Genomic DNA, 43,212 nt, shown 5'->3' with positions numbered 1-43,212 from the left:
GAAACAAGAAGCCCCCGCCTCTTCAGGCGGTGGGAGCATTCACTCCTTTAGACACTTTTATCTTAACACGGTCTTAATTCCGTTTTCAACGGAAATGGGTTTCCGGACACTTTTCGAGATGCTCAAGCATCCTACCGTCCTCTTAAACTTGTTTTGAGGATCTTGCCGCTGACGGTTTTGGGCATCTGGTCGAGCACTTCAAGCTGTCTGGGAAACTTGTAGGAAGCCAGCTTTCCCTCGCAGAATGAATGCAGCTCTTCCAGGGTGGGAGCGGGCTGATCCTGTTTCAGCGTGATGAACGCTTTTACCTCTTCGCCTCTGACCGGGTCGGGGATGCCGACCACCGCCACCTCCAACACGGACGGATGCTGGTAGATGACCTCCTCCAGCTCACGCGGATAGATTTTGAAGCCGGCGCGGTTGATCATGTCTTTCTTGCGGTCGACGATGTAAAAATAGCCGTCTTCGTCCACCCGGGCCATATCGCCAGTGTGAAGCCATCCATCTCGCAGTGCCTTCGCGGATTCTTCCGGCTTGTTCCAGTATCCCTTCATGACGTTGGGGCCTTTTACGATGAGTTCGCCTACGCCGTCGCCATCCTCCTGATCGTTTTCAAAGTAGATCCGGACCTGGACGTCGCGGATCGGGGTGCCGATGCTGCCCGGCTTTTTTCGGCCGAAGGGCGGGTTGATCGTGACGACCGGGGAGGTTTCCGATAAGCCGTACCCCTCGACGATTTCAAAACCAAGCAGCTCCTTCCATCTGGCAAACACTTCGACAGGCAAGGGGGCGGCACCGGTAAAGGCGAGGCGGAGGCTGAGATTGTATTCTTTGATGCGCGGATCCTGCAGCATGTACGTGTACATCGTCGGCGGCCCGAAGAAGAAGCTGATCTTTTCCCGCTCCATCGTCTGGAGCGTCTTTTGGCTTGATTCCCACCTCTCCAACAGGTAATTGTAGCCGCCGCTGTACACGGTCGCATTCAGACAGCAGGTTTGCGCCGCTGTGTGGAAGACAGGCGCGACGATTAACGTTTTTTCCTCTGCACTCATTCCCAGCGCCTCGGCGTAGACCTGTGCATTGCTGTACAGATTCCCGTGCGTCAGCAGCGCTCCCTTGGGCAGCCCGGTGGTTCCCGAGGTGTAGATAATCGTCGACTCTTCGACATCCGCAGGAAGCTGGAGGGGCTCATCTTTGCCGGCTGCCATGAACGCGGCAAACGATTCCGGATCGTCCGCGTTGAGCAAAAGCGGAGCCTCCGTCCATTCTACTTGTTCCAGCTTTTCGATAAAGGGCTGGCTGGAGACGACAATCCTGGGTGCGCAATCGGAGAGGATCAACTGCAATTCGCGGGCAGACAGCACCGGATTGACAGGGACGGAGATAGCGCCTGCCCGCATGCAGGCGAAGTACGTCAGGACAAATTCTTCCCGGTTCATGAGGACAATGGCGATCCGGTCTCCGGGAGTGATGCCCCAGCCGGCAAAAGCTTGCGCCAGTTTGTCAAGCAGGTGATCCAATTCCCGATAGGTGTAGGTCCCGCGCTCGGTGCCCAGCGCCAGCTGATCCGGATTTTGGACAGCGTGCCTTCTGATCATCTGATCCAATCTCGCCGACATAAATTGACCCCCCATTCATTTTTCTTTCAAATTGTGATATTTTAATATTACAATATTCTGTTAATAACAACAATTCTGTCATTTATCGAACGGACGTGATGGGAGGGTAACGGAATGGCTTATGACTTCGTCCTGGATGAGCTGACGCAGATCATTCACTACTCTTTTGACGGGATCGTCATCTGTGACGCTGATGGAGTGATCCTCTTCCAGAACCCCGCTTACGAACGGCTTACCGGTCTGCGGGCACAAGATTGTGTAGGGCGAAATCTGCAGGAACTGATCGACGAGGGGGTCATTGACAAATCTGTCACCTTTCGCGTCTTGAGTGAAAAGAAGCCGATGACGATCATTCAAAACTTCATCACCGGCAAAAAAGTACTCGTATCGGGCGTGCCGATCAGAGATGCAAGCGGAGAGATCAAAAAGGTCGTGTGCAATATACGCGACCTGACGACACTCAATCAATTGGAAAAGGAAATCCTGGACCTGGAAGAGCAGAATCAACGGGTGAACCGCGAACTGGAAGAATTAAAGGAAAAACAGGATGCGAGAAAGGCCATCGTCGCACACGATCTGAAGACAAAGGAAGTGATGGAGCGGGCGATGCGAGTGGCCCAGGTCAATTCCGTCGTACTGATACAAGGGGAATCCGGAGTAGGAAAAGAGGGGATTGTCAACCTCATCCATCAGTACAGCAATCGCAGTGACAAGCCGCTCGTCAGGATCAACTGCGGGGCTATTCCGGAGCAGCTGCTGGAATCGGAGCTGTTCGGCTACGAATCGGGGTCTTTTACGGGAGCCAGCAAATCAGGGAAGCCAGGTCTGTTTGAGATCGCTTCTGCAGGGACGCTGTTTCTCGACGAGATAGGCGACATGCCCCAGCAGCTGCAGGTCAAGCTGCTGCGCGTCCTGCAAGAGTATGAAATTACGCGGATAGGCGGGGTCAAACCGATCAAGATAGACGTGAGAATCATCGCCGCAACCAATCGGAATTTGGACGAGCTGGTCGCCCAGGGCAAGTTCCGGGAGGACTTGTACTACCGCCTGAACATCATCCCGATCGTCGTCCCGCCACTTCGAGAGAGAAGGGACGACATCATTCCGCTCGTCTACCATTTTCTGCGCAATATCAAAAATACCTACGGCGTCAACCGCATGTTTTCCCGCGACGCCCTGGAAAGCTTGCGGGAGTACGATTGGCCGGGCAATGTGCGGGAGCTGCAAAACCTCGTCGAGCGAATCAGCTTGATGATCAACAAGCCTTTGATTAACCTGCAGGACATTGAAAGCGAAGTGAAAATCGGTCCGGCCAGACGTTCCGCCAGTCACCGACCGCCGCAAACCGTACAGCAGGGTCAATCATTAAAGGAGCAGCTGGAAGAGTGGGAGAGAGTCATCATTAGGCAGTCCTTGAGCCAGTTTCCCAGCGTTCGCCAGGCAGCCAAAGCTTTGCAAATCGACCAATCAACCCTAATCCGCAAGATGCAGAAGTACCGGATGAAGCGAGAAGTGATGTAAAACTGCATACATGTTGTAAAAACACATCACGAAATGATGATGTTTTGCATTCCTATTTGCCGCAGACCGGAACTTCCGGTCTTTTTCTTTTTGGCACGGCGCTTGCTATACCTGCAGGTGAGGGAAAGGAGGCCAATTATGCAAGAAGAAATCTCGATGATACGGAGTTTTGTCCGTACATTATCCGAGGATCAATTTCTCCCTATGGCCCAGGAAATAGACAGGACCGAAGAGATGCCCAAGTCGCACGTGCGGTTATTGGCCGAACACGGGCTGTTTGGGGTCAACGTCCCTGAGGTTTACGGCGGTTCCGGAGGTTCCTCGCTCAGTCACCTGATCACGATTGAAGAGGTAGCCCGTTCATGTGCGGCTACATCTGTCCTGCTTACTACACAGGCTCTGGCGATTGCTCCCCTGTTGATCGCGGGGACGGAGGAACAGAAGAAAAAGTACGTGATACCGCTGGCAAAGGGGGATTTCCTTGGGGCTTTCGGCATTACGGAAGCGGGAGCCGGTTCCGATACGGCTTCGATCTCAACCAGGGCGATCAGAGAAGGGGATTTCTACATCTTAAACGGCCGGAAAGTTTTTATCACGAACGGAGGAGAAGCAGGGGTCTACATCTTTGTAACAACCGTAGACACGTCCAAAAAGAACTCGGGAATTACGCTGTTTATCGTCGATGAGGGGACGGCCGGTCTTTCGTTTGGGCGCAAGGAAGAAAAGATGGGCATCAGGGGTTCTGTCACCAGGGAAGTCATCCTCGACAACGTGCGCGTTCACCGCTCGCAGATGCTGGGTGCGGAAGGGGGCGGTTTCAAGGTCTTGATGAAATCGCTGAATCACACCAGGCCGGGAGTAGCGGCCCAAGCGTTGGGCATCGCCCAAGGGGCGTTTGAAGTGGCGGCCCGGTATGCGAAAGGGCGGTTCCAGTTCAACCGGGAAATCGCCAGCTTTCAGGGCATCCGGTTTATGCTGGCCGATATGGCGACGCAGATCGAGGCGGCCCGCAGACTGGTCTACTACACAGCCGAGCTGTTGGACAGCGGCTCCCGGGAAGTCATCCAGGCAGCTTCCATGGCAAAACTCTTCGCTTCCGACATGGCGATGAAGGTGACGACTGACGCCGTTCAGATCTTGGGAGGGAACGGCTACATGCGGGATTACCCGGTGGAGCGGATGATGCGGGATGCCAAGATAACGCAGATCTACGAGGGTACCAATCAAATTCAGCGGTTGATCATAGCCAAAGAAATTTTGGGCAGGTGAGACAGGTGAAATGCTTTGTGATCGGCGGCGGACTGATGGGCTCGGGAATCGCCCAGACAGCCGCGCAAGCAGAAATGGAAGTGACGGTCATAGACGTCAGCGAGGAGGCTTTGGCCAAAACGAGGGAGAAAATCAGCGACTCGCTGCATCGCCTCGAAAGGAGGGGGAAACTGGGCGATGCGTCGGCGGTAAAGGAGCGGATCGGGTATCAGACTGACTGGGCCGGCATCCCGGAAGCGGATCTGATCATCGAAGCGGTTCCGGAAAACCTCGCATTGAAACAGCGGGTGTTCCAACAGCTGGACGAATCGGCTGCAGCGGGGGCCCTGCTGGCCAGCAATACCTCCTGCCTGTCGATTACGGCGATCGGAGCCGCCACCAAACGGCCGGAGAATGTCGTCGGCATGCACTTTTTCAGTCCGGTTCCGATGATGCCGCTCCTCGAGGTGGTCAAAGGCCGCAAGACGGCCAAAGCGACGGTTGAGCGGGCGGCAGCGATCGGAGAAAAGCTGGGGAAGCGGGTCATTATCGCCCAAAAAGATTATCCCGGATTTTTGATGAATAGGATCTGGCTGCCGATGGTGAATGAGGCCTGCTACGCCCTGATGGAGGGAGTGGGGACGCCAGAGGATATCGATCAGGGTTTTATCGATGGGTATGGCCATAAAATGGGGCCGTTGAGGACGCTTGACATGGCCGGGCTGGATGTGGCGCTGGCGGCCATGGAGGCCCTGTACGAGGGATTTGGCGATCCCAAATACCGCCCGTGCCCACTTCTCAGGAACATGGTTGAAGCCGGGGATCTGGGCGTAAAAACGGGCAAGGGCTTTTACTCTTATGCAGACGTGGGAGGGGATTGAGATGCATGTAGGGGATGCATTGGTACAGATGTTGGTACAGATGAAGGCGGACACCGTGTTCGGGGTGCCGGGAGGGCAGACGCTCCCCCTGTACGACGGTATCCACAACGCCAAGGGAAAGGTTCGGCACATCGTGATGCGGGCGGAAAAAAACGCTGCCTACGCAGCGGTCGCGTATGCCAGATTGACCAACCGGGTGGGGGTCTGCGACGCGACAGTCGGACCCGGAGCAGCCGAATTTACCGCCGGGCTGGGGGAAGCCTTCAATTCCTCGACGCCGATCTTTGCCTTGTTCAGCGATCTGCCATTGGAATGGGAGCACCTTCGGGACCGCGGAAACGCCTCACAGGGCTTTTACCAGCTTGAGATGGTGAAGCCATTTACCAAGTGGACAGGGAGAATCACCAGCCAAAAGGCGCTGCCGGACATGATCCGGAATGCCTTTATCAAGGCGGTATCGGGACGCCCGGGACCGGTGGCGCTGTCGATTCACGAGGACGTGTTTAAAGAAGCGTGGAGCGGGGACGTGCCGGACATGCCGGATAGTCTCGCCGCCTTTCCCCGGTATCGATCAGTGGCGGCGGACGCCCAAATCGAGCTGGCGCTGTCTATTCTGACAGCAGCCGAGAAGCCGGTGATGATCGTCGGCGGAGGGGCGATGCTGTCCCAGGCGGAAGCGGAAGTCACGGCACTGGCAGAAGCCTTGACGATCCCGGTCTTGCAAACGTTTACAGGCAGAGGAGTGATTCCCGACGACCATCCGCTGGGAATCGGCATGGCCGGCGGGATCGGCACCTTGTCCGCCAAGCAGCTGGCGGAAGAAGCGGATGTCGTTTTCCTCGTCGGATTTAAGTCGGGGCAAAACACGACCTTTACCTGGCAGATCCCGACCTCTCAACAAACCGTGATTCACCTGGACATCGACGAGGAAGAAATTGGAAGGGTGTTCCAGGCCGATGTGGGGCTTGTCGGCGATGCCAAAGCGACGCTGGCGAAAATGCTGCAGTTGGCCGCTGAAAAAACCTTGCATCGCCAGTATCCGGAGCGGCAAGCGTGGATTGCCGAAGCCAAAAAGAACTGGGACGAGTACGTGCAGGCCGAGATATCGGCAGAATCAGAGTGGCTAAAGCCGCAGCAGGTGCTGGATGTGCTCAACCGGATAGCCCAGCCGGACGACATTCTGGTATGTGACGCGAGCTTCTCCAGCGGATGGGGCGCCGTTTACTTCAAACACAAAGCAGCGGGCAGGAGGCTGCTCACGCCGCGGGGGCTTGCCGGCCTGGGCTTTGGCCTGCCGGCGGCGATCGGCGCTGCTGCAGCCGGCACGCGCGGCGAGGTGTACCTGCTTGCAGGCGACGGTGGCTTTGGCTACACCGTCGGGGAGTTAGCCACGCTGCAAGCATACGGTCTAAAAGTCAACATCCTCGTTCTCGACAACCGCAATTGGGGCTGGATGGAATGGCTGAACAAGTTGAACTACGACAAGGAGTACTTCGATTTGCCGGCAGTCGATTTTGCCAAGGTAAGCGCGGGATTCGGCCTGCAGGGCTTTCGGGTGAAGGGCAAAAAGCAGCTGGCAGAAGCTTTGGCGGAAACGAGGAAATCGACGGTGTCCACCGTCATCCATGTGGATACAACCCTCTGGGAGACGCCTGTCCTGGGGTTCCGCGAGGCCATCGGGCGGAGACAAAACGCGCCGGTAAAGTACATGTAGGAGGCTGGTGACGATGCAATTTCACCTTTCCAGTTTTAAAAATCCGACGGAGATCATCTACGGCTTTGAAGCTGCTCGGCAGCTGAGGCCGATCCTGGACCGGCAAGGATATAACCGGATCCTGGTGATTACCGACCCGGGAATTGTCGCAGCCGGTCTGCTGCGGGATGTGGAACGGCAGTTGGAGGGGCTTGTGTACGCCGTATACGCCGAGGTGGAGCCGAATCCTTCCGTGGCTACCTGTGAGCGGGCACTGGCGGCGCTGCAGGAGGTGAAAGCGGAAGTCCTGGTGGCGATCGGCGGCGGCAGCGCCATCGACGTCGCCAAGGCGGTAGGCTTGCTCGCTGTCAACGGGGGCAGCATTGTCGATTACGAAGGCATCGACACGTTTACCCAGCCGATCCTTCCGCTGATCGCCATCCCCACTACGGCGGGGACGGCAAGCGAAGTAACCATTTTTACCGTCATTACCGATGTCGACAGGCAGTACAAGCTGACTGTCGGGGGATATAAATTGGCGCCCCGCTGGGCGCTGGTCGATCCGCTTATGACGGTATCGATGCCAAAGCAGATCACCGCTTCGACGGGATTGGACGCTTTGGTGCACGCGATCGAGTCCTACACCTCGAAAATGGCCTACCCGCTGTCCAGGGCACTGGCCCGGGAAGCGATCCGGCTGATCAGCGGCCATTTGCGCCAGGCTGTGTACGGCGGCGATCAGCTGGCGGCCCGGGATAAAATGCTGATGGGCAGCTTGCTGGCGGGGCTGGCCTTCAGCAATACCCGCCTGGGGATCTGTCACGCGATGAGCCATCCGGTCAGCGCTATGTTCGGAGTGCCGCACGGCGTAGCCAACTCCATCTTGATCCCCCATGTGATGGAGTACAACGCGCTTGCCGTTCCCGAGCTGTTTGCCGATATCGCCGAAGATATGGGCGAGAACACGGCAGGCCTCACCTTGATGGAGAAGGCCGGAAAAGCAGTCGAAGCGGTGCAAAAACTGTCCAGGGACATCGGGATTCCCGCCCGGTTTTCCGATTTTCACCTGGATCGCGGCAGGATTCAGGACATGGCCCGGGATGCGATGAAAAGCGGGAATATTCCGATCAATCCCCGCAAGGTGTCGCAGGACGACCTGATTTTGCTCTACGAACAAGCATTGTGAGGGATGGGGCATGAGACTGTTTGATTTATCGGGGAAGACAGCGTTGGTCACAGGGGGCGGAAGAGGCTTGGGCAGGGGGATCGCCCTCGCCTTGGCCGAAGCCGGAGCGGACGTGGCCGTCGTCAGCCGGACCGGCGGTGAATTGGAAGAAGTTTGCCAAAGAATTGCGGAGTTTTCCCGCAAGCCGTTTTGCCAGGCGCTGGACTTGCGTGACAGGGAAGCCCTAAGGCGGTTTGTGCACCGGCTGGTCAAGGAACAAGGGCAGCTGGACATCTTGGTAAATGCCGCCGGAGTCAACGTCCGCAAGCCTTTTCTGGAGATTTCCGCGGATGATTGGGAGTATGTCATGGACGTCAATTTGCGGAGCGTGCTGGTAGCCAGCCAAATCGTCATTCCCCACATGCAAAGGGAGCAGCAGGGACGGATTATCAACATCGCTTCGCTGACGAGTGAAATCGGTTTGCGGGATATGGCGGCTTACGGTGCCAGCAAGGGGGGAGTTTCCCAGATAACGAAAGCGATGGCAGTCGAATTCGCCCGGGACGGCATTCGGGTAAATGCGATCGGACCGGGCTATTACAAAACGCGCCTGACCGAGCCGGTATTTCAAGACAAGCAGAGAAAAGACTGGATCCTCTCCAGAATTCCCTTGGGGAGAACGGGAGAAGACCAGGATCTGGCGGGAGCGGCGATCTTTTTGGCGTCGGCTGCATCCGACTACATAACGGGACAGACCATTTATGTGGACGGCGGATGGCTCAGCGCCTAAAACAGCTTTGCACAGTGAAAAAAAGGAGGGTTCATTGGTGAAAAGATGGCTGTCGTTCTTGCTTACAGGTTTGATCGCCTTCACAACCGCTTGTTCAGGCAGTCCCGCTGCAGGAGGCGGCGGGCAGAAGGAAGTCCTGCAGATTGGCGCTCTGTATCCTCTGACCGGTTCCTCGGCTCTGCTTGGTGACGAAAGCTACCGCGGAGCCGAGCTGGCCGTCAAGCTTCGCAACCAGAATGGCGGAGTAGCCGGAGGGAAAACAGTGGAATTGATCAAAACCGATGCGCCCGACGCGAATGCGGCACAGGCCGAAGCGGACCGGCTGATCACCCAAAAAGGCGTCAAGCTGATCCTGGGGTCCTATTCGAGCTCCATCTCGTTCGCTGCCAGCGAAGTGACGGAGCGAAACGGCGTGCTGTACTGGGAGCTGGGGGCTGTCTCCGACCAGGTGACGGAGCGGGGATACAAGTACGTCATGCGGACAAATCCGCCTGCCTCCCACTTCTCCAGGATCGAAATTGATTACATCAAGGATGTCGTAGCCGAGAAGCTGGGGAAGAATCCATCCGACCTGCGAATCGGGATCGTGCATGAAGACTCGCTCTATGGTACGACAGTAGCCGAATTTGTCAAAAAGTACGCCGAGGAAGCCAATCTGAAGCTGGCCACGATCCAGCCGTACAACTTGAAGTCGGTCGATCTGTCATCGGTCGTTCTCAACGTCAAAGAGGCGAAGCCGGACGTATTGATCGGCGTATCGTACCTCAATGACGCCATCCTGTTCTGGCGGCAGGCCAAGGAGCTCGGGCTGGATGTCCCTGTCTTCATCGGGACGGGCGGCGGACATACGATGAGCGATTTCCAAAAGGCGCTGGGCAAGGATGTCGACGGCATCTTGAACGTAGACTTTCCGCAGTATGAGATCAACAAGGAGTACACGCCCGGACTGGACGATTTTGTCAAGCTGTACAAGGACACGTACGGGGAAGAGCCGCGCTCCGGTCACTCGCTGGCCAACTTCATGGGGACCAATGTGCTCCTGGACGTGATTGACCAGGTGGGCGATATCGACCCGGACAAGCTTCGCGAGGCTGCGATGAATTACAAGTTGGAGCCGGGAAAAACGGCGACCGGCTGGGGCATCCAGTTTGACGAGAAGGGCCAGAACAAATTGGGACAGCCGTACGTCCATCAGTGGATCGACGGGAAGCTGGTCGTCGTCTGGCCGAAGGGAGCGGCGCTGAAAGAAGTGACGCTGCCGTTGCCGAAATGGAGCGAAAGACAATAGGACAAAGATGCGAGGGAGGGGGTTGGATTGACACAGTTCGCGCAGGTCGTCATCTCCGGGATCCTCGTTGGGGGGATCTACGCCTTGATCAGCATGGGGCTTAATTTGATCTTGGGGGTTGTCAGAATCATCAATTTTGCGCACGGGGAATTTTTGATGATCGCGATGTACATCAGCTTTTTGCTTTACAGTACGTGGGGGCTGGACCCTTACGTCTCTGCGCCGGTTGTGGCGCTGGCTTTGTTTGCCTTCGGCTGGCTGGTGCACCGGGTGATCATCCAGCCCATCCTGGACACTTCGGCAACGGTGAAGATTTTTGCCACTCTGGGCCTTTCCATCACCTTGCAAAACTTTGCCTTGATGATGTGGAACGCCGATTACCGCACAGTCCAAACGGCTTATCAGACCACCGTCATCCGCATGGGCGAGGTCGCCGTCAGCGTTCCGCGGCTGATCGCTTTTCTCGTCGCAGTGCTGATCTCGCTCGGCCTGTTCCTGTTCCTTAAATACACCTTGACAGGGAAAGCGATCCGGGCCGTCGCCATGGAAAAAAGGGCGGCAGCGTTGGCGGGGATACCCGTAAAGCGAATTTACCTTTTGGCCTTTGGCATCGGCTCCGGGCTGGTCGGGCTTGCCGGCTCGCTATTGATGCCGATCTACTACGTATTTCCCACCGTGGGCACCTTGTTTGTGCTGACCGCTTTTGTCGTCGTCGTGCTCGGCGGGATGGGGAGCATGTTTGGGGCATTTCTCGGCGGCCTGCTGATCGGACTGGTCGAGGCGCTGGCCGGGGTGTGGATCTCGCCCGGTCTAAAAGAGGCTGTCTATTTCGCCATCTTCATCCTGGTGCTGCTGTTCCGCCCTTCCGGCCTGTTCAGCCTGGGCAAAGGTTCTGAGGAGGTGGGGCTGAAATGAAACGGGCGGTATCCAAATCAATGCTGCTCTGGCTTTTGGTCCTGCTCATCGCGCTGCTGATTCCCGTGATCGTCGCGAACAAGTTCTACATGCACACCCTGATCCTGATCCTGTTTTACGCCGCTGTCAGCGGATCATGGAATATTTTGGCGGGGTACGCCGGGCAGCTCTCGCTGGGCCATGCCATCTTCTTCGGCCTCGGCGCCTACACGTCCACCCTGCTGTTCATGACCTGGGGAGTATCGCCGTGGATTGGCATGTGTGCCGCCCTCGCGTTGTGCATGCTGGTGGGGGCCTGCATCGGCTACCCGTGCTTTCGCCTGAAGGGGCCGTTCTTTACCCTCGCCACGCTCGCCTTCTCAGAGGTGATCCGCTTGGTCGCCTCCTTCTGGAAGGAGCTGACGAACGGAGCGGTGGGCCTCAACATTCCGTTCCAGGCCGGCTTTTCAAGCCTGATGTTCCGGGGCAAGGAACCGTATTACTACATCGCCTTAGGCATCTTATGCCTGGTCATCGCCGTTACCTACTGGATTGACCGTTCGAAAATCGGCGCCTACCTGATCGCGATCCGCGAGAATGAAGAAGCGGCTGACGCGCTGGGAATCCCGATTTCAAGGTACAAGCTGTACGCCGTGCTGATCAGCTCCGGTCTGGCGGGCATCACTGGGGTATTTTACGCCCAGTACATTTTGTTTATCGAACCGGAGGCTATGTTTAACGTCAACTTTTCCGTTCAGGTAGCCCTGATCTCGATTATCGGCGGCATGGGCACGGTATTCGGACCGGTCCTTGGCGCGGTGTTGATGATTCCCTTAAACGAGCTGCTGCGATCGGCCTTTTCCGGGTTGAACGGGTTGAACTTCTTCCTCTACGGAATTGTCTTGATCCTCGTCGTCTCGTTTATCCCCAATGGCATCCTGCCGACGCTTCGAGGCTGGCTGGACAAAAAGCGGGCGAATCGAGATTCTCAGCCGGCTCGGGCCATTCCCGGCACGCAAAAGGGGGGTGAGCAGGTTGATTCTGCAAATTGAACAGGTTGTCAAGCAGTTTGGCGGGATTACGGCTGTGAACGGGGTCAGTTTCGAGGTTGGCAAACAAGAGATCGTCGGGATTATCGGACCGAATGGAGCAGGCAAGACCACACTGTTCAACCTGATCTCGGGTGCATTGCCTGCCACTTCCGGCTCGATCCGCTTTAAAGGGGAAGAGATCACCAATCAGAAGGCCCATCTCATTTGCCAAAAAGGAATCGGCAGGACATTCCAGGTGGTAAAGCCGTTCGGCAATATCAGCGTGCTGGAAAATGTCAAAATTGGCGCCTTTAACCGGATTCAAAAGTCCAGAGAGGCGAAAGAGTACGCCGAATACGTCCTGGAAAGAGTGGATCTGATTCACCGGAGAGACTCGGTTGCCAAAAGCTTGACGATCGCCGACAAGAAGCGGCTGGAAGTCGCCAAAGCGCTGGCCACCCAACCGGAGCTGCTGCTGCTCGACGAGGTCATGGCCGGCTTGAATCCCGGCGAGATCAACGAGATCATCCCGCTGATCGGCAGTTTGGCCAAGGACGGTCTGACATTGATCATCATCGAACACATCATGGAGGTCATCATGCAGCTGTCCCAGCGGATTGTCGTGATTCACCACGGTGAAAAAATCGCCGAGGGCAGGCCGGCCGAGGTGACCAGCAATCCCAAAGTGATCGAAGCATACCTGGGGGAGGCGGTGTCGTTTGCTTAAAGTAGACAAGGCAAATCTGTTTTACGGTGACGTACAGGCGCTCTGGGATGTCAGCCTGCAGATCGGCGAGGGGGAGATTGTCGCGCTGCTGGGCGCCAATGCTGCGGGAAAATCGACGACGATCAATGCGATTTCCGGTCTGGAAAAACTCTCGTCGGGGAAAATCATCTACCGCAATGAAGAGATTCAGGGCAGGGATCCGCACGAGATCGTCGAGCTGGGGATCGTTCAGGTCCCGGAGGGAAGAAAGCTGTTTTCGTTCATGTCGGTCGAAGAAAACCTGGAACTCGGCGCTTACTCCAAGCGGGCCAGAAGGGATTTTAAAAAGAATCTGGAGATGGTCTACACGTTTTTTCCGATCCTGCGGGAGCGAAAAAAGCAGCTGGCGGCGTCGATGAGCGGCGGTGAACAGCAGATGTGCGCGATCGCCCGGGGCTTGATGGGCAGCCCCAAGCTGCTGATGATCGATGAGTTGTCCTTGGGATTGGCGCCGATTATGGTGCAGAAATTGTTTGAGGTGTTGAAAAAAATCAGGGACGCCGGCATCACGATTTTGCTGGTGGAACAAAATGTGGGACACTCGCTGGCGCTGTCGAATGCGGGATTTGTGCTGGAAAATGGGCGGATTGCCCTGGCGGGAAGCGCTGCTGAACTGCTGGGCAACCCCTATCTAAAACGAGCGTACCTGGGAATGTAGGTGAGATGATGTTAGCCGCAGTGAAGACCAGGCAAAAAGGCGAAATCGTCGTGAAGAGCGTCGAACAGCCGCAGCTGTCCGCCGATGAGGTGCTGATTCGCGTAGACTATTGCGGAGTTTGCGGCAGCGATTTGCACGCGTACAACCACGCGCCCGGATACGAATTCGTCCAGGGGCCGAGGATACTCGGGCATGAGCTGTCAGGTGTTGTCGTGGAGGGGGGAGGCGGGGCTGGTTCCCTCCTGCACAAGCGTGTGACGGTGGAATCGATTCAATACTGCGGGGAGTGTCCGACATGCCGCAGCGGACGAACCCATATATGTGAGCGGCTGCAGGTCATCGGGCTGCATTTTGACGGCGGCATGGCCCGGTACGTCAAGTGCCGCTCCCGCTTTGTCCGGGAAGTCCCCGCTACGCTGTCCAATCTGGCGGCCAGTCTGGCAGAACCGATGTCGATCGCCGTCCACGCCGTGGAAGCGATTGGCAAGGTGAGAGCGGGAGAGCGGATCCTCGTACAAGGGGCAGGCATCATCGGCTTTTTCACGGGAATCGTCTGCCGATCGCTCGGCGCCGAAGTGATCGTCGCCGGATTGCCGAAGGATCGTGAGACTCGTCTGGTCCACGCCGCAACCTTCGGAATGGTCCCCCATGTCGAGGGTGAATCCGACGGGATCAGGGACAAAGCAGACGTCGTCTTTGAGTGTTCCGGATCTCCCCAAGGCGTACAGGCGAGTCTGGAAACGCTGAAAAAAGGGGGAAGGGCGGTGTTTGTCGCCTTGTACGAAGCGAGCGTCGAGCTTTTTCTGACCAGGGCCGTCCGCAATGAATGGCAGCTTTTGACCAGCTACGGGTGCCGCCCCGCCGATTATACCCGGGCTTTTGGGATCTTGCAGCAGTATGAACCCCAGCTGCGGCAGATGGTTTCAATCTATCCGCTTGCACAGGCGGGTCAAGCGTTCGCGGATGCTTTGCAGCAAAAGGTGTTGAAGCCTGTATTGGATGCGAGGAACTGAACAAGGGAGGGGAGAAGGGATGCAAAGAAAAGGGCAAGGGCTATCAGAGACGATCAAAGTGATGCAGAATCACCGTTCCATCCGCAAGTATACGACAGATCCGATACCGCGCTCTGACTTGCTCGAAATTATCAAGGCGGCGCAGGGAGCGGCTTCTTCCAATTTCGTTCAGGCGTATTCGATCATCCTTGTGACGGATCGGGACAAAAAAGAGCAGATCGCCAGGCTTGCCAACAATCAGGGACATGTTAACGACTGCCCGGTCTTTCTGCTGTTTTGCGTCGATTGGAAGCGGACAGAATACGCCGCGGCCAAACAGGGCGTCCGCATCCAGCACGACACCGTGGAAAATTTTATCGTCGGTGTGGTAGATACGGCTCTCATGGCGCAAAATGCGCTGACTGCTGCCGAATCACTCGGATACGGCGGCTGCTACATCGGAGGTGTCCGCAACAATCCGGGGCCGATCAGCGAGATTGTCAGACTGCCTGACAAAGTGTTTCCGCTGTTCGGGATGTGCCTGGGAGTGCCGGCAGAGACCCATCAGGTAAAGCCCCGGCTGCCTGTTGAGGCGATCCTGCATGAGAATGAATACGGGGAAGAGCACTACCAGGGGGTTATTCACGCATATGACCAGACGATGCAGGCATATTATTCATCGAGGTCTGGCAACAACAAGCAGAGCAACTGGTCGAAGACGATGGCCCAGTTTTTGGCGGAAAAGCGGAGGGGGCACATGAGGGAGTTTCTTGCGAAGCAAGGGTTTCATCTGACGTAAATGAACAGGTCGAGGTGGATGGATGAACAATCGGGTCGCGATCGTGTCAGGCGGAGGCAGGGGTATCGGCAAGGGGATCGCCAAAGAATTGGCGTCCTTGGGAATTCACGTCGTCATCAATGACATAGACGAAGGCTTGGCTGCTCAGACGGCCCGGGAGATCGGGCCTAACGCTTCTGTGCAGGTATGTGACATAGCCGATTACCAAGCGGTGTCAGAGTTTGTCTCCCGGACGGCAAACAGCTTGGGGAGCGTCGACATCCTGGTGAATAACGCAGGCATTTCGCCCAAAAGGGCAGGGAGCAAGGTTCCGGTGTACGAGGTGGATCCCCGCGAGTGGCAGCGCGTCGTCGAGGTGAATTTAAACGGAGCTTTTCACCTGACCAGGGCAGTATCCCCTTACATGATCAAGCAGAATTTTGGGCGGATTGTCAATATTTCTTCCATCGCGGCGAAAAGCTACATTTCCGTTTCGGGCTCGCACTACGCCGCCACGAAGGCGGGACTGATCGGGTTGACCAAGGCCGCTGCGGGGGAACTGGCACCCTACGGAATCACGGTCAATGCGATCGCTCCAGGACGGATTGAAACGGAAATGATGGCGGCGGCAGGAACGGGAGCGAACGATGCGATCCTGTCGCAAATCGCCAGCGGAAGGTTTGGGACTCCGGCGGACATTGCCGCTGCAGCTGCGTTTTTGATCAGCGAAAAGGCTGCCTACATTACAGGCGCCGTGCTTAACGTGGACGGCGGCTGGGTCATGGCCTGATCGCGAAAAAATAAAGAGGTGGTCAATGTGAAAAATTACCAGTTGTTTATCGGCGGAAAATGGGTGTCCTCTCAGTCAGGGGATTCGTATGAGGTCATCAACCCGGCTACGCGGGAAGCAGTCTGGCGGGTCGCTTATGGCGACGATCGCGATGCCGAATTGGCTGTAGAAGCGGCCGCGGACGCCTTTCCCAAGTGGTCGCAAACACCTGCCAAGGAGCGCGCGGCCATCTTGATGAAGATGTATCAGCTCATGCTGGAGCGGAAAGAAGAACTGGCCCGGACGATTACGCTGGAGATGGGCAAGCCGATCCGCGAAGCGAGAGGCGAGGTCCAAAGCGCGGCGGATTACGTACAGTGGAATGCGGAAGAGGCGAAAAGAACGTACGGCGAGACGATCCCGTCATCCTTTGCCAACAAGCGGCTTCTTACCATCCGGCAGGCCGTTGGTCCGGTCGCCGCGATTACGCCGTGGAACTTTCCGCTGTCGATGGTCACCCGCAAGCTGGCGCCGGCTCTTGCCGCCGGCTGCACGGCGGTGCTCAAGCCGGCTACCCAAACGCCGGGCTGTGCCGCCATGCTCTTTGAGATTGCCCAGGAAGCCGGATTGCCGGATGGCGTGGCCAACCTCGTCGTGGGCAGCTCCGGCAAGATCGGCAAAGCGCTGTTAGGCAACCACAAGATCCGCAAGATTACGTTCACCGGCTCGACAGAGGTAGGCAAACTGCTCTTGCGGGATGCCGCTGATCAGGTAAAGCGGGTGTCGATGGAACTGGGCGGTCATGCCCCGTTTATCGTATTTGCCGACGCCGATCTGGAAAAGGCGGTCGAAGGAGCGATTGCCAACAAGTTTCGCAACACTGGGCAGACTTGTATCTGCGCCAACCGCATCTATGTGCAGTCGCCGGTAGTGGAGGAGTTCACCGCCCTGTTCAAGGCGAAGGTAGAAAACATGGTCGTCGGCAACGGGTTGGAGGAGACGACGGACATCGGTCCGGTCATCGATGAGCAGGGGCTGCTCAAGGTGCATGAACATGTAGAAGACGCCCTTTCAAAAGGGGCCAGGTTGATCAGCGGCGGGGAGAAGTGCCAGCCTGGCGCGGGCACATTCTACAAGCCGACCATCCTGGCAAACGTCTCAGAGGGGATGATGATTTCCACGGAAGAGACGTTTGGACCGGTTGCCCCCATTTATTCGTTCGAGTCGGAAGAAGAGGTCATCGCCAAGGCGAACCAGACAAATTACGGCTTGGCGGCCTATTTTTACACCCGTGACCTGGGGCGGGCCATCCGGGTGTACGAGGCGCTGGAGTATGGAATGGTAGGGTGCAACGATCCGGTTCCGACGACTGTTCAGGGGCCGTTTGGCGGCTGGAAGGAGAGCGGTATGGGCCGGGAAGGCGGTCCGCACGGGTTGGATGATTTCCTTGAGACGAAGTTTGTTTCGATTCAAATCTAAATGGACGGATGACTTGAGCGTGCGGCGCTCAAGTCTTTTTTTGGCGGGCAAAAAGGAATCACCTGACTCTCGTCGAAGTGTCAGGGTTATGATGACAAAGAGATAAGTTTTAGGGGGATTCTTGTTCAGAAATTGTTCAGTTGAACATGGTGAAATAGGTAGGTCTGCAGTGGCCTGTCGCGAAAGAAAAAAACAGGACCGCCAAGGGGAGAAATAGCGGCAAACATGTTGGAAAATATGTGTTAGTAAACTAAGTTGTTTCAACAAGAAGGGAAGAAACTATGATCCTGCTTGAAGGATATTACAATAAATGGATCGTGTTGTTGTCGTTTGTTATTGCGGTAGTGGCTTCGTACTCGGCGTTAAATTTGGCGAGCAAGATTTCCCGGGCGCAGGGGAGGTCTCAAATAACGTGGCTGATCGCCGGTTCATGTGTGATGGGCAGCGGCGTTTGGTCGATGCATTTTGTCGGCATGCTCGCCTTACATCTTACTGTGAAGGTTCACTATGATATCGGGATAACGGTCTTGTCTATGCTCGCCAGCATCGTCGCTTCTTTCATCGCTTTTTACATTACGATGCCAAAGCAGGTCGGATGGAAAAACATCGGCATTGGCGGTTTTTTTATGGCCAGCGGGATCGTCGCGATGCACTACACCGGGATGAGCGCGATGCAGCTGCCCGCGCAGGTCGTGTACGATTCGTATTATTGGTGCCTCTCGGTGCTCATCGCCTTTGCCGCTTCGTATTCGGCCCTGCTGCTGTTTCTTCGGTTTCGCCATACACCGTCCTCCAGCTGGTGGAAGTGGACCTCGGCGGTTGTGATGGGAACGGCTATTTTCGGCATGCATTACACCGCGATGAAGTCTTCGCAGTTTTGGTGTGTACCTCCGGTTCCGGAAGCACCGCCGACAGATGAAATATTCAATCCTGCGTTGTTGGCCGGCGTGACCGTGAGCACCTTTTTTATTTTGATGGTCTCGCTGGGAGCGATGTATTTTGATCGCCATGTGCTGGAAAAAATGGCCTATCGCGATCAACTGACCGGACTGCCCAACCGGTATGAATTGAACCGCTATTTTGACGAGGTTGTGGAAAAATCGAAAGAGGCTGCCGTGCTGTTTATCGATTTGGACCAGTTTAAGACGATAAATGATACGTTAGGTCACGATATTGGTGACCTGTTGGTTCAGGAAGCGGGCAGGAGACTGCAATTGTTTTTGAATGAGAAACAACAGGTGTTCCGCTTGGGAGGTGACGAGTTCCTCGTCGTGGCGAATGAGTGCGGCCGGCAGCAGGCTGAGGAATTGGCATCGCGCATCCTGGAAACGATCAAAAAACCTTATCACCTCGAGGGAAACGAACTATACATCACCGCCAGCGTCGGGGTCAGCTTGGCGCCGCTGCATGGATCGGACCGCGGGACACTGCTGAAAAGGGCAGACACCGCCATGTACACGGCGAAAGGTTCTGGGAAAAACAGGTATCGCCTGTTCGACACCGACATGGATCAGCGTCTGATCCGCCGGATGGAGCTGGAAAAAGACCTTCGCAAAGCGCTGGAACACGGGGAATTTTACTTGGTTTATCAGCCTAAATGGAACGTCGCGATCGACCAGCCGGTCGGCTGGGAGGCGCTTATGCGGTGGAGGCATCCCAAGCTAGGGATTATTGCCCCGGGGGAGTTTATCCCGATCGCTGAGGAAACAGGCGCAATCAATGCCATGACGCGCTGGGTTTTGGAAGAAGCATGCCGGCAGAACAAGGCGTGGAAGGATGAGGGGCTGCGGCAGCTGCCCGTATCTGTAAATCTGCCCGTTCACGTATTCGAAAGTCAAAATCTGTTCAACATGGTCCGTGACGCGCTGAATCTTACCGGCCTTTCTCCGGCTTTGCTGGAGTTGGAGATTACCGAAACGATCGTGCTCTACGACGTTGCGGATATCAATCGACAGCTTCAGGAAGTGAAGGCATTGGGAGTCCGCATTTCACTGGACGATTTCGGCTCAGGCTACTCCTCGCTTGGAACGATCGACCAGATTCCGATCGACACCCTGAAAATCGATCGGCATTTGATCGACCAGGATTCCCCTTCCAAGCGGGCAATAGCCCGTGCGATCATTACGATGGCCTCCCAATTGGAGTTGGAGCTGGTCGCCGAAGGAGTAGAGAGCGAAGACCAGATTCAGTTTTTACGCACCTCAGGCTGCAACATCATGCAAGGTTTTTACTATGGAAAGCCGATGGAGCCTTCGGAGATCGAAACGTGGCTGGTTTGTCAGGTGGTATAAAAAAGTCCCGTCCCTCACAGGGAGGAACGGGAGGCAGGAGAGGGTTTCCTCTCCAGCAAGATCGTCAGGCTGATCAGCGTAACCAGGATCGTCGCGCCCATGTCGGACAGAATGGCGATCCAGAGCGTCAGCAGACCGGGGATGGTCAAGAGCAGGGCAATGATTTTTAATCCCAAGGCAATCGCGATGTTGCCTTTGATGATCCGGTTCACCTGTTTGGCGATGGAGACGGCTTCCGGCAGCTTGCCGAGATGGTCCTGCATCAGCACGATATCAGCCGTCTCGATGGCACTGTCCGTCCCTTTGCCCATGGCGATCCCGAGCTGGGCGGAAGCAAGCGCTGGAGCGTCGTTGATGCCGTCCCCGACCATTGCTACATTTCCCTGGCTGGCCAGGTCCTTGATTTTTTCGACTTTTTCATCCGGCAGCAGGCTGCTGTAATACTGCGAGATTCCTACTGCCTTGGCGGTTTTGGCCGCTGTTTTTTGGTGATCGCCGGTGAGCATGACCGTATGGCGGACACCCAGACGATGGAGGGCGGCAATGACTTCCCGGCTCTCGTCGCGAATCTGATCGGCGATCCCGAAGAGTCCCAGGACAGATTGGCTGTCAGCAACCAAAACCAGGGTCAGTCCGTCTTCTTTTAACCGGTCGATGTCCTGCCGGATCTCTTCCGGGATAGGGATGTGGGAGATGCTTTGCTCATTGCCGGCCCAGAAGACCTCCCCGTTGATCCTGGCCCGGACCCCTCTGCCTGACACCGTCTCGATCTCGTCGGGATCGATGGCGGAGATTCCTCTTTGCTCGATCTCGCGCATGATCGCCTTTGCCAGCGGGTGAGAGGAGGATTTCTCAATGGCGGCGGCGGTCTCGTAGAAACGCTGGTCGTCGTAGACGAGCGTTTTTTCGACGTGGGGCTCACCTCTGGTCAAAGTGCCGGTCTTGTCAAAGGCGATGGTGTCGATCCGGCCCAATTGCTCCAGGAAGACGCCGCCTTTAATCAGAATGCCATTGCGAGCGTTACGGGTAATCCCGGAGACGATCGCGATCGGAGAAGAGAGGATCAGCGCGCATGGACACCCGACGATCAGGACGGCCAGCCCTTGATAAAGCCACTCATGCCATCCCCCCTGCAAGAACAGCGGCGGAATAAAGATGACCAGGATTGCCACGAGAATGATCAAGGGAGTGTAGTACTTGGCAAATCGGTTGATAAACAACTCAAGGGGCGTCTTCGTCTCCTGGGCTTCTTCCACCAGGTGAAGGATTTTGGCCAGGGATGAATCCTCGTACGCTTTTTCAATCCGGACTTTGAGCACTCCCTCGTTATTCAGGCTGCCGCCAAAGACCGGCTCGCCGGCTGCCTTCTCGATTGGCAGTGATTCACCGGTGATGGCCGCCTCGTTGACCGAGCTTTTCCCCTCGATGACAATGCCGTCTGACGGGATCTTCTCCCCAGACCGTACGAGCACGACGTCGCCCGCTGCCAGCGAGGCGATCGGTACCACCGTCTCTGTACCGTTTTGGATCAAAGTCGCTTCCTTAGGAGCAATCTGCAGCAGGCTTTCCATGGAACGGCGGGCCTTTTCCATCCCGTATCCTTCCAACAGCTCGTTAAGACCGAACAGAATGGCGACGAGCGTTGCCTCTTTCCATTCCCCGATGCCAACCGCGCCGACGAGGGCGATCGTCATCAACGTATCGATCGTGAATTGGAAGCGGAAGAGATTTTTTACCCCTTTGATAAAGGTCGTATAGCCGCTGATCGCCATGGCAAACAGGTACATGCTGATGACGGCGATGTCGCTCGCCCGATCCTGTAGCAGCAGCGCCAAAAGGTAGACTACGGCAGAGGCAATCAACAGGTATTTCAATTTTGCGCCCCCATGGGTGTGGTCATGCTCATGGCCGTGTTCCGCTCCGGAGTGGTCATGTCCCGCTTTTTCGATATAGGCGCCTTCTGTCCGCAGGATTTTTTCGACCTGCTCCAGCTCCACCTTGCCATCTACCGTCAATTTTCCGGTGTTGTAGCTTAATTTGGCGCTTTGGCCGTGTTTCAACTTGCGGATTTGTTCTTCGAGACCCTGGGTACAATGCGCACACGAAAGGCCCTTGATACGGTATTCTTCCATTGCCGTTGCCTCCTAACCTAATCGTGGCAGGCGTGGTGAATCGCCTGGGCCAACAGATCCATTACGTGTTGGTCATCCTGGGAGTAGTACAGCGTAGTGCCGGCCCGCCGAAATTTGACCAGACGAAGGTTCTTTAAAAAGCGAAGTTGGTGGGATACCGTCGACTGAAGCAGCGACAATTCCTCGGCGATCTCGTTGACTGAGCACTCTCTCTGGGCCAACAGGTGCAAGATTCGTATGCGGGTCGTATCGGATAAGGCTTTAAATGTTTGGGAAACCATAAAAAGTGTTTCGTCGTCCAGTTCCTCACATGGAAGGGTTCGTTCATTCTCTTTATGATCCATAAGAACCTCCAAAGTGTAAATATGTTCATATGCTCATATATTAAGTCAAAAAAAGAAAAGAAGCAAGGGGGGACTGCCTAGAAACAGTCCCGGTTTACTTTATTGTACCCAATAGATTGGCCGTACGGCATTTTAGGCTGTTACCCTAAATCATGTCCAGTTACGATGATGTAGGCGACCAAGAATACGTTTAAAGCCAATATAACTACGGTGGAAAGCCACGCTAATACCTTAACCCATGTACGGTTTGCAAATTCCCCCATTTTCTTTTTGTCACTTGTGAACAATACCAGCGGAATAACAGCAAAGGGAAGTTGCAAGCTGAGTACAACCTGGCTCCATAAGAGCAGTTCTCCCGTTCCTCTCGATCCGGCAATCCACGTGACGATAAAGGCAGGCACAACCGCAATCAGCCGAGTGATAATCCGGCGAAGCCAAGGAGAAATCCGTAAGTGTAAAAATCCTTCCATGACAATCTGTCCTGTCAATGTTCCGGTAATCGTCGAGTTTTGGCCGGAGGCAAGCAGGGCAATGGCAAACAGTGTGCTTGCTATGCCCACGCCTACCGTTGGGCTTAATAGCTCATAGGCTGCCTCAATTTCCGAAACATCCAATCCGGTTCCGTGAAAAGCGGCTGCACCCAGGATCAGAATGGCAGAGTTGATCAGGAACGCAAACGTCAATGACAGATTCGAATCGATTACAGAGTATTTTAAGGCTTCTTTTCGTCCTTCCGTAGTGCGTTTGTATTGCCTGGTTTGCACGATCGAGGAATGCAGATAAAGGTTGTGCGGCATGACGGTAGCTCCCAAAATCCCTAAAGAAATAAACAGCATTTCCGGGTTTGTCACAATTTCAAAGCTGGGGACATAACCGCCAAACAGTGCCGATACTTCCGGTTTTGAAACGATCACTTCAAAGACAAACACGATAAATATTGTTGCCATTAATACGATAATGATGGATTCGATAATTCGAAATCCTTTTTTCTGTAAAAGCAGCAACAGCAGCACATCTAGCGTTGTGATCAGGATACCTAATAGCAGCGGGATGCCAAATAGTAAATTTAGCGCGATCGCAGACCCGATAACCTCAGCTAAATCCGTCGCAATAATCGCAAGTTCTGTTAATATCCACAGAACAAAAGAGGTTTTCTTGCCAACTGCATCTCTGGTAGCCTGGGCTAAGTCCCTGCCTGTCACAATTCCTAATTTTGCCGCTAATGACTGCAGCAGCATCGCAATTAAATTAGAAATGAGAATGACGGACAATAAGGTATAGCCAAAACGTGCTCCGCCGGCGATCGATGTCGCCCAGTTTCCAGGGTCAACATAACCTACAGCGACAAGCGACCCGGGCCCGGCAAAGGCTAAAAATTTTCTCCAAGCGCCGGCTTTGCTCGGAACTTTAACGGAATTATTTACCTCCTCCAAGCTCACATTGGAACTGCGCCGCAGCCAACCGGTATTTTCAGCTATTTGCTCCACTTGACTGTTCATGTTTTCACCCTTCTCTACAGTACATGTTCTATTTTAAATAGACCTCCACTTGAATACCCTGGAGCTCATTCAAGGGCTTTCTTTCATCTCATCCAGATATTGGATATTTAGATTTGCGGTACGCTATAATCTTATGCCTTCTACATAAAAGTTGTGTTGGAAATAAAAGTTTTGATATGGGAAACTTTTTGGCGCCAGGCCACCCTTTAAGCAAATTATATCCAAGATGTTTGCCTGAGTGCAACATTTTTTTTGCGGTGCAATATTTCTCCTGCAAAAGAAGTGTGCAACGGGGCAAGCTGATTGTTTTAAAGCTGATCATCTTTGTTAATAACTGTAATGAATCAGCATATTCATGTAGGAGGATATAGAAGGATGAAAAAAATCTGGACACTTGCTGCAGCAGCCCTGCTCGTCGGTGCCGGGGCCTGGATGATTGCCGGAAAGACGCAACCTGTCATACGCGAGATGCCTGACGTGCAAATCGTCAACGCCAAAGGAGAAAAAATCGGCACGGCGACACTGGCGGAAGAGGGCAGCGGAGTGAAGCTTCGCATCAAGGCCAGCCAGCTTCCCCCGGGAAAACACGGCTTCCACATCCACGAGTCGTCATTTCAAGGGCAGGATTTCAAGGCGGCCGGCCTGCATTTTAACCCGGACGGCAAAAAGCATGGATTTGACAACCCGGAGGGACATCATCTGGGGGACATGCCCAATTTGATCGTCAAGCCGGATGGAACCGTCGAGACGGAAGTGATGCTGAACAACGCCACCTTGAAAAAAGGGGAGAAGAACTCCCTGTTGGGCAAGTCGATCATTATCCACGCCGGTGAAGACGATGGAAAAACGGATCCGGCCGGAAATTCCGGCGACAGGATTGCGGGCGGCGTCATAGCTGAATAAAAAGAACCTGATTGACAAGAAAAATTTCATAAACTACGATGGGAAGTGACTACAGAAGGGTGTGCGATGCGCAACCCTTTTCTTATTTGAAAGGGTGGGTCGGTTGTGGACACTTTGCGCCAGTTGGGTTGGTTTTTCCGCAAGTACTGGAAACGATACAGTTTTGGCATACTCATCTTGTTCACGATCGATCTTTTGATGCTTTGGCCGCCGCGGCTGATCGGCGAGACCGTGGATCGCATGCGGACTTCCGCACTTGATTCGCATTCCCTGGGAATGGCCGTCGGCATCCTGGCAGGACTTGGCGTTTTGATGTACGGCCTGCGTTTCTTGTGGCGCTATCTGCTGTACGGCGGATCGCTTACGCTGGGAGTGACCCTGCGCAAAAGGCTGTTTGAGCACTTGACCAGGATGACGCCGTCGTTTTACCAGCGGCGTCGGACGGGCGACTTGATGGCGGTTGCTACGAACGATATTCCGGCGATTGAAATGACGGCGGGCGATGGCGTACTGACGCTGGCTGACTCGCTTTTTATGACGATTCTTACTTTTTCTACCATGCTGATCATGATTGATTGGAAGCTGACCTTGGCTGCTCTGCTGCCGATGCCGTTTTTGGCCTGGGCGACGGCCTTTTACGGCAAACTGCTGCACGAACGGTTTTACGCTGCACAGGAGGCGTTCGGCAAGATGAACGATTACGTGCAGGAATCTGTCAGCGGAGTCAGGGTGTTGCGTTCCTTCGTTCAGGAGCGGCAAGATGTTGAGGCCTTCCGCAGGGTCAGCGAAGAAACGCTGCAGCGCAATGTGAGCGTCGCCCGAATAGACGCGCTGTTCGAACCGACGATCACGGTGATTATCGGGTTCAGCTTTTTAATCGGGCTAGGTTATGGTTCGCTGCTGGTGTTTCACAGCCAAATTTCCTTGGGAGATTTGGTCGCGTTCAACTTGTACCTGGGATTGTTGATCTGGCCGATGTTTGCGTTTGGCTGGATGATCAACATCATTCAGCGCGGGGGAGCTTCCCACAAACGTCTCCAGGAGCTGTTTGACGAACAGCCTGAGGTGGCGGATTTTGCCGATGCAGATGGAGACCTGGCTGCGGGAGGCATCCGCGCGGAGAAACTGATGTTCGTCTACCCGGGGGCAGAAAGACCTGCGCTGCAGGAAGTATCCTTTTCTCTGCGCCGGGGGGAAACGCTGGGCGTCGTGGGGCGAACCGGCAGCGGCAAGTCCACGCTTTGCCGCCTGCTGCTGCACCAGTACCCGCTGGAGCCTGACTGTTTGTTTTTTTCGGAGAGACCGATAGAGAACATCAAACTTGCCGCGCTGCGGGGGATGATTGCCTACGTACCGCAGGAGCACCTGCTCTTCTCGCGATCGATTCGGGAAAACGTGGCTTTCGGCAAACCGGATGCGACAGACGAGGAAGTCTGGCAGGCATTGCGGCAAGCGGAACTGGCAAGCGACATCGCCTACCTGCCCGATGGGATTCACACGCTCGTCGGGGAAAAAGGCGTGATGCTCTCCGGCGGACAAAAGCAGCGCATCTCGATTGCCCGGGCGCTGCTCTTACATCCGGAGATTTTGATCATGGACGATTCCCTCTCCGCGGTGGACGCCCGGACGGAGGAGCGGATCCTTATGTATCTGCGCGAGTCGCGGGCCGGCAAGACGACCATCATCACAGCCCACCGCCTGTCAGCTGTCATGCACGCCGATCAAATCATCGTCCTGGACGAAGGAAGGATCGTGGAGCGCGGTACCCATGAAGATTTAATGAGGCTGGGGGGCTGGTATGCGCAGCAGTACCGGCGTCAGCAGATGGAAGATCAAGTGAGCGAATGGGAGAGGGGTATCGGCGGATGAATGGGAAGAGAGTCTGGCGAAGGCTTGTCGGATATGCCAAACCGTTTCAGCGGCGGATATGGTGGGCCTTGCTGCTGCTGATCCTCGGCACCGGTGCGGAACTGGCCGGCCCGTTTCTGGCCAAGGCGGCCATCGACAGCCACATTCTCGGCATTCAAAAACCGTGGTACCACTATGATTCACTGCCGCCGGCCGTAGAACAAGGGATCAATCACGTCCAGATCAATGACTTCTATCTGATTCGGGAAGATTGGCTGCCGCAGGATCAACAGCAAGGGCTGGCAGCTCTCGGCAGGAAAAACCAAATACTGACAAAAGGGACGAATTACTACCTGGTGGACGGGACGCTCGCATCCGATCGGGAATATACGGTTGCTCCGCCCGCAGGGGATGCTGACGGGAGGAATGTCCTTCTGGTCACCGAGCGCCCAGGAGCAGAGGAGCGGCTTCCGGCCGTCAGGTTGAGCGGCCAGGAAGTCATGCAGTTGTATGCTTATGACGTGGCTCCGCTGTTGTGGATTTCCGGGGGATACGCCGCTCTCATCTTTTTGTCGGCGGCGCTTCAGTACTTCCAGCTGCTCTCGCTGCAGACGACGGCACAGCGGATTATTCAGAGCATGCGAATGGAGATTTTTACTCATCTGCAAAAGCTGCCGATCGCCTATTTTGACCGGACGCCGGTGGGCCAGCTCGTTTCTCGCGTCAGCAACGACACAGAGGCAGTGCGCGAGCTGTATGTCAGCGTCTTGGCGACGTTCGTGCAAAACGGGGTCTTCCTTCTCGGCATCCTGATCGCGCTGTTTTTGCTGCAGCCTGTCCTGGCGCTCGGTTTTTGCCTCATCCTGCCATTTATTATCGCGCTGGTCGTCCTGTATCGCCGCTACAGCTCGCGAGCCTTTGCCGTCATCCGCAGCAGATTGGCGGAGATGAATACGACCGTTAACGAGATGATTCAAAACATGGCGATTGTTCAAGCGTTTCGGCGGGAGGAGAGTGCAGCGGAAGAGTTTGCCCGGCACAATCAAGGCTACTTCCAGGGACGGATGCGGGAAAACGTGTTGGAGGCGTTTTTCCTGCGTCCGGCGGTTGACGTGCTGTACTACCTTGCCCTGACGCTGGCGATCTGGTACTTTGGCGCCGCTTCTCTTCGGGGCGCTGTCTCGTTTGGGGTGTTGTACGCTTTTATTATGTATATTGAGCGGTTTTTTGAGCCGATCAACATGATCATGTCGCGGCTTTCGCAATTGCAGCAGGCCGCCGCCTCTGCTGAACGGGTGTTCGAGGTGTTGGATACGCCGGGAGCAGGGGAGACGGGCGGACTGCCCGTGCCAAGGCCGCAGGGCAGGGTGGTTTTCGAAAATGTCTGGTTTGCATACCAAGAGGAGCAGTATGTGCTGAAGGACGTCTCCTTTGCCGCAGAGCCGGGCCAAACCGTGGCGCTCGTCGGCCATACCGGTTCCGGCAAAAGCTCGATCATGAATCTGCTGCTAGGCTTTTACGGGATCCATCGCGGCCGCATTACTGTCGATGGCACAGACATCCAGAGCATGGCTCCGGGTGAACTGCGCAAGCACATCGGACTCGTCCTGCAGGATCCGTATTTGTTCTCGGGCGATGTCTCTTTCAACATTCGCCTTTTCAACGAGGCGATCAGTGACGATGCGGTAAGGCGGGCGGCGGAGGCAGTCAAGGCTGACCAGTTTATCCGCCAGCTGCCGGGCGGCTACAGCCATGTCATCGCGGAGCGGGGTTCGACGCTTTCTTCCGGACAGCGCCAGCTTCTTTCCTTCGCCCGGGCGCTTGCCGCCAACCCGGCGATCCTGATTCTCGACGAGGCGACAGCCAGCATCGACAGCGAGACGGAATCGGCGATCCAGGAAGCTCTGCATGTGCTGTCACAGGGACGGACGACATTCATGATCGCCCACCGCCTGTCGACGATCCAGCATGCCGATCTCATCCTCGTGCTGTCGCGGGGCGAGATCGTGGAGCGGGGGACGCATGATGAGTTGATGAAGCAAGGCGGCTTGTATCAGAAAATGTACCAGCTTCAGCAAGGGCAGCAGGCTGGCAAGGTAGATGTATTGTAGAATTTGACCCTGACGCTGCGAGAGGGTTTAAGCTGAGACGAAAAAGGGGTTGGACTGCGATGACTTCTACTCGCTTTACGTTTTTGACTTTAGTGGTGATTGTCTGCATGGCCGGGATCAGTCAGGGGCTTACGCTGCCGCTGCTGGCGATTTTGCTGGAGCAGCAGGGTGTCTCTTCGGTTGCCAACGGACTGAATGCGGCTGGATTATACATGGGGTCTTTTTTGGTTTCTCCTTTGATGGAGATCGTGCTGCGGCGGTTTGGCTTCCGCACCACGGTGGTCATCGGGCTGTGTCTGGTGGCGGCAGCTACCGTCATGCTGCCGTTTTTGCAGGGGCTCATCTTTTGGTTTATTCTGCGGATCATCATCGGGATCGGCGACACTTTCCTGCACTTTACCAGCCAGATCTGGGTTACGACGATCTCGCCTCCAGACCGGCGGGGCAGGGATCTGTCCATTTACGGGCTCGCCTACGGGATCGGCTTTAGCATCGGCCCGCTGGGAATCAATCTGCTGTCCTTAGGAGTTTGGGTGCCGTTTGTTACGGTGACCCTGATCTTCTTGTTCGCTTTTATCCTGCTGGGCCGGCTGCCCAATCTGTATCCGGAGCCCGCTGCCAGGACGGCGGGGGGCGAAAACAGGTATACGGCCGTTTTTCGGCTGGCCTGGCTGGCTCTGATTCCCTCCTTCCTGTACGGGTTTATGGAGTCGTCGCTCAACGGTAATTTCCCTGTTTACGCCCTGCGGATCGGGGTGTCGCCCGAATGGGTTTCGGTGATCCTGCCAGCGTTCGTGGTGGGCAGCCTGTTTTTACAGCTTCCGCTCGGTACGCTCAGCGACCGGATCGGCCGCAAAAAAGTTATGATCATCTGTGCGCTGGCGGGCGGGACGGCATTTGCGCTGTTTCCGCTGGCAGGCAAGGCAGTCTGGCTGATGATTGTCCTGCTTGCGGTCGCCGGGGCCGCAGTGGGCTCCTTCTATTCGCTGGGCCTGGCGTTTGCCGCCGACCTGCTGCCGCGCGGCATGGTTCCGACGGCAGGGATGATTGCGGGGATGAATTTCGCCCTGGCCAGCATGCTGGCGCCTAATCTGAACGGGTACCTGCTGGATTTTACCGGCCCGGGGACGATGTTCCTGGTCATGGGCGGATTATTAGGCGTGTTTGCGCTGCTGGGTCTCTTTTTTCGCGAGCGCCGGGCAGAAAAAGCGCACGAAAACGTAATGGCCTCGCAGCCGGCGGACTGATGGCGGCAAGCGGGGGAACGCCGTTCGCCGGGGTTCCCTCGCCAGTACATGCCGGACAAAAGTTCTTTCAGGGATAATTTCAATTAGTGGGAAAAGTTGTGCATTTCCCCCTGTCTTGCGCTAAAATAGTGGGTAAAAGAGCGTAAGTCAGGGGGTTCGTTTTTGCGTGATTATCCAGGTGACAGATCTGCATAAAAACTACGGCGATTTGGAAGTGCTGAAAGGGATTTCGACCACGGTGGACGAACGCGAAGTCGTCTGCGTCATCGGACCGTCCGGCTCGGGGAAGAGCACGCTCTTGCGCTGCTTGAACCAGTTGGAGCCGATGACCAGCGGTAAAATTGTCATCAACGGACACGATTTGACCGATCCGAAGACGAACATAAATAAAGTGCGGGAAGAAGTGGGGATGGTCTTCCAGCGATTTAACCTGTTTCCCCACAAAACGGTGTTGGATAACGTGACGATGGCGCCGATCAAGGTAAAGAAAATAAACCCGGAGGAAGCCAAATCGCAGGGCCTTGCGCTATTGGCAAAAGTGGGCTTGGGAGATAAAGCGGACGTCTATCCGGACCGCCTGTCGGGCGGGCAGATGCAGCGGGTGGCGATCGCCCGGGCCTTGGCGATGAATCCAAAAGTGATGCTGTTCGACGAACCGACGTCTGCGCTCGACCCGGAATTGGTCGGCGAGGTCCTTGCCGTCATGAAAAACCTGGCGCTGGAAGGCATGACGATGGTCGTCGTCACGCATGAAATGGGATTCGCCCGGGAGGTCGGCGACCGCGTCATCTTCATGGACCAGGGCGTGATCATGGAAGAAGGCAAGCCGGAACTGATCTTCAGCAACCCGCAGAATGAGCGGCTGCGCGGATTTTTAAGCAAGACGCTGGCGTAGGATAAGAGCTGCCCTGATGTACGCATCATTACTTGGGGCAGCATTTTTTGTAATCGGCTCTAGAATAGAACGTCGGGCAAAAGAGGAATACCGAAGGATGGGATGAAAATGGCTTTATTTGCAATCCTGTTTGTTCTTAATCAGTTCTTTTGCCGAGTTTTTGCTGTACTACACGATCGGCTCAGATTTAGATAAGGGAATGTTTCCTTGGAATGAATTTCAAAATTTGGTCGTTTTCTCTATAATAAGGTTCGGTTAGTGCTAAACCTTGTCATTGTCATTAATAGTGCGTTTATGATCTTAAAAACGAAAATGAAAGAGAAAAAGGCAAAGCCGCCCCAGAGTTAATGGAACTTCGAAGGCCTTTCCTATTCATCTAGGTGATTGTATGGTTATCTTTCGTGCTTTTCTGATAATGTAAATCCCATATGCCTTTTAGCATGCATCCCATACTAATAGCCCACAGAATTCCTGCTGCACCGATACGCCCGGAATTAAATTCCGAGATCATTCCTATTGAACTGCTTTGAGGTCTTATAAGCGTTAAAAATAGGTAGATTCCACACGATAGAGAAATAAGGTGGGCTATAAACCAGATGTAAGTTTTATTTTTGGTTATTTTCCATAATCCCATTATCACGATAAATGAAATTGTTAAAACGAAGCCTGCACCTGCTACTAAATACCAGAATACTTCAGATTCCATTGGCATTTTTTTCACCCCAAACCTATACGTATTTGGGGTAGGACAAAAGATGTCCTACCCTTAAGTATACATAACCTTTTTATCCTAATATTACCTTGTAAATATATGGAATTCAACTGGATGTATATGAATAGTGTGAATTATTTGTGAATATGAGTTGTAATAAAAGAGTAAATGGATTCCCATTTACTCCCGTTCTTGAATTACAGTCCTTGCTCCAGCAGCTGGCTGACCGTCACGAAGCGGTATCCTTTGGAGCGCAGGTCGGCGATCAAGTCCTGCAGGGCGGCCAACGTCTGCTTTTGGTTGCGGCCGCCGTCGTGGAACAGCACGATATCGCCAAGGGCGACGTTGTTCTTTACGCTGTCGGCGATCACGGCAGCCGTGCGCCGCAGCGACCAATCACGGGGGTCTACCGACCAGAGGATCAGGTCGTAGCCGGTCAATTGAACAGCGCTGCGGACGTCGTGCGTCAAAACTCCGCCCGCCGGACGGTAATACTGGCAGAGGACGCCGGTCGTTTTCAGGATGGATTTTTCCGCCCGCTTGATGTCGTCGTAAATCTCCTGTTCCGTCGCCCGGTTCAGATCGTGATGATAGTAGCCGTGGTTGCCGATCTCGTGACCGGCCGCCCTGATTCTTTTGGCGATCTTGGGGTATTTGTCCACTTCGGAGCCGAGGACGAAGAAAGTGGCGGGCACGCCGTTTTTTTGCAGCATTTTTAAAATGAGCGGCGTGTAATAGGGATCGGGTCCGTCATCGAAAGTCAGCGCGACGACTTTCTTTTTCGTGTCAATCCGGTGGATGGGATTGCCGATCCCGCTGTCGGCGAATCCAACGGCGGCATGCAGGCAGACTGAAGCGATCAAAGAGGCACAGATCAAGAGACGCTTCAAGGTGTGTCACTCCTTTCCGCGAAATGTCCCTTTTAGCTTCACCGCCGTCCTGGATTTCATGCTTCTGCTGCTGCTTGCTCATGGGGCAATTTCTGACAAACGAATCGGACGGTTATGGTACAATGGATGTAGTGAAAGCGAAGGGAGAGAGTAGCGTGGAGATCAACGGATTGCTGCACGGTTTGGTTCACGATTATCACGGGAAGGACAACCCGGTTGAATACTATCTTAAAATAGAAGAAACAAAACTTCCGCTGAATGAGCTGTTGGGAGAAGAGCTGACGCTTACATATTTGGGTGAGAAGAATTGTATCGCATGCGGGCGCAAAACGAACAAGACATTTAACAGCGGGTACTGCTACCCCTGCTTCACCAAACTGCCGGAAAACGATCTGTGTATCGTCAAGCCGCACGAATGCCACTTTGACCAAGGCACCTGCCGCGACGCCAGCTTCGGCGAAGCGCACTGCATGATCCCACACTACGTCTACCTGGCGATGTCCAGCGACGTCAAGGTAGGGTTGACCCGGAAGCACAACGAGTTGAAGCGCTGGGTAGACCAGGGGGCGATTCGCGCCATTCCCATCGCCGAGCTGCCGACCAGGCGGATGGCCGGGGAGCTGGAGTTCCACCTCAGCCAGTACCTCCCGGACAAGACCAATTGGCGAAAAATGCTTAAGGGAGAGGTAACCGAGGTAGACCTGCTGGCGATTCGTGACGAAGTGTACAGCTACTTCCCCGAAGAGTTTAAGCCGTTCCGTCTGCGGGAAGACGAATGGGTCGACATTACCTATCCGATTTTGGACAGCCTGGAGAAAATTACCTCCCTATCGCTGGACAAGCAGGAGACGGTAGGGGGCAAGTTAATCGGGATGAAAGCCCAGTATCTGATCCTGGATACCGGGGTGTTTCACACTCGCAAACACGCCGGATATCAGATTCGCGTATCTGCGTAAGAATTGGCAACGGGAGGCAGGGAGACAAACCATGACGATCAAAGCGTATCTGTACGATAAATGCGGCACGTGCCGGAAGGCCAAACAGTGGCTGCGAAACGCCGGTGTGGACTTTACGGAAATCCCCATCGTGGAGCAGCCGCCAAGCAAGGATGAACTGCGCCGGATGTGGCAGAACAGCGGCCTGGACTTGAAGAAGTTTTTCAATACCAGCGGCCAGCTGTACCGGGAGCTGAACGTGAAGGAACGCCTGCCGCAGATGAGCGAAGAAGAGATGCTGGAGCTCTTGGCCTCTCACGGAAAGCTGTTGAAACGGCCGCTGATCACGGACGGTCAGCGCGTTACCGTCGGATTTAAAGAGCCGGAGATGGAAATTTGGCGTCAGCACTAGGCAGATTTTATGAATAAAACAAAAGCCTTGCGGGTATGATGATAGAGGTGACGAGAAGAACCTGCTTCTGCCAGGGGCCTCGATAGAAGGTTTTTTTATTGAAAATGATTCCTACTTTATATTGACTATAAATAGGCTTGTTTGTTATGATATCTCTGTACTTAAGTTTAGAGGAGGTCATTTACATGGCACAACGTTTGGTTGGTTTGCCCGCACCTGACTTTACAATGGAAACCGCTCTTGGCAACGGTAAGGACTTCGGAAAAGTATCCCTGTCCGACTACCGCGGAAAATGGTTGGTCTTGTTCTTCTATCCGGCCGACTTTACTTTCGTTTGCCCGACGGAGATCATTGCACTGAGCGATTCTTATGAAGACTTCAAGGATCTGGATGCGGACGTTTTAGCTGTTTCCACCGACTCGATCCACTCCCACCGCGCTTGGATCAACACTCCTCGCGACCAAAACGGTCTTGGCGGATTAAACTATCCAATCGCTGCCGACTTCTTGAAAACAGTCGCTCGCGACTACGGCGTGCTGGATGAAGAAAAAGGGGTTGCATTCCGCGGCCTGTTCATCATCGATCCGGAAGGCATTCTCCGCTATCAGGTAGTAACTGACCTGAACATCGGACGCTCCGTTGATGAGACCCTGCGCGTGCTGCAAGCACTGCAATCGGGCGGTCTCTGCGCTGCCAACTGGCGCCCAGGCGACAAACATCTGGAAGCGAAGTAAGAAACGGACAGACGTACAAAAAAGGGATCTAACCAAGTGCTGTTAGGTCCTTTTTTCTCATTTATTCTTTTACATAATTAGAAGGGAGATGTGTTTCATGCGCTTACGCGAAGAGTTGCCTGATTTTCCCGGGATTACGGAATGGGTAAACGGCCAGGTGTCAAAAGCGGATTTGGCAGGAAAACCCCTGCTCGTCCACTTCTGGTCTGTCAGCTGCCATATGTGCAAGGAATCCCTGCCGCAAATCAACGAGTGGCGGGAAAAATACGCGGAGCACAACCTGCAGGTCGTAGGGATTCACATGCCGCGTTCCGAGGCGGACACCGACATCAACAAGATTAAAGAGACCATCGAACAGTACGAACTGATCCATCCGATCGCCATCGACAACCAGATGACAACGACGGATGCCTTCCAAAACGAGTACGTGCCGGCGTATTACCTGTTTGACGAGTCCCTTCAGCTTCGCCACTTCCAGGCCGGCGAGAAAGGGTTGAATCTGGTGAAAAAACGCTTGCACCGAATTTTGGGGATTCAAGAGGAATCCTAGATCGTTTATCCAATATACTATGGGATATGACTGATGGATGAATAGGAGGATTGCGAAGATGGAATTTCCAAAAGAGCTGCGTTACAGTGAAGAGCACGAATGGGTGCGTGTCGAAGGAAATAAAGTGTACATCGGCATCACCTCGTTCGCACAATCCGAACTGGGGGATATCGTGTTTGTGGAGCTGCCGGAAGTTGGAGCGACGATCAAGCAGGACGAACCGTTTGGCAGTGTTGAATCGGTAAAGACGGTATCCGAGCTGTACGCTCCTGTCAGTGGAAAAGTGTTGGAGGTAAATGCGGCATTGGAGTCGGAGCCGGAACTGGTAAACAGTTCACCGTATGAGAAGGCGTGGATGATCGTTGTCGAGTTGTCGGATCCGAGCGAGTTGGACAAATTGATGGATGCGGACAAATACGCAGCGATGGTGAAAGAGTAAGCTATCCTTTGAGGTCGGACATTCGTCCGATCTTTTCCTTTGGTCGATAGGAATTTATAAATTTTGCCCTATCGACATAAGTGCAACTAAGGCTCCGCCCAAAAGCTCGGCGGAGCCAAGTTTTCTAAGATATTTGCGTTGGAACTAGTCCAAAAATACTAGTCAAGGCGGTTGATTTCCGATAGAATGGCAGTAATCGGCTGCCTGTTTCAATTGGATAAAATGGTATGTTTTTAACCTGGCAGAAAGGGGCGTGGTAGGATACAATCAATAAAAAACGCAATGAGGTAAAGACTCATAGCGGCTGGGAGGGAGAGTCAATGAGTTTTTGTTGTGGCGCAGGCATGCTTGGTTCTTTTGGTACCGTTCGCCATTACAAGACTTTGGTTCACAATGTGCCAGTCATGTACTGCCCTGTTTGCAATCGTTTGGAAGTTCTCCCCGCTATTGAAGGAGAATTTGAGATCCTGGTAGAATACGCTCAAGGTGATAACGCTCCGGAAGTCGATTTCCGCGATTTCGTGAGCATTGACAATATGCCCCATTTATTCGATAATTGCACAATGACTGATGAAGGTAACTACGCAGAAGTCTTGAAACAACAGATTGATATCGCCCTTGACTTGATGGGTGTGGCGAAGGACCTGGACGACAGCGATTGGCGGGATCAGCTGAAAGCGCGCCTGACCAAACTGAGCCAGCGTTTGCGCCAGTACAACAAGCGCAAGGAAATCTCACAGCGGAGCGCCTAATCGCTCACAAGCTTTTGTCAGCCATCCAGAATGAATCGTCGAAGAATTGCTTGCCATTGGGAGGATTATGCGAATGCTTCATTTGCAACGCGTTCATCACATCGCGCTGAATTGCCGCGATGTAATGAAGGTAGCGGTTTTTTTTAAGGAGATCCTGGAGGTGCCAATTGATCTCAGCCAGGTATCGGAAACAGATCCGCTTTACTTTCAAGTCGGTCAGGAAACCCGGATTGGCCTGCATCCATACAGCAGCGAGGGACAAAACGGTATCGGGCAAGTTGACCACATCGCTTTTTCTGTTGCCAGCCGGGCAGAGCTGGATTACTTGGTTGATAAGTTGGAAGCAGAAAACATCTGCTATCGCGGACCGATTGAGCGTCCGCAAAGCTACAATCTCTACTTTGAAACCCCCGATGGGCATCATCTGGAGGTCAGATTGGATAAAGACGAAAACGATGACACCTGAACGCGATCAAGACTACAGAACGCTTCCGCTCTGCGATAACGGAGGCGTTTTTCGTCTTCTCCTTCTTTCATACCCCTAAAATAAATGCCTGAAACCACTTTCGGTATAAAATTGTTATTTTTCTTATTTGAAGGAAAGTGTCGATACTTTCTTACCGGCACTGACAGTGAGCGACACAACTTCCCTCTGCTCGTCAAAGGATTCGACCCGCCTGTCTGCGAATGGGAAGGAAGTAGTCCGAGGAGGTGGCCAGATGGTCGGTTCGCTTCTTTCCTTGCTGGAGGCGTTTCGCGAACGGTTGGAGCAAAAAGCGTTTCTTTCCGCGTTGACACATGGCTGGGAGCGGCGGGTTCAGGTAATGGCCTTGGACAGCGGGACCAGCTACTTTCTTACGTTTTGCCAAGGCAGGGTGGATGTGACGCAGGGTGCTGCCGATATGGCTGCCGATCTGCTGGTAAGCGGGGCGGAGCGGGATTTGCGCTGTCTATTCGCAGGAGATCGGCTTGCCTATCTCTACGCGCGCGAGGCAGTGGCCCTGCGGGGGACAGTGCGCGATCAGTTGAAATGGGACGCGCTGCTTCGCCTGACTGCAAAGAGCGTGTAGGGCGGTCCATCGTTTTATCAGGGGATGGCAGCAGGGCAGAACGATTTTCGGTATGTCCAGAGGAAGCAGGAGGGCACAAACGGGCAGGGTGTGCGGCAATGCCGTCATTCTGCCCGTTATTTTACGCTTTGTCTCGGTGATCGGTGCGGGTTATTTTCTGCTTTCAAGGCAACAATATGCATGAAAACCGGGTCTTCAAATATTTTTCACATCTTCGGCCAAAATTATGTGGCTTAATTCGTTTAATGTGATATACTAATTACATCAATCGATCAAATAGACAATCACATTGTGTGAATCCGGGGAAGGGGATCGTACAATATGGAAGCGAAGACAGCCAAACGACTAACTGACGTACTCGAAAAAGCTCATGTACAATACAACATGCCAGTAGCCAAATTGGTGGAGACCGCAATCGCGCGGGGGGAAGGTGTGCTGACTGATAAAGGAGCGTTTAATGCGCTCACAGGAAAGTTTACTGGCCGATCCCCGAAAGATAAATTTATTGTAGACGAATCGTCAGTTCGTGACAAGATCAACTGGGGGCCGGTCAATCAGCCGATCACCAGTGAAAAATTTGAACGCCTGCACGCAGATGTCATGGACTATTTGGAACAGAAAGAGCTGTTCGTCTTTGACGGCTACGCCGGCGCGGACGAGAAGTACCGCCTGCCGATCCGCGTGATCAATGAATACGCTTGGCACAACCTGTTTGCCCGCCAACTGTTCATTCATCCGACGGAAGGGGAATTGGCTGGCCATCAGCCGGAGTTTACCGTGGTTTCGGCTCCTGGATTTAAAGCGGATCCCGCCGTCCATGGAACCAACTCGGAGACGTTTATTATCATCAGTTTCGAGCGGAAAATGGTTTTGATCGGCGGTACGGAGTACGCCGGCGAAATGAAGAAGTCGATTTTCAGCATCATGAACTACCTGCTGCCGGAGCAAAATGTGCTGTCGATGCACTGCTCGGCAAACGTCGGCAAAGACGGAGATGTCGCCCTGTTCTTCGGCCTTTCGGGAACCGGGAAGACAACGCTGTCGGCTGACCCTGAGCGCTTTCTGATCGGTGACGACGAGCACGGTTGGTCCGATCGCGGCGTGTTCAACATCGAAGGGGGATGCTATGCCAAGTGCATTCGCCTGTCGGAAGAGGGAGAGCCGCAGATTTGGAAGGCGATTCAGTTTGGCGCGGTGTTGGAAAACGTCGACGTCGACCCGCAAACCCGCCGGGCAGACTACGACAGTGATCGCTACACGGAAAACACGAGGGCAGCTTACCCGCTGGATGCCATCCCAGGTGCGGTCATTCCCAGTGTAGGCGGACATCCGGAGACGATCATCTTCCTGACGGCCGACTCCTTCGGGGTGATCCCGCCAATTTCCAAGCTGACCCGCGACCAAGCGATGTACCACTTCCTGTCCGGGTATACCAGCAAGATGGCGGGAACGGAACGCGGCGTCACCACCCCGCAAACGGAGTTTTCCACCTGCTTCGGTGCGCCGTTCTTGCCGCTTCGTCCGCTGGTCTACGCCGAAATGCTCGGCAAAAAGATCGACGAGAGGGGAGCACGCGTCTACCTGGTCAACACAGGCTGGACCGGCGGCCCGGTCGGCGTCGGCAAACGGATGAACCTTGCGTACACCCGCGCAATGGTAACGGCTGCCCTGAATGGTGAGCTGGAAAAGGCCGAATTTGTCACCGATCCGGTGTTTGGCGTTCAAGTGCCCACCACTTGCCCGGGAGTCCCGGCTGAGGTTCTCCAGCCGCGTGACACGTGGGCAGACAAGGAAGCTTATGACAGGCAGGCCAAGGAATTGGTGAGCCGATTCGCCGAAAACTTTGCGAAAAAATTCCCGGATGCCACCGAAATCGTAAAGGCTGGCCCCAAACTGTAAATCTTCTGTCACATGGCAAAAACCTTCGCTTGGCCTTGCTTGCCGGCGAAGGTTTTTTACGTGCGAGCCGTTCCCTTGCACAACCGGCAGATTCTGATACACTAAATGGGTATGGATCAACAAGTGTGAACATGTAGATTTCATGTAGGAAAGGAGAGGCTGCCGATGGTTACCTCCGTTCAACAACCTGTCTCTACACTTTCGCTCAAGGAATGGGCAGTTGCCGTCAAGGCATTGGGAGAAGGGAAGCAGATCATCACGGTTCGCAAGGGCGGGCTGTACGAAGAGACGCGGGAATTCAAGCTGGAGCATGATACTTTCTACCTGTATCCCACCTATGAGCACCAAAAGCCGGAGATGGTCAAACCGGCCTATCACGCCGATCTCGAGTCCACCCTGGAAGGCTGGAGCCCGGATAAACCGACTGTGGAGATCCGCTACTTTGCCCACATCACGGACGATGTGGAGATCATGGACGAAGCGAAGCTGCGCGCGCTGGATCCCTATCATATCTGGACCGAGGATTTCGCCGATGTCCGCCTTCACTGGAAGAAAAAGAAGCCGCTGCACATCTTGTTCGCCCGTGTCTACAAGCTGGAGCAGCCGTTTGAAATTCAGATTGAAGACCAGTATAAAGGCTGCAAATCCTGGCATCACCTGCTGCCGGCAGTGCCGCAAACCGGCTTTGCGCCCGTCTTGTCGGATGCCGACTACGCAGCGAAGCGCGATGAGATCATGGCGATTTTAAAATAAGGGAAAGGGTCCTGTACAGGGCCTTCTTTCGTCTTTCCCCGGCATCAATGCCTATACCGTTTCCCCTTTTCAAGCATACTTAGTAAATATATAAATGTAAAAAATACAGATATAGGAGAAGCGTTGATTTAAAATAATTCTTATTATACAATTGTGATTGAGAATGGATTGAGAATCATGCCCTTATGGTGATACTAGTTCATGGTAAGCGCAGGATTCGCACTACTATATATTGGAGGAATGCTGGATGTCTGGTGTACCACATCTCGAAATAAAAGATTTGCGGGCAAGAATTGAGGAGAAGGAGATTTTGAAAGGCTTGTCCTTGGAAATCAAGGGCGGAGAAGTACACGCCATCATGGGACCGAACGGAACCGGTAAATCTACCCTCGCCTCAACCCTGATGGGTCATCCCAAGTACGAAGTAACCGGCGGTTCGGTAACGCTTAACGGCCAGGACGTGCTGGAAATGGCGGTAGACGAGCGCGCTCGTGCCGGCTTGTTCCTGGCGATGCAGTACCCCTCGGAGATCAGCGGAGTGACAAATGCCGACTTCCTGCGTTCGGCGATCAATGCGCGCCGCGGCGAGGGCAATGAAATCTCCTTGATGAAATTCATCCGGGAAATGGATAAGAAGATGGCGACCTTGGAAATGGACGAATCCTTCCAGCATCGCTACCTGAACGAAGGCTTCTCCGGCGGGGAGAAGAAGCGGAACGAAATCCTGCAAATGATGATGCTGCAGCCGAGCATCTGCATTCTCGACGAGGTTGACTCCGGGCTGGACATCGATGCGCTGAAGATCGTCGCGAAGGGCGTCAACGAAATGCGCTCCGCCGAACGCGGATTCCTGATTATCACGCACTACCAGCGCCTGCTCAACTACATCAAGCCCGATTTCGTCCACGTGATGATGCAAGGGCGGATCGTCAAGTCCGGCGGTCCGGAACTGGCAGAGCGCCTGGAGGCAGAAGGATACGACTGGATAAAAGAAGAGCTCGGAATCGAAGACGAAACCGTCAATGCTGGCGTGTAGGCGAGGGGGTTAGCAGATTATGGGTGTAGATACACAACTCCGCTTTAGTCGAGAAGCGATCACGGATTTCTCGAAAGCCAATCAGGAGCCAGACTGGTTTCTGGAAAAGCGCCTGTCTGCCCTGAATGCCGCCGAGGGCCTGGCATTGCCGGCACTGGAGAAAACGAAGATCGACAAGTGGAATTACGACCAATACGTTCCGTTCCAAACGGCGGGAAGAGTACAATCGCTCGCTGAATTGGACGAGGCGGTCAAGGAACAGGTAGACGAGGCGAACGCAAAAAACCTGCTCGTGCAAAAGAACGCCTCGTCCGTTTACGCTGCGGTGTCTCCTGAACTGAAAGCACAAGGCGTGATCTTTACCGATCTGGCGACCGCGCTGCGGGAACACGGCGAACTGGTTCAGAAACACTTGTTTCAGGCCATTTCCGCCGATGAACACAAGCTGGCGGCACTGCACACCGCACTCGTAAACGGCGGGGTATTCCTTTACGTGCCCAAAAATGTTGAGGTAACGGAACCGCTGCAAGCCGTGTTTGAAGTGGCAGGCGAGGGAGCGCTGATTGCTCCGCACGTGCTGATCGTAGCGGAGGACAACAGCAGGGTAGCATATGTGGATACGTTTGTTTCCTCCACAGGCAAAGGCATGGTGGCAAACAGTGCAGTAGAAGTATATGTCGGGGCCGGCGCCCACGTGCAAGTCGCCTCCGTGCGCACGCTGTCCGAGGAAGTGCACGACTACGCCTTCCGCCGCGCCGTGGTCGATCGCGACGGGAAAATGGAATGGATCCTCGGCGAGATGAACGACGGCAACACAGTGGCCAACAACACGACCATCCTCAAAGGAAAAGGCTCAGTCGGGGATACCAAGTCGATCACAGTCGGAACGGGCCAGCAGCGTCAGAATTTGACCTCGCAAGTCCAGCACATCGGCACTTACTCCGAGTCGATGATGCTCAGCAAAGCGGTTATGACCGATGAAGCAGTGGCGATTTTGAACGGGATTACCAAAATTGAGCATGGCGCGACCAAGGCGAACGGTGAACAAGCGGAAAACATCCTCATGCTGAGCGAAAAAGCGCGAGGAGACGCCAACCCGATCCTGTTGATCGACGAAGACGACGTGAAGGCAGGCCACGCCGCTTCTGTCGGACGGGTTAGCGAAGAGAGCTTGTATTACCTGATGTCCCGCGGCATTCCCCGCAAACAGGCGGAAAAACTGATCATCCTCGGCTTCCTGGATCCGGTTGTAGCGGAAATTCCGTTAGAAGAAGTGAAGGGTCGGCTTCGCCAAGCATTGGAAAGGAAGTTGGAGCGATGAACGCAAAGGAGATCCGCTCGTATTTTCCCATACTTGACCAGCAGGTGAACAACCACCCGCTGGTCTATCTCGATAGTGCGGCCACGTCGCAAAAACCGATACAAGTCATCGAAGCTTTGGAGAAATACTATAAGGGGTACAACTCCAACGTCCATCGCGGCGTTCACACGCTGGGAAACCTGGCGACGGAAGCTTATGAAGGGGCACGGGAAAAGGTGCGCGCCTTCATCAACGCCAGAGAAACGGCCGAAATCATCTATACCCGGGGAACGACCACCGGGCTTAACATGGTAGCCAATGGATTTGCCCGGGCCTTCTTAAAAGAAGGGGATGAGATCGTCACGACAGTCGTAGAGCATCACAGCAATTTTATTCCGTGGCAGCAAGCGGCCAAGGCGACCGGGGCGACGTTTAAGTTTATCCCGCTGGCAGACGACGGCACTGTCACCGTGGAAGCGGTCCGGCAGACGATCACGCCGAATACGAAGCTGGTCGCCATCCACCACGTCTCCAATGTGCTGGGAGATATCGCACCGATCAAAGAAATCGCCGAGATTGCGCACCAGAACGGGGCGATTCTCGTGGTGGACGGCGCTCAGAGCACCCCGCACATGAAGGTGGACGTGCAGGATCTGGATTGCGACTTCTACGTATTCTCCGGACACAAGATGTGCGGGCCGACCGGGATTGGCGTTCTGTACGGCAAGCGCAAATGGCTGGAGATGATGGAGCCGGTCGAGTTTGGCGGGGAAATGATCGATTTTGTCGACTTGTACGATTCGACGTGGAAAGAACTTCCCTGGAAGTTTGAGGGAGGCACTCCCATCATTGCAGGAGCGATCGGGTTGGGAGCTGCCATAGACTTTT

At 54.4% G+C, this 43,212-nt stretch carries 40 protein-coding genes (1 of these 40 cut by a window edge); 34 read left to right on the top strand and 6 right to left on the bottom strand.

Annotation, left to right across the window (positions count from 1 at the left end; genetic code table 11):
• Positions 1–131 precede the first annotated feature (131 nt).
• Positions 132–1,619, bottom strand: a complete 1,488-nt coding sequence (locus ACI7RC_RS16860; RefSeq protein ID WP_408109386.1) for a long-chain-fatty-acid--CoA ligase — start codon at positions 1,617–1,619, stop codon at positions 132–134.
• Positions 1,620–1,733: 114 nt separating this feature from the next.
• On the opposite strand from ACI7RC_RS16860, the gene ACI7RC_RS16855 reads away from it, so the two are divergent.
• The 16 genes from ACI7RC_RS16855 (at position 1,734) to ACI7RC_RS16780 (ending at position 19,863) form a co-directional block, all read left to right on the top strand.
• Positions 1,734–3,140: a sigma-54 interaction domain-containing protein gene (locus tag ACI7RC_RS16855; protein WP_408109385.1), complete on the top strand. Its 1,407-nt coding sequence runs from the start codon at positions 1,734–1,736 to the stop codon at positions 3,138–3,140.
• Between the two features lie 138 nt (positions 3,141–3,278).
• Complete coding sequence (locus ACI7RC_RS16850) at positions 3,279–4,409, top strand: acyl-CoA dehydrogenase family protein (RefSeq protein ID WP_408109384.1); 1,131 nt, start codon at positions 3,279–3,281, stop codon at positions 4,407–4,409.
• Positions 4,406–5,269, top strand: a complete 864-nt coding sequence (locus ACI7RC_RS16845) for a 3-hydroxyacyl-CoA dehydrogenase family protein (protein WP_408109383.1) — start codon at positions 4,406–4,408, stop codon at positions 5,267–5,269. The genes ACI7RC_RS16850 and ACI7RC_RS16845 overlap by 4 nt, the downstream gene beginning before the upstream one ends.
• 1 nt (position 5,270) lies before the next feature.
• On the top strand, positions 5,271–6,983 hold the full coding sequence (locus tag ACI7RC_RS16840) for a thiamine pyrophosphate-binding protein (protein ID WP_408109382.1): 1,713 nt from the start codon (positions 5,271–5,273) through the stop codon (positions 6,981–6,983).
• Positions 6,984–6,996: 13 nt separating this feature from the next.
• Entirely contained in the window at positions 6,997–8,148 is a 1,152-nt protein-coding gene (locus ACI7RC_RS16835) for an iron-containing alcohol dehydrogenase (protein WP_408109381.1), read from the top strand.
• Positions 8,149–8,158: 10 nt separating this feature from the next.
• Entirely contained in the window at positions 8,159–8,917 is a 759-nt protein-coding gene (locus tag ACI7RC_RS16830) for a glucose 1-dehydrogenase (protein ID WP_408109380.1), read from the top strand.
• Positions 8,918–8,954: 37 nt separating this feature from the next.
• Positions 8,955–10,205 (top strand): ABC transporter substrate-binding protein, encoded by a 1,251-nt coding sequence (locus ACI7RC_RS16825; protein ID WP_408109379.1) that lies wholly within the window; start codon positions 8,955–8,957, stop codon positions 10,203–10,205.
• A 27-nt stretch (positions 10,206–10,232) separates the two neighbouring features.
• On the top strand, positions 10,233–11,120 hold the full coding sequence (locus ACI7RC_RS16820; protein ID WP_408109378.1) for a branched-chain amino acid ABC transporter permease: 888 nt from the start codon (positions 10,233–10,235) through the stop codon (positions 11,118–11,120).
• Complete coding sequence (locus ACI7RC_RS16815; RefSeq protein WP_408109377.1) at positions 11,117–12,151, top strand: branched-chain amino acid ABC transporter permease; 1,035 nt, start codon at positions 11,117–11,119, stop codon at positions 12,149–12,151. The genes ACI7RC_RS16820 and ACI7RC_RS16815 overlap by 4 nt, the downstream gene beginning before the upstream one ends.
• Positions 12,135–12,857 carry an ABC transporter ATP-binding protein gene (locus tag ACI7RC_RS16810; protein ID WP_408109376.1) on the top strand — a complete coding sequence of 241 codons (723 nt, stop codon included), beginning with the start codon at positions 12,135–12,137 and terminating at the stop codon, positions 12,855–12,857. Before ACI7RC_RS16815 ends, ACI7RC_RS16810 begins: the two co-directional genes overlap by 17 nt.
• Positions 12,850–13,554 carry an ABC transporter ATP-binding protein gene (locus ACI7RC_RS16805; protein ID WP_408109375.1) on the top strand — a complete coding sequence of 235 codons (705 nt, stop codon included), beginning with the start codon at positions 12,850–12,852 and terminating at the stop codon, positions 13,552–13,554. The genes ACI7RC_RS16810 and ACI7RC_RS16805 overlap by 8 nt, the downstream gene beginning before the upstream one ends.
• 5 nt (positions 13,555–13,559) lie before the next feature.
• Positions 13,560–14,567 (top strand): zinc-dependent alcohol dehydrogenase, encoded by a 1,008-nt coding sequence (locus ACI7RC_RS16800; protein WP_408109374.1) that lies wholly within the window; start codon positions 13,560–13,562, stop codon positions 14,565–14,567.
• Between the two features lie 19 nt (positions 14,568–14,586).
• Entirely contained in the window at positions 14,587–15,345 is a 759-nt protein-coding gene (gene nfsA / locus ACI7RC_RS16795) for an oxygen-insensitive NADPH nitroreductase (protein WP_408109373.1), read from the top strand.
• 22 nt (positions 15,346–15,367) lie between these two features.
• On the top strand, positions 15,368–16,114 hold the full coding sequence (locus ACI7RC_RS16790) for an SDR family NAD(P)-dependent oxidoreductase (protein ID WP_408109372.1): 747 nt from the start codon (positions 15,368–15,370) through the stop codon (positions 16,112–16,114).
• A gap of 27 nt (positions 16,115–16,141) precedes the next feature.
• On the top strand, positions 16,142–17,572 hold the full coding sequence (locus ACI7RC_RS16785) for an NAD-dependent succinate-semialdehyde dehydrogenase (protein WP_408109371.1): 1,431 nt from the start codon (positions 16,142–16,144) through the stop codon (positions 17,570–17,572).
• A gap of 281 nt (positions 17,573–17,853) precedes the next feature.
• Positions 17,854–19,863, top strand: coding sequence for a bifunctional diguanylate cyclase/phosphodiesterase (locus ACI7RC_RS16780; RefSeq protein ID WP_408109370.1), 2,010 nt, complete (start codon positions 17,854–17,856; stop codon positions 19,861–19,863).
• Between the two features lie 14 nt (positions 19,864–19,877).
• Here the strand turns inward: ACI7RC_RS16780 and ACI7RC_RS16775 are convergent, their stop codons facing one another.
• From ACI7RC_RS16775 to ACI7RC_RS16765, 3 genes are all read right to left on the bottom strand, one after another.
• Positions 19,878–21,995 (bottom strand): heavy metal translocating P-type ATPase, encoded by a 2,118-nt coding sequence (locus tag ACI7RC_RS16775; protein ID WP_408109369.1) that lies wholly within the window; start codon positions 21,993–21,995, stop codon positions 19,878–19,880.
• Positions 21,996–22,012: 17 nt separating this feature from the next.
• A complete protein-coding gene (locus ACI7RC_RS16770; protein WP_408109368.1) occupies positions 22,013–22,339 on the bottom strand; it encodes an ArsR/SmtB family transcription factor in 327 nt (108 codons plus the stop codon).
• Positions 22,340–22,479: 140 nt separating this feature from the next.
• Complete coding sequence (locus tag ACI7RC_RS16765) at positions 22,480–23,838, bottom strand: Nramp family divalent metal transporter (RefSeq protein WP_408109367.1); 1,359 nt, start codon at positions 23,836–23,838, stop codon at positions 22,480–22,482.
• Positions 23,839–24,213: 375 nt separating this feature from the next.
• Here ACI7RC_RS16765 and ACI7RC_RS16760 point away from each other — a divergent pair, with 375 nt between their 5' ends.
• From ACI7RC_RS16760 to ACI7RC_RS16740, 5 genes are all read left to right on the top strand, one after another.
• On the top strand, positions 24,214–24,741 hold the full coding sequence (locus ACI7RC_RS16760) for a superoxide dismutase family protein (RefSeq protein WP_408109366.1): 528 nt from the start codon (positions 24,214–24,216) through the stop codon (positions 24,739–24,741).
• A 105-nt stretch (positions 24,742–24,846) separates the two neighbouring features.
• The gene (locus tag ACI7RC_RS16755) at positions 24,847–26,610 is read left to right on the top strand and encodes an ABC transporter ATP-binding protein (RefSeq protein ID WP_408109365.1); all 1,764 of its coding nucleotides are present in this window, start codon (positions 24,847–24,849) and stop codon (positions 26,608–26,610) included.
• Entirely contained in the window at positions 26,607–28,700 is a 2,094-nt protein-coding gene (locus tag ACI7RC_RS16750) for an ABC transporter ATP-binding protein (protein WP_408109364.1), read from the top strand. Before ACI7RC_RS16755 ends, ACI7RC_RS16750 begins: the two co-directional genes overlap by 4 nt.
• A 59-nt stretch (positions 28,701–28,759) precedes the next feature.
• Positions 28,760–29,947: an MFS transporter gene (locus tag ACI7RC_RS16745; RefSeq protein WP_408109363.1), complete on the top strand. Its 1,188-nt coding sequence runs from the start codon at positions 28,760–28,762 to the stop codon at positions 29,945–29,947.
• Positions 29,948–30,113: 166 nt separating this feature from the next.
• Entirely contained in the window at positions 30,114–30,842 is a 729-nt protein-coding gene (locus ACI7RC_RS16740; protein WP_408109362.1) for an amino acid ABC transporter ATP-binding protein, read from the top strand.
• Positions 30,843–31,218: 376 nt separating this feature from the next.
• Here ACI7RC_RS16740 and ACI7RC_RS16735 read toward each other — a convergent pair whose 3' ends face one another.
• Entirely contained in the window at positions 31,219–31,554 is a 336-nt protein-coding gene (locus tag ACI7RC_RS16735) for a hypothetical protein (RefSeq protein ID WP_408109361.1), read from the bottom strand.
• A gap of 197 nt (positions 31,555–31,751) precedes the next feature.
• Complete coding sequence (locus ACI7RC_RS16730) at positions 31,752–32,417, bottom strand: polysaccharide deacetylase family protein (protein WP_408109391.1); 666 nt, start codon at positions 32,415–32,417, stop codon at positions 31,752–31,754.
• 182 nt (positions 32,418–32,599) lie between these two features.
• On the opposite strand from ACI7RC_RS16730, the gene ACI7RC_RS16725 reads away from it, so the two are divergent.
• The 13 genes from ACI7RC_RS16725 to ACI7RC_RS16665 form a co-directional block, all read left to right on the top strand.
• A complete protein-coding gene (locus ACI7RC_RS16725; RefSeq protein ID WP_408109360.1) occupies positions 32,600–33,400 on the top strand; it encodes a DUF2797 domain-containing protein in 801 nt (266 codons plus the stop codon).
• A 31-nt stretch (positions 33,401–33,431) separates the two neighbouring features.
• Entirely contained in the window at positions 33,432–33,791 is a 360-nt protein-coding gene (locus tag ACI7RC_RS16720; RefSeq protein WP_019121380.1) for an arsenate reductase family protein, read from the top strand.
• A 185-nt stretch (positions 33,792–33,976) separates the two neighbouring features.
• Complete coding sequence (locus ACI7RC_RS16715) at positions 33,977–34,525, top strand: peroxiredoxin (RefSeq protein WP_019121381.1); 549 nt, start codon at positions 33,977–33,979, stop codon at positions 34,523–34,525.
• A gap of 97 nt (positions 34,526–34,622) precedes the next feature.
• Positions 34,623–35,075, top strand: coding sequence for a redoxin domain-containing protein (locus ACI7RC_RS16710; protein ID WP_019121382.1), 453 nt, complete (start codon positions 34,623–34,625; stop codon positions 35,073–35,075).
• Positions 35,076–35,133: 58 nt separating this feature from the next.
• Positions 35,134–35,514 (top strand): glycine cleavage system protein GcvH, encoded by a 381-nt coding sequence (gene gcvH / locus ACI7RC_RS16705; RefSeq protein ID WP_019121383.1) that lies wholly within the window; start codon positions 35,134–35,136, stop codon positions 35,512–35,514.
• A gap of 320 nt (positions 35,515–35,834) precedes the next feature.
• Positions 35,835–36,266, top strand: coding sequence for a hypothetical protein (locus ACI7RC_RS16700; RefSeq protein WP_019121384.1), 432 nt, complete (start codon positions 35,835–35,837; stop codon positions 36,264–36,266).
• 73 nt (positions 36,267–36,339) lie between these two features.
• The gene (locus ACI7RC_RS16695) at positions 36,340–36,732 is read left to right on the top strand and encodes a VOC family protein (RefSeq protein ID WP_019121385.1); all 393 of its coding nucleotides are present in this window, start codon (positions 36,340–36,342) and stop codon (positions 36,730–36,732) included.
• Between the two features lie 253 nt (positions 36,733–36,985).
• Positions 36,986–37,336, top strand: a complete 351-nt coding sequence (locus ACI7RC_RS16690) for an SCP-2 sterol transfer family protein (protein ID WP_408109359.1) — start codon at positions 36,986–36,988, stop codon at positions 37,334–37,336.
• A 321-nt stretch (positions 37,337–37,657) separates the two neighbouring features.
• Entirely contained in the window at positions 37,658–39,235 is a 1,578-nt protein-coding gene (pckA, locus tag ACI7RC_RS16685; RefSeq protein WP_408109358.1) for a phosphoenolpyruvate carboxykinase (ATP), read from the top strand.
• Positions 39,236–39,400: 165 nt separating this feature from the next.
• The gene (locus ACI7RC_RS16680; protein WP_408109357.1) at positions 39,401–39,988 is read left to right on the top strand and encodes a DUF1802 family protein; all 588 of its coding nucleotides are present in this window, start codon (positions 39,401–39,403) and stop codon (positions 39,986–39,988) included.
• Between the two features lie 247 nt (positions 39,989–40,235).
• Positions 40,236–41,024, top strand: coding sequence for a Fe-S cluster assembly ATPase SufC (sufC, locus tag ACI7RC_RS16675; RefSeq protein ID WP_019121388.1), 789 nt, complete (start codon positions 40,236–40,238; stop codon positions 41,022–41,024).
• 19 nt (positions 41,025–41,043) lie between these two features.
• Positions 41,044–42,345 carry a Fe-S cluster assembly protein SufD gene (gene sufD / locus ACI7RC_RS16670; RefSeq protein WP_019121389.1) on the top strand — a complete coding sequence of 434 codons (1,302 nt, stop codon included), beginning with the start codon at positions 41,044–41,046 and terminating at the stop codon, positions 42,343–42,345.
• Positions 42,342–43,212: the 5' portion of a cysteine desulfurase gene (locus ACI7RC_RS16665; RefSeq protein WP_019121390.1), read on the top strand. The gene runs 356 nt beyond the window's last position; 871 of the gene's 1,227 nt are visible here — the first part of the coding sequence; the start codon lies at positions 42,342–42,344; the stop codon falls past the right edge of the window. Before sufD ends, ACI7RC_RS16665 begins: the two co-directional genes overlap by 4 nt.

Source organism: Brevibacillus sp. B_LB10_24, assembly GCF_046036945.1.
Lineage (GTDB): Bacteria > Bacillota > Bacilli > Brevibacillales > Brevibacillaceae > Brevibacillus_C.
The sequence above is the reverse complement of the archived record's forward strand: the minus strand, read 5'-3'. Positions and strand labels throughout refer to the sequence as shown.

What these genes read in the sequence shown, in the direction of transcription:
- ACI7RC_RS16860 (WP_408109386.1), bottom strand. Translation starts at nt 1,619, where the DNA reads ATGTCGGCGAGATTGGATCAGATGATCAGAAGGCACGCTGTCCAAAAT.
- ACI7RC_RS16855 (WP_408109385.1), top strand. Translation starts at nt 1,734, where the DNA reads ATGGCTTATGACTTCGTCCTGGATGAGCTGACGCAGATCATTCACTAC.
- ACI7RC_RS16850 (WP_408109384.1), top strand. Translation starts at nt 3,279, where the DNA reads ATGCAAGAAGAAATCTCGATGATACGGAGTTTTGTCCGTACATTATCC.
- ACI7RC_RS16840 (WP_408109382.1), top strand. Translation starts at nt 5,271, where the DNA reads ATGCATGTAGGGGATGCATTGGTACAGATGTTGGTACAGATGAAGGCG.
- ACI7RC_RS16835 (WP_408109381.1), top strand. Translation starts at nt 6,997, where the DNA reads ATGCAATTTCACCTTTCCAGTTTTAAAAATCCGACGGAGATCATCTAC.
- ACI7RC_RS16830 (WP_408109380.1), top strand. Translation starts at nt 8,159, where the DNA reads ATGAGACTGTTTGATTTATCGGGGAAGACAGCGTTGGTCACAGGGGGC.
- ACI7RC_RS16815 (WP_408109377.1), top strand. Translation starts at nt 11,117, where the DNA reads ATGAAACGGGCGGTATCCAAATCAATGCTGCTCTGGCTTTTGGTCCTG.
- ACI7RC_RS16800 (WP_408109374.1), top strand. Translation starts at nt 13,560, where the DNA reads ATGATGTTAGCCGCAGTGAAGACCAGGCAAAAAGGCGAAATCGTCGTG.
- nfsA (WP_408109373.1), top strand. Translation starts at nt 14,587, where the DNA reads ATGCAAAGAAAAGGGCAAGGGCTATCAGAGACGATCAAAGTGATGCAG.
- ACI7RC_RS16790 (WP_408109372.1), top strand. Translation starts at nt 15,368, where the DNA reads ATGAACAATCGGGTCGCGATCGTGTCAGGCGGAGGCAGGGGTATCGGC.
- ACI7RC_RS16780 (WP_408109370.1), top strand. Translation starts at nt 17,854, where the DNA reads ATGATCCTGCTTGAAGGATATTACAATAAATGGATCGTGTTGTTGTCG.
- ACI7RC_RS16775 (WP_408109369.1), bottom strand. Translation starts at nt 21,995, where the DNA reads ATGGAAGAATACCGTATCAAGGGCCTTTCGTGTGCGCATTGTACCCAG.
- ACI7RC_RS16770 (WP_408109368.1), bottom strand. Translation starts at nt 22,339, where the DNA reads ATGGATCATAAAGAGAATGAACGAACCCTTCCATGTGAGGAACTGGAC.
- ACI7RC_RS16765 (WP_408109367.1), bottom strand. Translation starts at nt 23,838, where the DNA reads ATGAACAGTCAAGTGGAGCAAATAGCTGAAAATACCGGTTGGCTGCGG.
- ACI7RC_RS16760 (WP_408109366.1), top strand. Translation starts at nt 24,214, where the DNA reads ATGAAAAAAATCTGGACACTTGCTGCAGCAGCCCTGCTCGTCGGTGCC.
- ACI7RC_RS16750 (WP_408109364.1), top strand. Translation starts at nt 26,607, where the DNA reads ATGAATGGGAAGAGAGTCTGGCGAAGGCTTGTCGGATATGCCAAACCG.
- ACI7RC_RS16745 (WP_408109363.1), top strand. Translation starts at nt 28,760, where the DNA reads ATGACTTCTACTCGCTTTACGTTTTTGACTTTAGTGGTGATTGTCTGC.
- ACI7RC_RS16735 (WP_408109361.1), bottom strand. Translation starts at nt 31,554, where the DNA reads ATGCCAATGGAATCTGAAGTATTCTGGTATTTAGTAGCAGGTGCAGGC.
- ACI7RC_RS16720 (WP_019121380.1), top strand. Translation starts at nt 33,432, where the DNA reads ATGACGATCAAAGCGTATCTGTACGATAAATGCGGCACGTGCCGGAAG.
- ACI7RC_RS16715 (WP_019121381.1), top strand. Translation starts at nt 33,977, where the DNA reads ATGGCACAACGTTTGGTTGGTTTGCCCGCACCTGACTTTACAATGGAA.
- ACI7RC_RS16710 (WP_019121382.1), top strand. Translation starts at nt 34,623, where the DNA reads ATGCGCTTACGCGAAGAGTTGCCTGATTTTCCCGGGATTACGGAATGG.
- gcvH (WP_019121383.1), top strand. Translation starts at nt 35,134, where the DNA reads ATGGAATTTCCAAAAGAGCTGCGTTACAGTGAAGAGCACGAATGGGTG.
- ACI7RC_RS16700 (WP_019121384.1), top strand. Translation starts at nt 35,835, where the DNA reads ATGAGTTTTTGTTGTGGCGCAGGCATGCTTGGTTCTTTTGGTACCGTT.
- ACI7RC_RS16695 (WP_019121385.1), top strand. Translation starts at nt 36,340, where the DNA reads ATGCTTCATTTGCAACGCGTTCATCACATCGCGCTGAATTGCCGCGAT.
- ACI7RC_RS16690 (WP_408109359.1), top strand. Translation starts at nt 36,986, where the DNA reads ATGGTCGGTTCGCTTCTTTCCTTGCTGGAGGCGTTTCGCGAACGGTTG.
- pckA (WP_408109358.1), top strand. Translation starts at nt 37,658, where the DNA reads ATGGAAGCGAAGACAGCCAAACGACTAACTGACGTACTCGAAAAAGCT.
- ACI7RC_RS16680 (WP_408109357.1), top strand. Translation starts at nt 39,401, where the DNA reads ATGGTTACCTCCGTTCAACAACCTGTCTCTACACTTTCGCTCAAGGAA.
- sufC (WP_019121388.1), top strand. Translation starts at nt 40,236, where the DNA reads ATGTCTGGTGTACCACATCTCGAAATAAAAGATTTGCGGGCAAGAATT.
- sufD (WP_019121389.1), top strand. Translation starts at nt 41,044, where the DNA reads ATGGGTGTAGATACACAACTCCGCTTTAGTCGAGAAGCGATCACGGAT.